The 56,635-nt window shown below is 53.9% G+C and carries 51 protein-coding genes, 3 tRNA genes and 1 pseudogene; 18 read left to right on the top strand and 37 right to left on the bottom strand.

All coding sequences use genetic code 11. The features are described 5' to 3' along the window. Window positions 1-2 precede the first annotated feature (2 nt). The 16 genes from OGV50_RS21325 to mngA form a co-directional block, all read right to left on the bottom strand. A tRNA-Lys gene (locus OGV50_RS21325) sits at window positions 3-78 on the bottom strand. A gap of 3 nt (window positions 79-81) precedes the next feature. Next, a tRNA-Val gene (locus OGV50_RS21320) sits at window positions 82-157 on the bottom strand. Window positions 158-192: 35 nt separating this feature from the next. Further along, window positions 193-268: transfer RNA gene (locus OGV50_RS21315), tRNA-Lys, on the bottom strand. Window positions 269-432: 164 nt separating this feature from the next. Continuing rightward, entirely contained in the window at window positions 433-1,221 is a 789-nt protein-coding gene (cpoB, locus tag OGV50_RS21310; RefSeq protein ID WP_012133241.1) for a cell division protein CpoB, read from the bottom strand. A 9-nt stretch (window positions 1,222-1,230) separates the two neighbouring features. After that, window positions 1,231-1,749 (bottom strand): peptidoglycan-associated lipoprotein Pal, encoded by a 519-nt coding sequence (gene pal / locus OGV50_RS21305; protein WP_003022983.1) that lies wholly within the window; start codon window positions 1,747-1,749, stop codon window positions 1,231-1,233. 34 nt (window positions 1,750-1,783) lie between these two features. Continuing rightward, on the bottom strand, window positions 1,784-3,076 hold the full coding sequence (gene tolB, locus OGV50_RS21300; RefSeq protein ID WP_024130523.1) for a Tol-Pal system beta propeller repeat protein TolB: 1,293 nt from the start codon (window positions 3,074-3,076) through the stop codon (window positions 1,784-1,786). A gap of 132 nt (window positions 3,077-3,208) precedes the next feature. Next, window positions 3,209-4,435 carry a cell envelope integrity protein TolA gene (gene tolA / locus OGV50_RS21295; RefSeq protein WP_200092165.1) on the bottom strand — a complete coding sequence of 409 codons (1,227 nt, stop codon included), beginning with the start codon at window positions 4,433-4,435 and terminating at the stop codon, window positions 3,209-3,211. A gap of 63 nt (window positions 4,436-4,498) precedes the next feature. Then, entirely contained in the window at window positions 4,499-4,927 is a 429-nt protein-coding gene (tolR, locus tag OGV50_RS21290) for a colicin uptake protein TolR (protein ID WP_012133245.1), read from the bottom strand. A gap of 3 nt (window positions 4,928-4,930) precedes the next feature. Next, window positions 4,931-5,623, bottom strand: coding sequence for a Tol-Pal system protein TolQ (gene tolQ, locus OGV50_RS21285; protein ID WP_024130524.1), 693 nt, complete (start codon window positions 5,621-5,623; stop codon window positions 4,931-4,933). Then, window positions 5,620-6,018: a tol-pal system-associated acyl-CoA thioesterase gene (gene ybgC / locus OGV50_RS21280; RefSeq protein ID WP_012133247.1), complete on the bottom strand. Its 399-nt coding sequence runs from the start codon at window positions 6,016-6,018 to the stop codon at window positions 5,620-5,622. The genes tolQ and ybgC overlap by 4 nt, the downstream gene beginning before the upstream one ends. A gap of 149 nt (window positions 6,019-6,167) precedes the next feature. Beyond that, window positions 6,168-6,461, bottom strand: coding sequence for a cyd operon protein YbgE (ybgE, locus tag OGV50_RS21275; RefSeq protein ID WP_012133248.1), 294 nt, complete (start codon window positions 6,459-6,461; stop codon window positions 6,168-6,170). Continuing rightward, window positions 6,461-6,574: a cytochrome bd-I oxidase subunit CydX gene (gene cydX, locus OGV50_RS21270; RefSeq protein ID WP_003022970.1), complete on the bottom strand. Its 114-nt coding sequence runs from the start codon at window positions 6,572-6,574 to the stop codon at window positions 6,461-6,463. The genes ybgE and cydX overlap by 1 nt, the downstream gene beginning before the upstream one ends. 14 nt (window positions 6,575-6,588) lie before the next feature. Then, entirely contained in the window at window positions 6,589-7,728 is a 1,140-nt protein-coding gene (gene cydB / locus OGV50_RS21265) for a cytochrome d ubiquinol oxidase subunit II (RefSeq protein ID WP_012133250.1), read from the bottom strand. A gap of 15 nt (window positions 7,729-7,743) precedes the next feature. Next, the gene (gene cydA / locus OGV50_RS21260; RefSeq protein WP_200092154.1) at window positions 7,744-9,312 is read right to left on the bottom strand and encodes a cytochrome ubiquinol oxidase subunit I; all 1,569 of its coding nucleotides are present in this window, start codon (window positions 9,310-9,312) and stop codon (window positions 7,744-7,746) included. Window positions 9,313-9,994: 682 nt separating this feature from the next. Continuing rightward, window positions 9,995-12,628: a mannosylglycerate hydrolase gene (mngB, locus tag OGV50_RS21255; protein ID WP_200092142.1), complete on the bottom strand. Its 2,634-nt coding sequence runs from the start codon at window positions 12,626-12,628 to the stop codon at window positions 9,995-9,997. A 21-nt stretch (window positions 12,629-12,649) separates the two neighbouring features. Beyond that, window positions 12,650-14,566: a PTS 2-O-a-mannosyl-D-glycerate transporter subunit IIABC gene (gene mngA, locus OGV50_RS21250; RefSeq protein WP_286488786.1), complete on the bottom strand. Its 1,917-nt coding sequence runs from the start codon at window positions 14,564-14,566 to the stop codon at window positions 12,650-12,652. 177 nt (window positions 14,567-14,743) lie between these two features. Between mngA and OGV50_RS21245 the strand changes: the two genes are divergently transcribed. From OGV50_RS21245 to cobO, 10 genes are all read left to right on the top strand, one after another. Next, complete coding sequence (locus OGV50_RS21245; protein WP_049008346.1) at window positions 14,744-15,463, top strand: GntR family transcriptional regulator; 720 nt, start codon at window positions 14,744-14,746, stop codon at window positions 15,461-15,463. Between the two features lie 490 nt (window positions 15,464-15,953). Then, a complete protein-coding gene (gene glmS, locus OGV50_RS21240; RefSeq protein ID WP_012133257.1) occupies window positions 15,954-16,403 on the top strand; it encodes a methylaspartate mutase subunit S in 450 nt (149 codons plus the stop codon). Beyond that, complete coding sequence (glmL, locus tag OGV50_RS21235) at window positions 16,403-17,791, top strand: methylaspartate mutase accessory protein GlmL (protein WP_200092133.1); 1,389 nt, start codon at window positions 16,403-16,405, stop codon at window positions 17,789-17,791. The genes glmS and glmL overlap by 1 nt, the downstream gene beginning before the upstream one ends. Window positions 17,792-17,809: 18 nt before the next feature. Then, entirely contained in the window at window positions 17,810-19,255 is a 1,446-nt protein-coding gene (locus OGV50_RS21230; RefSeq protein ID WP_286488746.1) for a methylaspartate mutase subunit E, read from the top strand. Then, a complete protein-coding gene (locus OGV50_RS21225; protein ID WP_012133260.1) occupies window positions 19,255-20,496 on the top strand; it encodes a methylaspartate ammonia-lyase in 1,242 nt (413 codons plus the stop codon). Before OGV50_RS21230 ends, OGV50_RS21225 begins: the two co-directional genes overlap by 1 nt. A gap of 3 nt (window positions 20,497-20,499) precedes the next feature. Further along, the gene (locus OGV50_RS21220) at window positions 20,500-21,870 is read left to right on the top strand and encodes an acyclic terpene utilization AtuA family protein (protein ID WP_047458076.1); all 1,371 of its coding nucleotides are present in this window, start codon (window positions 20,500-20,502) and stop codon (window positions 21,868-21,870) included. After that, complete coding sequence (locus OGV50_RS21215; protein WP_012133262.1) at window positions 21,867-22,184, top strand: DUF4387 domain-containing protein; 318 nt, start codon at window positions 21,867-21,869, stop codon at window positions 22,182-22,184. Before OGV50_RS21220 ends, OGV50_RS21215 begins: the two co-directional genes overlap by 4 nt. Window positions 22,185-22,351: 167 nt before the next feature. Next, entirely contained in the window at window positions 22,352-23,659 is a 1,308-nt protein-coding gene (locus OGV50_RS21210) for a dicarboxylate/amino acid:cation symporter (protein WP_012133264.1), read from the top strand. A 108-nt stretch (window positions 23,660-23,767) separates the two neighbouring features. Next, window positions 23,768-25,420 carry a class I fumarate hydratase gene (locus OGV50_RS21205; RefSeq protein ID WP_200092117.1) on the top strand — a complete coding sequence of 551 codons (1,653 nt, stop codon included), beginning with the start codon at window positions 23,768-23,770 and terminating at the stop codon, window positions 25,418-25,420. A 9-nt stretch (window positions 25,421-25,429) separates the two neighbouring features. Beyond that, the gene (gene cobO / locus OGV50_RS21200) at window positions 25,430-26,032 is read left to right on the top strand and encodes a cob(I)yrinic acid a,c-diamide adenosyltransferase (RefSeq protein ID WP_012133266.1); all 603 of its coding nucleotides are present in this window, start codon (window positions 25,430-25,432) and stop codon (window positions 26,030-26,032) included. Window positions 26,033-26,161: 129 nt separating this feature from the next. Here cobO and OGV50_RS21195 read toward each other — a convergent pair whose 3' ends face one another. The 9 genes from OGV50_RS21195 to sdhC all read right to left on the bottom strand — a co-directional run bounded on the left by OGV50_RS21195 (window position 26,162) and on the right by sdhC (window position 37,398). Next, window positions 26,162-27,070, bottom strand: coding sequence for a LysR family transcriptional regulator (locus tag OGV50_RS21195; RefSeq protein ID WP_024130527.1), 909 nt, complete (start codon window positions 27,068-27,070; stop codon window positions 26,162-26,164). Between the two features lie 589 nt (window positions 27,071-27,659). Further along, complete coding sequence (sucD, locus tag OGV50_RS21190) at window positions 27,660-28,529, bottom strand: succinate--CoA ligase subunit alpha (protein WP_012133270.1); 870 nt, start codon at window positions 28,527-28,529, stop codon at window positions 27,660-27,662. Beyond that, on the bottom strand, window positions 28,529-29,695 hold the full coding sequence (sucC, locus tag OGV50_RS21185; RefSeq protein ID WP_012133271.1) for an ADP-forming succinate--CoA ligase subunit beta: 1,167 nt from the start codon (window positions 29,693-29,695) through the stop codon (window positions 28,529-28,531). Before sucC ends, sucD begins: the two co-directional genes overlap by 1 nt. 129 nt (window positions 29,696-29,824) lie before the next feature. Further along, window positions 29,825-31,045 carry a 2-oxoglutarate dehydrogenase complex dihydrolipoyllysine-residue succinyltransferase gene (gene odhB / locus OGV50_RS21180; RefSeq protein ID WP_047458082.1) on the bottom strand — a complete coding sequence of 407 codons (1,221 nt, stop codon included), beginning with the start codon at window positions 31,043-31,045 and terminating at the stop codon, window positions 29,825-29,827. 14 nt (window positions 31,046-31,059) lie between these two features. Beyond that, complete coding sequence (gene sucA / locus OGV50_RS21175) at window positions 31,060-33,861, bottom strand: 2-oxoglutarate dehydrogenase E1 component (protein ID WP_286488745.1); 2,802 nt, start codon at window positions 33,859-33,861, stop codon at window positions 31,060-31,062. A 293-nt stretch (window positions 33,862-34,154) separates the two neighbouring features. Further along, on the bottom strand, window positions 34,155-34,871 hold the full coding sequence (gene sdhB, locus OGV50_RS21170) for a succinate dehydrogenase iron-sulfur subunit SdhB (RefSeq protein ID WP_200092102.1): 717 nt from the start codon (window positions 34,869-34,871) through the stop codon (window positions 34,155-34,157). 15 nt (window positions 34,872-34,886) lie between these two features. Beyond that, entirely contained in the window at window positions 34,887-36,653 is a 1,767-nt protein-coding gene (gene sdhA, locus OGV50_RS21165; RefSeq protein WP_286488743.1) for a succinate dehydrogenase flavoprotein subunit, read from the bottom strand. After that, on the bottom strand, window positions 36,653-37,000 hold the full coding sequence (sdhD, locus tag OGV50_RS21160; protein ID WP_012133278.1) for a succinate dehydrogenase membrane anchor subunit: 348 nt from the start codon (window positions 36,998-37,000) through the stop codon (window positions 36,653-36,655). Before sdhD ends, sdhA begins: the two co-directional genes overlap by 1 nt. Next, a complete protein-coding gene (sdhC, locus tag OGV50_RS21155) occupies window positions 36,994-37,398 on the bottom strand; it encodes a succinate dehydrogenase cytochrome b556 subunit (RefSeq protein WP_047458089.1) in 405 nt (134 codons plus the stop codon). The genes sdhD and sdhC overlap by 7 nt, the downstream gene beginning before the upstream one ends. Window positions 37,399-37,781: 383 nt before the next feature. Here sdhC and OGV50_RS23695 point away from each other — a divergent pair, with 383 nt between their 5' ends. The 7 genes from OGV50_RS23695 (at window position 37,782) to OGV50_RS21125 (ending at window position 43,648) form a co-directional block, all read left to right on the top strand. Then, window positions 37,782-37,889: a hypothetical protein gene (locus OGV50_RS23695; RefSeq protein ID WP_418222314.1), complete on the top strand. Its 108-nt coding sequence runs from the start codon at window positions 37,782-37,784 to the stop codon at window positions 37,887-37,889. Window positions 37,890-38,094: 205 nt separating this feature from the next. Further along, window positions 38,095-39,378 carry a citrate synthase gene (locus OGV50_RS21150; protein ID WP_012133280.1) on the top strand — a complete coding sequence of 428 codons (1,284 nt, stop codon included), beginning with the start codon at window positions 38,095-38,097 and terminating at the stop codon, window positions 39,376-39,378. Between the two features lie 233 nt (window positions 39,379-39,611). After that, window positions 39,612-41,348 (top strand): type VI secretion system tube protein TssD, encoded by a 1,737-nt coding sequence (tssD, locus tag OGV50_RS21145; RefSeq protein ID WP_200092092.1) that lies wholly within the window; start codon window positions 39,612-39,614, stop codon window positions 41,346-41,348. Between the two features lie 11 nt (window positions 41,349-41,359). Then, on the top strand, window positions 41,360-41,638 hold the full coding sequence (locus OGV50_RS21140) for a bacteriocin immunity protein (protein ID WP_049011593.1): 279 nt from the start codon (window positions 41,360-41,362) through the stop codon (window positions 41,636-41,638). 43 nt (window positions 41,639-41,681) lie between these two features. Then, window positions 41,682-41,993 (top strand): bacteriocin immunity protein, encoded by a 312-nt coding sequence (locus tag OGV50_RS21135; protein ID WP_104868913.1) that lies wholly within the window; start codon window positions 41,682-41,684, stop codon window positions 41,991-41,993. Further along, window positions 41,990-42,394, top strand: a complete 405-nt coding sequence (locus tag OGV50_RS21130) for a DUF2251 domain-containing protein (RefSeq protein WP_049011595.1) — start codon at window positions 41,990-41,992, stop codon at window positions 42,392-42,394. Before OGV50_RS21135 ends, OGV50_RS21130 begins: the two co-directional genes overlap by 4 nt. Before the next feature lie 204 nt (window positions 42,395-42,598). Further along, window positions 42,599-43,648 (top strand): AbrB family transcriptional regulator, encoded by a 1,050-nt coding sequence (locus tag OGV50_RS21125; protein WP_012133286.1) that lies wholly within the window; start codon window positions 42,599-42,601, stop codon window positions 43,646-43,648. Between the two features lie 5 nt (window positions 43,649-43,653). On the opposite strand, the gene OGV50_RS21120 is transcribed toward OGV50_RS21125, so the two are convergent. From OGV50_RS21120 to OGV50_RS21105, 4 genes are all read right to left on the bottom strand, one after another. After that, window positions 43,654-44,445, bottom strand: coding sequence for an oligogalacturonate-specific porin KdgM family protein (locus OGV50_RS21120; RefSeq protein ID WP_114847766.1), 792 nt, complete (start codon window positions 44,443-44,445; stop codon window positions 43,654-43,656). An 81-nt stretch (window positions 44,446-44,526) separates the two neighbouring features. Further along, window positions 44,527-45,717, bottom strand: a complete 1,191-nt coding sequence (locus OGV50_RS21115; RefSeq protein WP_114847765.1) for a glycoside hydrolase family 88 protein — start codon at window positions 45,715-45,717, stop codon at window positions 44,527-44,529. Window positions 45,718-45,738: 21 nt separating this feature from the next. Then, window positions 45,739-47,004, bottom strand: coding sequence for an oligosaccharide MFS transporter (locus OGV50_RS21110; protein WP_012133289.1), 1,266 nt, complete (start codon window positions 47,002-47,004; stop codon window positions 45,739-45,741). A gap of 23 nt (window positions 47,005-47,027) precedes the next feature. Next, window positions 47,028-48,809 carry a DUF2264 domain-containing protein gene (locus tag OGV50_RS21105; RefSeq protein ID WP_233594351.1) on the bottom strand — a complete coding sequence of 594 codons (1,782 nt, stop codon included), beginning with the start codon at window positions 48,807-48,809 and terminating at the stop codon, window positions 47,028-47,030. Window positions 48,810-49,002: 193 nt separating this feature from the next. On the opposite strand from OGV50_RS21105, the gene OGV50_RS21100 reads away from it, so the two are divergent. Further along, window positions 49,003-49,851, top strand: a complete 849-nt coding sequence (locus OGV50_RS21100) for an AraC family transcriptional regulator (RefSeq protein WP_058668776.1) — start codon at window positions 49,003-49,005, stop codon at window positions 49,849-49,851. 67 nt (window positions 49,852-49,918) lie between these two features. Here the strand turns inward: OGV50_RS21100 and nei are convergent, their stop codons facing one another. From nei to OGV50_RS21060, 8 genes and pseudogenes are all read right to left on the bottom strand, one after another. Further along, a complete protein-coding gene (gene nei, locus OGV50_RS21095; protein ID WP_071259717.1) occupies window positions 49,919-50,710 on the bottom strand; it encodes an endonuclease VIII in 792 nt (263 codons plus the stop codon). A 14-nt stretch (window positions 50,711-50,724) separates the two neighbouring features. Then, window positions 50,725-51,369, bottom strand: coding sequence for a pyroglutamyl-peptidase I (gene pcp, locus OGV50_RS21090; RefSeq protein WP_012133293.1), 645 nt, complete (start codon window positions 51,367-51,369; stop codon window positions 50,725-50,727). 9 nt (window positions 51,370-51,378) lie between these two features. Continuing rightward, window positions 51,379-52,374 (bottom strand): DUF979 domain-containing protein, encoded by a 996-nt coding sequence (locus tag OGV50_RS21085; RefSeq protein ID WP_115181838.1) that lies wholly within the window; start codon window positions 52,372-52,374, stop codon window positions 51,379-51,381. Beyond that, window positions 52,371-53,096: a DUF969 domain-containing protein gene (locus tag OGV50_RS21080; protein WP_012133295.1), complete on the bottom strand. Its 726-nt coding sequence runs from the start codon at window positions 53,094-53,096 to the stop codon at window positions 52,371-52,373. Before OGV50_RS21080 ends, OGV50_RS21085 begins: the two co-directional genes overlap by 4 nt. 79 nt (window positions 53,097-53,175) lie before the next feature. Next, a complete protein-coding gene (gene pxpA / locus OGV50_RS21075) occupies window positions 53,176-53,910 on the bottom strand; it encodes a 5-oxoprolinase subunit PxpA (protein ID WP_047458118.1) in 735 nt (244 codons plus the stop codon). Beyond that, window positions 53,900-54,832 carry a 5-oxoprolinase subunit PxpC gene (gene pxpC, locus OGV50_RS21070; protein ID WP_200092080.1) on the bottom strand — a complete coding sequence of 311 codons (933 nt, stop codon included), beginning with the start codon at window positions 54,830-54,832 and terminating at the stop codon, window positions 53,900-53,902. Before pxpC ends, pxpA begins: the two co-directional genes overlap by 11 nt. Beyond that, window positions 54,826-55,143: pseudogene (gene pxpB, locus OGV50_RS21065) on the bottom strand (5-oxoprolinase subunit PxpB); the annotation flags it as partial. The pseudogene pxpB and the gene pxpC, both read right to left, overlap by 7 nt. 27 nt (window positions 55,144-55,170) lie before the next feature. Continuing rightward, window positions 55,171-56,409: an IS110 family RNA-guided transposase gene (locus OGV50_RS21060; protein WP_003030308.1), complete on the bottom strand. Its 1,239-nt coding sequence runs from the start codon at window positions 56,407-56,409 to the stop codon at window positions 55,171-55,173. Window positions 56,410-56,635: the final 226 nt, after the last annotated feature.

Below are 56,635 nucleotides of genomic sequence, written 5' to 3'. Positions count from 1 at the left end.
ATTGGTGGGTCGTGCAGGATTCGAACCTGCGACCAATTGATTAAAAGTCAACTGCTCTACCAACTGAGCTAACGACCCGAGTGGTGGGTGATGACGGGATCGAACCGCCGACCCCCTCCTTGTAAGGGAGGTGCTCTCCCAGCTGAGCTAATCACCCGATACTACGCTGGTAAGATGTTTCCATCTTTAAAGTGGTGGGTCGTGCAGGATTCGAACCTGCGACCAATTGATTAAAAGTCAACTGCTCTACCAACTGAGCTAACGACCCACTTTTGCGCTGCTTTCGGTTTGTTTGATATCCCCTGGCAACGGCGGCATATATTACTGATTTCAGATTTCAGCGCAACAAAAATTTCGATGTAGATCACTCAACTGCTTAGGAATCGCACGACGAGACCAGAAATAACGCGATTTCTGGTCGCGTGGTGTGCATTACATCGCGTTAAGACGTTTTTGCGCTTGTTTTGCGCCATCAGTGCCAGGGTATTTACTGATAACCTGCTGATAAACCGCTTTGGCTTTTGCCGCGTCGCCTTTGTCCTGCATGATGACGCCGACTTTGTACATCGCGTCAGCCGCTTTTGGTGACTTCGGGTAGTTTTTGACTACCGAGGCAAAATAAAATGCGGCATCATCTTTTTTACCCTTGTTGTAATTCAACTGGCCGAGCCAGTAATTGGCATTCGGCTGATAAGTTGAGTCCGGGTATTTTTTGATGAAGTTCTGAAACGCCACAATCGCATCATCCTGGCGGGACTTATCCTGCACCAGAGCAATTGCCGCATTGTAATCGGTATTGGCGTCGCCGCTTTGTACCGGCGCACCTGACGTCGCCGCGCCCGCGCCAGGCGCAGGTGTTGCGGTTGCCGCCCCGCTTTGCTCGCCGCCCGCCGACGGCGTCGCTGCGCTACCGCTGCTCAGACTGTCCATCTGTAGCAGGATCTGCTTCTGTCGTTCAACAACCTGATTCAGCTGATACTGGCTTTCCTGGATTTGACCACGCAGGGAATCAATATCGGACTGATTATCAGAGAGTTGTTGCTGGAGTTGGGTTAAAAGCTGGCTGTGAGCATTCGAAATACGCTCGAGTTGAGTGACGCGGTCTTCGACCGAGCCTGAGCCGACACTACTGATTGGCGCCTGAGCAAAAGCGGCCCAGGGGGCCGCTATGCCAACCAGTAACGACAGACTCAACAGGTGATGTCTGAAGTTACTGCTCATGCAATTCTCTTAGTAAACCAGTACGGCGCGACGGTTTTTAGCGTAAGCCGCTTCGTCGTGACCCAGTACTGCGGGTTTTTCTTTACCGTAAGAAACGATGGAGATCTGGTCAGCAGAAACGCCTTTACCCTGCAAGTACATCTTAACAGCGTTAGCACGGCGTTCGCCCAGGGAGATGTTGTACTCAGGAGTACCACGTTCGTCCGCATGACCTTCTACGGTGACTTTGTAAGACGGGTTGCTACGCAGGAAGTTAGCGTGCGCATCCAGCATTGCCGCGAAGTCAGAACGGATATCGTACTTGTCCAGATCGAAGTAAACGATGTTGTTCTGCTGCAATTGCTGCATCTGCAAACGCGCTTGCTCTTCAGAAGACATGTTGCCGCTGCCGTTCGCATCCATACCAGTGCCTGCACCCAGCATGCCTTCGCTGCCGTCATTGCTGGCGTTCTTGTTGGAAGAACATGCAGCAATTGCCATAACAGGCAGAGCGATCATCAGCCCTTTCAGCACTTTGTTCAGTTGCATTTCAATGATTCCTTTACTAATCAATTAATTATTATCACAGATACGGCGACCAGGCAGGGAATTTAACCTGACCATCGGTTGCCGGAAGACGCGCCTTGAAACGCCCATCTGTAGAAACCAAATTCAGCACGGATCCCATCCCCTGAGAAGAGCTGTAGATTACCATAGTGCCGTTAGGTGCCAGACTTGGCGTTTCATCCAGGAACGTTGACGACAGAACCTGTACGCCACCCGCTACCAGATCTTGTTTGGCAATGTGCTGCTGACCATTCGCCGAGCTTACCATTACCATAAATTTACCGTCGCTGCTCACATCCGCATCCTGGTTTTGCGAACCTTCCCAGGTGATACGCTGCGGAGCACCGCCGTTCACGTTAACTTTATACACCTGCGGACGACCGGCCTGGTCAGAGGTAAAGGCCAGGTTCTGGCTGTCCGGGAACCACGTTGGTTCGGTGTTGTTGCTGCGACCATCCGTCACCTGACGAATCTGACCAGAACCAATGTCCATCACATACAGGTTCAGGCTACCGGTTTTAGACAACGCAAACGCCAGTTTGCTGCCATCCGGCGAGAACGCAGGCGCGCCGTTGTGACGCGGGAACGACGCAACCTGACGCACAGCCCCGTTAGCCAGCGTCTGGATAACCAGCGCGGAACGACCGCTTTCGAAGGTCACGTAGGCCAGTTTAGAGCCGTCAGGAGACCACGCCGGAGACATCAGCGGCTGCGGAGAACGGTGAACCACGAACTGGTTGTAGCCATCGTAGTCAGACACGCGCAACTCATACGGGAACTGGCCGCCGTTAGTCTGCACAACGTAAGCGATACGGGTGCGGAATGCGCCCTTGATGCCGGTCAGCTTCTCAAACACTTCATCACTTGCAGTATGGCCAGCATAACGCAGCCACTGCTTGTTCACTTTGTAAGAGTTCTGCGCCAGTACAGTACCCGGTGCGCCGCCAGTGTCAACCAGCTGATAAGCAACATTGTAGGAACCGTCAGGATTCGGAGTCACCTGGCCGACAACAACCGCATCAATACCCAGCGCAGACCATGCCGCCGGCTGAACTTCTTGCGCCGTACCCGGCTGCTGCGGCAGACGAGAACGATCCAACGGATTGAATTTACCGCTGTTGCGCAGGTCAGCGCCAACGATGCCGCCAATATCTTCAGGCGCAGCTCCCGGCCCTGCCCACTGGAATGGCACAACGCCAATCGGGCGCGCCGAGTCCACCCCCTGGGTGATCTCGATACGTACTTCTGCGTGCAGCACCGCTGCCCACAGCATTAAGAAACCAAATGCTACTCGTAATGCCTGCTTCATCATATCTCCCTTATCCGGGCGGAAAGCCCACGATAATTTAGCAGAATGTTAACAAACTCAAATACACAAAACTACCAGAACCCAGCGACTCCCGTAGCGTTTCTTTCCCCGCCGTGACGGGGAAAGTTTAGCTTACGGTTTAAAGTCCAGAGGTGCGTTTTTAAACACTTCGTATACCGCCTGGCTTGGTGGTTTTGGAATCTTCGCCTGTCGGGCCGCAGCAAGCGCTGCCTGACAAAGCGCGGGATCGCCACCTTCAGACTGAATATCCAGCAACAGGCCGTCTGGCGCCAGTTTTATACGCAGCGTACAGGTTTTACCTGCATAGGACGATGCGTCGTAAAACTTACTTTCAATGGCCGATTTAATCTGCCCGGCATAGTTGCTGATATCTGCGCCTGATGCGCCATTGTTTTTAGTATTACCACTCCCCGCAGGAGAAGCATTGCTTCCTGCCGCTCCGCCACCGTTTTTCGGCGCATTCTTACCGGAGCTTAAATCGCCCAACAGGTCATCGACGCCAGATGCGGCAGCGGCTTTTTCGGCTGCGGCTTTCTTCGCAGCAGCCGCTTTATCTGCCGCAGCTTTCTTATCGGCAGCAGCCTTCTCAGCAGCAGCTTTTTTTGCTGCTGCCGCTTTCTCAGCGGCGGCTTTGTCGGCGGCAGCTTTCTTCTCTGCGGCCGCTTTTTCAGCAGCAGCCTTTTCTGCTGCGGCTTTCTTCGCGGCCTCTGCCTGAGCCTGCTTAGCCGCCTCGGCTTCCGCTTTTTTCTTCGCGTCGGCGGCGGCTTTTGCCGCTTCAGCTTCGGCTTTCTTCTTCGCATCAGCAGCCGCTTTTACCGCTTCGGCTTCCGCTTTCTTCTGCGCTTCCGCCGCTGCTTTAGCCTGCGCGTCCGCTTTCGCTTTCGCATCCGCTGCGGCTTTCGCCGCCGCTTCTTCAGCCTGTTTCTGCTGCTCCTGCGCTTTCTTCGCGGCCGCTTCCGCTTGTTTCTGCTGTTCCGCCTGCTCGCGCGCCTGTTCCTGCGCGGCTAAACGTTCTTTCTCAAGTTGCTTCAGTCGTTCCTGTTCAGCCGCCTGCTTCTCGCGAAGCTCTTCAGCTTGCTGCTGCGCCTGTTTTTCACGCTGTTCCGCCGCACGCTTCGCGCTCGCCTGTTGCTGCTGCTGACGATCGTACTGCTGAACAACTGCGCCGGGATCGACCATGACGGCGTCGATGGAAGAACCACCGCCGCCCCCGGCTGAAGCCTCTATATGCTCATCGAACGAACTCCAGATCAGCACTGCAAATAAGATGACATGCAGTACCGCTGAAATAATTATCGCCCGTTTGAGCTTGTCGTTTTGTTCGGTTGCCTTTGACACTCTCGGTTCCCAAAAACTGTGCGCCTGTTACTTGCTATCTTTACGTCCCGGAGACGCAGAAGATCAGATAGGCTGCGTCATCAAGCCAACCGATTTCACGCCCGCACTGTGTAACAAGTTCAGCGCTTTAATTATTTCATCGTAAGGCACGTCTTTCGCGCCACCGATTAAGAAGACCGTTTTCGGATTGGACTCCAGGCGACTTTTCGCTTCGGCAATAACCTGCTCTGGCGGCAACTGATCCATCCTGTCTTTCTCAACCACCACGCTGTATTGCCCAATACCGGAAACTTCAATAATGACCGGCGGATCGTCATTGGTGCTGACGGCCTGCGACTCGGTCGCGTCCGGCAGATCGACTTCCACACTCTGGGTAATGATCGGCGCCGTCGCCATGAAAATCAGCAACAGCACCAACAGTACGTCGAGCAACGGTACAATGTTGATTTCGGACTTGAGATCGCGACGACCTCGTCCACGCGTTCTGGCCATGGCTTACCCCTTGTTGCTCTCGCTACTGGTAAACGCCTGACGGTGCAGAATGGCGGTGAACTCTTCCATAAAGTTGTCGTAATTCAGTTCCAGTTTGTTCACGCGCTGATTCAGGCGGTTGTAGGCCATAACCGCTGGAATCGCCGCAAACAGACCGATAGCCGTTGCAATCAGCGCTTCCGCGATACCCGGCGCCACCATTTGCAGCGTCGCCTGTTTCACCGCACCGAGGGCGATAAACGCGTGCATAATCCCCCATACCGTACCAAACAGACCAATATACGGACTGATGGAACCCACGGTGCCGAGGAAAGGAATGTGCGTCTCTAATGTTTCCAGCTCACGGTTCATGGAGATACGCATCGCACGAGACGCCCCCTCAACAACCGCTTCCGGCGCATGGTTGTTTGCACGATGCAGACGCACAAACTCTTTGAACCCGCTATAGAAGATTTGTTCCGAACCCGCGAGGCTATCACGACGCCCCTGGCTCTCCTGATACAGGCGAGACAGTTCGATTCCAGACCAGAATTTATCTTCGAACGCTTCCGCTTCGCGCGCCGCAGCGTTAAGAATACGAGTCCGCTGGATGATGATAGCCCAGGATGCGATTGAAAAACCAATCAAAATCAACATGATAAGTTTAACCAGAAGGCTTGCCTTCAGGAACAAATCAAGGATATTCATGTCAGTCACTGCTTAAACTCCGCGACAATAGACTTGGGAAGCGCACGAGGCTTCATTTTGAGTGGATCAACGCAAACAATCAGAACTTCCGCTTCGTTGAGCACGTTGTTCTCTGCGTTGACAATGCGTTGCGTGAAAACCAAAGAGGTGCCACGCATTGACGTAATTTCAGTTTGGACTTCGAGCATATCGTCGAGTCGCGCAGGCGCATAATATTCCAGCGTCATTTTACGCACCACGAAGGCAACCCGTTCAGCCAACAGCACCTGTTGACTGAAGTGATGATGACGCAGCATCTCTGTGCGTGCTCTTTCATAAAAAGCGACGTAACTGGCGTGGTAAACCACACCACCGGCGTCGGTATCCTCATAATAGACACGAACCGGCCATCGAAATATATTCACTGTACATCCCGGTAATGCAAAAAAAGTTAACGCTTTTAAACGTTGCTACTATACGCGCGCGGATGAGGCTTGGGAATGGGGGGAAGTTAAGGGAGAGTAAAAATTTATGGGCTTATGAAAACCCATAAATTTTTAAGGATACTTCTTATTCAAAAGAAGAAGAAAATCAGACCAACAATAAGCACGATATCAGCGAGCAGCGGGCAAAAGATCCCCTGCCAGTGAACGGCGCGAGGACGAAATCCTACGCCATGAATCACGCCCGTACAGACGGCCCACATCAGCAGAAAACCATGCCAGATTTCCAGCTCGCTTGTTTTCGCCGCGAAACGCGTCGGGTCCCAGAAGATGCAGCCTGCCAACACTAACGCCAGCATAAAGGAAAGCGCCCGTAATGGGCGCTTATCCATTACCGCATACAACGTTGCGATAATACTGGTCATTAGCTGTCTTCTTGTCCGGCTTTACCTGATTCTACGTGCTCAAGCGCCAGCGCAGTGATTATCCCAAATGCACAGGCAAGAAGCGTTCCCAGAATCCATGCGAAATACCACATTTTTAGCTCCTTACTTAGTACAGAGAGTGAGTGTTGCTTTCAATATGTTCTTTAGTGATGCGGCCGAACATTTTCCAGTAACACCAGCTGGTGTAGATCAGAATGATCGGTACAAACACCAACGCAACCCAGGTCATCAGGTTCAGCGTTCTCTGGCTGGAGGTCGCATCCCACATGGTCAGGCTCGCATTCATCATGGTGCTGGAAGGCATCACAAACGGGAACATTGCGATACCGGCAGTCAGGATGATGCAGGCCAGGGTCAGAGAAGAGAACAGGAACGCCCATGCTCCTTTCTCCATACGGGAGGTCAGGATAGTCAGCAGCGGCAGAACCACGCCCAGCGCCGGAACCAGCCACAGGATCGGCGTACTGTTGAAGTTCACCATCCACGCACCGGCTTCACGCGCGACTTCTTTGGTCAGCGGGTTAGATGCGGCGTGATGATCCATCGCGGAAGTCACGACATAACCATCAATACCGTAAACCACCCATACGCCCGCCAGCGCGAAGCACACCAGCGTAACCAGCGCGGCTACCTGTGCCGTCGTGCGGGAACGCAGGTGCAGCTCACCCACGGTACGCATTTGCAGATAGGTCGCGCCCTGGGTAATGATCATCCCGACGCTGACGATACCTGCCAGCAGGCCAAACGGGTTCAGCAGCTGGAAGAAGTTACCGGTGTAGTACAGACGCAGATACTCGTCGATATGGAACGGTACGCCCTGCAACAGGTTGCCAAACGCCACGCCGATAACCAGCGGCGGCACAAAGCTCCCCACGAAGATGCCCCAGTCCCACATGTTGCGCCAGCGGGTGTCTTCAATCTTGGAACGGTAGTCAAAACCAACCGGACGGAAGAACAAGGACGCCAGCACGAGGATCATCGCCACATAGAAACCGGAAAACGCCGCAGCGTAAACCATCGGCCAGGCGGCGAACAGCGCGCCACCGGCGGTGATCAGCCACACCTGGTTACCGTCCCAGTGCGGGGCGATGGAGTTGATCATAATTCGACGCTCGGTGTCGTTACGACCGAGGAAACGGGTGAGCATGCCCACCCCCATGTCGAAGCCATCGGTAACCGCAAAACCGATCAGCAGAATGCCAACCAGCAGCCACCAGATAAAACGCAATACTTCATAATCGATCATTTGACGACTCCTGTCTTAGCGTGCCGACTGAGAGGCCACATTGGGCTGCTCAAAGTGATAGCGACCAGTTTTCAGGCTGCTTGGGCCACGGCGTGCAAACTTGAACATTAAGTACAGCTCCGCCACCAGGAACAGGGTATACAGGCCGCAAATCAGGATCATGGAGAACAGCAGGTCACCGACCGTCAGTGACGAGTTCGCCACGGCGGTTGGCAGCACCTCACCGATCGCCCACGGCTGACGACCATATTCGGCAACGAACCAGCCTGCTTCTACAGCAATCCACGGCAGCGGGATGCCGTACAGCGCCGCGCGCAGCAGCCATTTTTTCTCACCGATGCGGTTACGAATGACGCTCCAGAAGGAGAGCGCGATGATCGCCAGCAGCAGGAAGCCGCACGCAACCATGATACGGAACGCAAAGTACAGCGGCGCAACGCGTGGAATGGAGTCTTTGGTCGCCATCTCAATTTGCGCTTCGGTCGCGTCAGTGACGTTCGGCGTATAGCGTTTAAGCAGCAGACCGTAGCCCAGATCTTTCTTCACGTTATTGAACTGGTCGCGAACGGCCTGGTCGGTAGAACCGGCACGCAGTTCTTCCAGCAGCGCGTAGGCTTTCATCCCGCTACGGATACGTTCTTCATGCTGCACCATCAGGTCTTTCAGACCGATGACCGGCGTATCGACGGAGCGAGTCGCGATAATACCCAGCGCGTAAGGGATCTGGATAGCCAGTTTGTTTTCCTGCGTCTCCTGATCCGGGATACCGAACAGGGTGAAGGAAGCAGGCGCTGGCTGGGTTTCCCATTCCGCTTCAATCGCGGCGAGTTTGGTTTTCTGCACGTCGCCCATTTCGTAGCCAGATTCGTCACCCAGCACGATAACAGACAGCACAGCAGCCATACCGAAGCTGGCGGCGATAGCAAAGGAGCGTTTAGCGAACGCGATGTCGCGGCCTTTCAGCAGGTAGTAAGCACTGATACCGAGGATGAACATTGCACCGGTCACATAGCCAGACGCCACAGTGTGAACGAATTTCACCTGCGCAACCGGGTTAAGCACCAGTTCGGAGAAGCTCACCATCTCCATACGCATGGTTTCGAAGTTGAAATCCGATGCGATAGGGTTCTGCATCCAGCCGTTCGCCACAAGTATCCACAGCGCAGACAGGTTGGAACCCAGCGCCACCAGCCAGGTAACACACATATGCTGGACTTTGCCCAGACGGTCCCAGCCAAAGAAGAACAGACCTACAAAGGTGGATTCGAGGAAGAAGGCCATCAAACCTTCGATTGCCAGCGGCGCACCGAAGATATCCCCTACATAGTGGGAATAGTAAGACCAGTTAGTCCCGAACTGGAACTCCATGGTCAGACCGGTAGCCACACCCAGAGCGAAGTTGATACCAAACAACTTGCCCCAGAACTTGGTCATATCTTTATAAATCTGTTTGCCGGAAAGGACGTATACCGTTTCCATAATGGCCAGCAGGAACGCCATACCGAGCGTCAGCGGCACAAACAGGAAGTGGTACATCGCGGTCAAGGCAAACTGTAAGCGCGACAGTTCGACTATATCTAACATCATGACTCCTTGCTCATCGCATGAAGACTCCGAGAGTGAACCCCGTTAGAAAGGGTCACACGCATGCCCCAATAAAATTTATTTGCTCCCCTTCACCGTTGCCGTTTCATCATCAGAGGAAACAGCAATGATAAAAAGTTACAAACATGTTAATAAAAAACCTAAATTGATCCCGCAAATATATTACGCCGTAAAATCCCTACAATAAACAGGTTTTTATTGAGTCAAATTTGCATTTTTCGACATTGATCAATTTATAGCTAATTTACCGGTTTCAGGCCAATTTGATCGGCGACAATTTATCGTGTTTTGACATCTTTTTCCAAGCATTAAACATTGATTTAAATCAAAAACACCAAAATTCGTTAACGGTGTATACAATGCGTAAACACAGTGAAAACAATGTTGCGCATATGTATCTCTGAAGGTGTTGGCGGTTATCTAATAGAAAGGTATATATAAAAAAACAGCATTTCATTTAACGTTATCATCGACGACATTCTTTTGCCGTCTGCAACTATTTAGCGTAGACGCTTCAGCGTAATTTTCCACAGGGTCAATTCGCCATGAAAATAATCACAAATATTTTACTTTTGAGCCCATTGAAATTAACACCGGATTGTTATTATTCCGTTAACAATAAAGCCACGCTAAGCGTGGCTTTAATCTGTTTGTCTGAGATTCAGGCAAGCGTGTAGCTAAACGTTCGGGACTGCCCCGGCAGAAAGAGGCCAGCCCCACTTGCGCCCTCTCCTTTCGCAGGGCACGCCTGTTCATCCATCATAGTCTCTGTACATGCGCTAACGGCTCTGCTAAAGGCAACGGTGGCATCACATGAGGTTGTTTCGGACGGATTGTACAGGCGCAGGATGACATCATCGCGATCCTCTGCTTTTTTCAGCGCGCTTAACAGGCAGCCCACCGGCGACATCGTTAACAGGCTGTAATGTTCCGGTACGCAAACATCGGCCTTGTTGAGTTTCATCGCATCCCAGGGAATTTTGTTATAGCACTGAACAGGCGTCAGCCACGCCTTCGCCTGTTGCGCGACACCGGCGCTAAAAGGCGTTCCGCTATAGCTGAACAGGCTAAACCGACTGCGCAGCATTCCGCGCATTTGTGAATCCGGCACCGCTATTTTGATGCCGGAAGGCCGCCCTGGCCGCAGCAGTAGATCCTCTTTCCCCAGCAGCCCCACCCCACGCAGGAGCGTTAAGGCGAACGTTTCCTTCCCTTCGCCGATAACTTCAAATTCACGTAATCCCTCCGTGAAAAGCGCAAGGCCATTTCTCTCTTCCTGAAGCGCCGCATAGTTCAGCATATTCCAGACCGGCACCGGCGCCTCTTTCCACCCCTCTTCCTGCCAGTTTTCCATTGCGCTGTCCTGTACCGGACGCGTCACTGCGCCAAACTGGGTGTCCGCCAGCACAACATCCGTCGTGAACGGCGTGGGGATTAACACCCGCACGCGGTGATCGTCAGCCTGATTATCCAGCGCCACCTCAACATCAATGCGTCTGCTGTTATGGCTCAGGGTGACGGCGATCTCCACGCCTAATGTTCCGTTGCGCTGCCGCGCGCTGCGTTCGGCAAGATTCGCCGGAACCGCCAGGGTATAGCGAATGACAACCCTGCTCTGCCACGCGTCATGAATCACTTCATATTCCGGTTTTGCCGTCGTCGAAGTAAGCAGCCACTCTTCTCTGGCGGGGGAGTAATCGTACTCATCGCCATCGTCTGACCCCTCTTCCAGCGCCAGTATGCGCTGATAACGCACGCCGCTGTCTTTATCGCGCAGGTTCAGCGTACCGTCATCATTCGCCGTAATCTGCCAGAACGCGTTCTCCAGCAGCGCGTCTGATGAAACCGTCGGGCTCACCACATTGCCCGCAGCGTTCGGTTCGATATAAAGCGTGCGATAGCCCATTGAAGGGATAATCTGCTGGATCTGGATATCAAATTCCATAAACGGCTCGTAGTTACCGTAATGCACAATCTGGCGGTCGATTAAACCGGGATCGATCTCCCGGGCATGGCGAATGCAATAAGGAATGGCGTTGCCCCGATCATCCCGCAGAGAGAACTGGCTGGCGCGCAGGCGTACCGTGGTGTTAATCACCTCTTCACGCGGCCACGGCATCAGGTTAAACAGCACCAGTTTGTCGGCATCGCTCTGCGGCATGTTGTCGGCGATTTTGCGCTGATAAAAACAGATCAGGTTGTCGGCCATATCCTCAGCCAGCTCGAAACGGGACGCAATTTCGCGGTGTACTTTGTCACTGCAACAGCAGCCGATGCTGTCGTGGGCGTGATTCTTCAGAATCTCTTTCCACATTTTCTCCAGCAGGCCGTGGTGATACTCAAACCCCAGCGTCCAGGCCAGCGTCGCCAGCGGCTCAAGAATGTTGACGATTTTGTTCTCAATGCGCGCATGGGCGATTTTGATGTCCATCCGCGTCGAACCAATGGTGCGATGAACGCGCATATATTTGCCATCAATAAACTCGCCTTTCAGCGTGGCAAGCTGCTCGCGGCGGGCTTCTATGTGTTCAAACACCTCTTCAAAGCGGCTCATCACAAACTTACGCTGCGGGTAGATTTCGCGCAGTTTATCCATTACCGCAAAGATATTTTGCTGCAACGGCATTTGATCGTGGCCATTCGGCAGCAAAATTTCTTTGGTCAGCGACGCGCGCTCCAGCACATCGAAGTAGCTGTCGAGACGTTTACGCAACCCGGCTTCGTCCTCCGGTAAGTACTTACCAATCGCGTAGCCCAGCGGCAGCACCTGCGCCGTCACTTCACTGCCATCCGCGCTTTGCCATAAAAACTCGGTTTTATCGGTGCCGTGGCGTTCCGAACAACCACGCCAGAACATGGCGCGGGTAATACCGAAACCGTTATAGATATGCGGAAGCTGCCCCGACATGCCGAACGAATCCGGCAGATAGCCAATTTTCATCGGTTCGCCAAACGCCAGGCAGTCGCGCATACCGTACATCAGATTACGCACGATCGACTCCCCGGATACCAGCGTGGTATCCGTTTGGGTATACCACGGGCCGATAATCAGTTTTCCGGCCTGCACCAGTTTTCTTACCCGCGCTTTATTTTCCGCTTTGACGGCGAAATAGTCCTCCAGCACCGCCGTCTGCCCGTCAAGGACATAGTATTTATACTCTGCATCCTGCTCCAGGCGGGTCAGGATCTCCTCCATATTGTTGACCAGCAAAATACGTGACGCTTCCGTGGTGAAATACCATTCACGATCCCAGTGCATGTGCGGCGTAATGTGAACGCGAGATACTGCTTTCATCTTCGTTTCCTGTTAGTTCGTTTATGGCAACACATTGTTAGTCAGATACTTGCCCTGCTTTACCGCATGACGACGCCAGAACAGCAGGATGGTGGTCGATATCGCTGTCCCCACTAACGCTGCGCCAAACCAGCCTGCGGCGGCGACGAAACCGCCGTATCCGGCGTCATGCAAAAGAAAGAGTGAAAAAATGCCTGCGCCCGGCGTCGAAAGACCAATGTTCATCGCGCCAACAATCGCGCCCGTCACCATTGACCCCAGAACAAAAGAACCGATAACCCGCAGCGGATCTTCAATCGCCATCGGGATTGCCCCTTCCGTAATGCCCGCCAGCCCCAGTAGCCAGGTCGACTTTCCTGTTTCGATCTCAAACTCTTTGAACAGCCTCGGCGCCAGCATCGTTGATGCCGTTACGGTGAAGGCGGACACCATTTTGACCGAGGCGAAAATGGCATACGGGCCGTAAACGCCGTTCGCCATCGCCCCAAGGCAGAACGCGTAAGACGCTTTATTGACCGGCCCGCCCAAATCGAAAGAACACATAAAGCCGAGAATCGCGCCAAGCAGCAGCGCATTGGCGCCGCTCAGCCCATTAAGCCAGGCGGTCAGCGCGTTGTTGATCCACGCAACGGGCTCGCCCACCACAAACAGCATCAGGCTGCCCGCGCCTAAGGTGCCGATGACCGGATACAGATAGAAGGTCAGGAAGCCGTTGAATTTGCTGCTCAGGCGAAGATGGTTTTTCACCCAGCGCATCAGATATCCGGCAATCAACCCCCCCGCGATCGCGCCGAGAAAGCCGGAGCCAATCATATTGGCGGCAAGGCCGGCGGCGAATCCGGGAGCCAGCGCGGGTTTATCCGCCAGCGAATAGGCGGTATAGGCGGCGAGCACCGGCACCATCAGGATGCCGAGCATCCCGCCGCCCAGCTTGCGGTACATCCACAGCCAGGAGTTCTCCTGATCGAAGAGATGCTGCAAGCCGAGCATTTGCGCCAGCAGCACCGACACGGCCAGTACGGTTCCCCCGGCGACAATCAGCGGCACGGCGAACGAGATGCCGCTCAACAGCGCCTGTTTTAACTCCGTTTTCAGACGCTTAGGCGCTGCCGTTTCCTGGTAAACCGCGCGATCGCCCTGCGCGGGTTCCAGCGCCAGCGCTTGTTGGATCAATGCTTCGGCGTGGCGGATAGGTTCGGCGACGGGCACCGACAGCGCAGGAATGCCCGCAAAGCGCTCACTCTCTTTTATCGCCACCTCTGCGGCGAAAATGCAGGCTTTTGCCGCGTTGAGCTGCTGAGCGGTAAGACGGCCTTCAATTCCGTTAGCGCCCTGCTTTTCCACATACACGTTCACGCCCAGTTTGCGTCCCGCTTTTTCCAGATACTCCGCCGCCATATAGGTGTGCGCAATTCCCGCCGGACACGCCGTTACGCAGACGATGGTCGGCGCATCCTGTAAGGGCTGAAAAGCGCTTTCCTGGTATTGGTCGTCCAGCGCCGACAGTAGCTCATCCGCCGTGGTCGCTGCCAGAATCCTCGCGCGGGTGTCATCATCCGCCAGTCGCGTGGTGAGTGCGGTCAGCAACTGCATATGGGTGCTTCCCGCTTCGCCTGGCGGAATGGCGAGCAGAAAAATCAGCGTCACCGCTTCCGGCCCGTCAACCCCTTCCCACATCATGGGTTCGCGCAGGGTGGCCACGGCAAATGCCGCTTCTTTAACCGCCAGCGTTTTACCATGCGGCACCGCCAGCCCTTCTCCCAACGCCGTTGGCCCCTGGCTTTCACGCAAAAAGACTTCTTCAAGGTAAGCATCGGAATCTGAAATTTTCCCCAGTTGCACAAGCCGCTGGGTTAACGCGTGAATAGCCTCTTCACGACTGCCAAACCGGGCGTTCAGGCATAACGCGTCGCGGTGGGTTAACGTCGTCAGGTTCATCATAGTCCTCACACTGTCATGGTATGTTTCAGAAATTGTGCCAGATGAAACAATACATTTATGTGATCATTTTCACTTACGCAAAATAATTTGTATTTAATTTGTATTATTTACAAGAGCTATTGATCGGGCATAATCAACGAAGTCGTATTAATTCATTCATACAAAAGTAAAAAGATGAGCCAAAAACCGTTATACCGACAGATTGCTGACCGAATCCGCGAGCAGATTGAACGTGGCGAACTGAAAGCAGGCGACGCGTTACCCACCGAGCAGGCATTGCAGCATGCGTTTGGCGTGAGCCGGGTCACGGTACGTCAGGCGCTCAAGCAACTGACCGAACAGCAGATCATCGAAAGCATTCAGGGCAGCGGGACCTATGTGAAAGAAGAGCGGGTCAATTACGATATCTACCAGCTAACCAGCTTTTACGAAAAACTCGCCGATCGCCATGTTGACACCCACAGTGACGTTTTGGTTTTTGAAGTGATCCCTGCGGACGACTTTCTGCGCAACCAGTTACAACTGGCGGAGAACAACCGGGTCTGGCACGTAAAACGCGTGCGTTACATTAAGCAAAAACCCGTCGCCCTCGAAGAGACATGGATGCCGCTGGCGCTCTTTCCCGACCTGACCTGGCAGGTGATGGAAAATTCCAAGTATCACTTTATTGAAGAGGTGAAGCAGATGGTCATTGATCGCAGCGAGCAGGAGCTGATCCCGATCATGCCAACCGAAGAAATGAGCCGCACGCTGGCGATCAGCGCAAACAAACCGATCCTGGAGAAAGTCTCTCGCGGATTTCTGAAAGACGGTCAGGTATTTGAATATAGCCGTAATGCGTTTAATACCGATGATTATAAATTTACGTTGATCGCGCGCAGAAAACAGCGCTGATCATGTTTTCTGTTCACGGTATTGTGACAATATGCTACCGGGCTCACAAATAATCCGCCCGGTAAGAAAGAACAAATTATTATCATATTTATCCTTTCATTAACAATGAACCGTGTTCCTATAGAAACATCCATTTCTGTTCCGTTATTTAACTCACAGTTTTGCCTTTGTATTATATTTATCTCTCAATAACCGTTTGCAAAAATAAATAAGACCGCGATCACAAACACAGCATATTATTTATTAACCCCCTGTTCCAATTAAATTAACCAGAGCTGGACAATCAATAATAACTCATTGATAACAAACACCCTTCCAATGGTTAATTAAGAACATTAGTTTTAAGAAAGATATTTTGAAAATAGATCAATTGCATCCCTTCCCGCCTGCACAGACACTCCATGACTATTAAAAGGTTGCAGAAACCTGAGTGCGCAATATTAAACGAAGACTCTTACCTTTTGTTCATCAGCTCTACAGAGGATTACTCATGAAAAAATCAACACTTGTTATTGGCGTCATTGGTGCTGACTGCCATGCAGTAGGCAATAAAGTTTTGGATCGCGTTTTTACTGCCCATGATTTTCGCGTAATCAATCTGGGGGTCATGGTAAGCCAGGATGAATATATTGATGCCGCAATCGAAACCGGCGCCGATGCGATTGTCGTGTCATCCATTTACGGCCACGGCGATATCGACTGCCTCGGTTTACGTGAACGCTGCATCGAACGCGGTATTGGTGACATTCTGCTCTATGTCGGCGGCAATCTGGTGGTGGGTAAACATGACTTTGCCGACGTGGAAGCGAAGTTTAAAGAGATGGGCTTTAACCGCGTCTTTGCGCCAAGTCATGATCTGGAAGATGTGTGCCGGTTAATGGCCGGGGACATTAACCCGCGTCATGGTGTTGAACAGCGCTGCCTTGAAGAGGCCATCTGATGCAAATCGTCTCTGTCGATATCGGCTCGACATGGACCAAAGCCGCCCTCTTCGCCAGGGAGGGGGATGCGTTAACCCTGGTGAACCATGTCCTGACGCCAACCACCACATACCATCTGGCAGACGGTTTTTTTGCCAGTCTGAATCAGGTGCTGAATGTCGCCGATGCTCGTCCGTTGCTGAAAAGCGGCGAAGTGCAGTTGAAATACTCCTCATCGGCAAAAGGCGGGCTCGCCGTCGCCGCTATGGGGCTGGTGCCGTCTATCACGCTGGAATCCGCAAAAGTTACTGCCCACTCAGCGGGGGCGAAGATCGCGCAATATTACGCGTATAAGCTCAACCGCCATGACATCCAGGCGTTAGAAAACTCGCCGCCGGACATCCTGCTGTTTACCGGCGGTACGGATGGCGGCGAAGAAAGCTACGGTCTGGCGAATGCGCGCGCGCTGGCGAACTCAAATCTGGATTGCGCGATTATTTATGCCGGAAACCGTGACATTCAGGATGAGGTACAGGCCATTCTGGGGCATAAAGATCTGACCACGGTAGACAACATTCTGCCCGACCTCGATCACCCGAATCCGTATGCCGCCCGCCAGGCCATTTGCGATCTGTTCCTGTCCCGCATCGTGAAAGGCAAAGGGCTGGACGTGATTGTTGGCGAAACCGGCGAAGAGCCGATGCCAACGCCGTGGACCGTCTACGAGCTGGTTAAAGCCATCAGCGACATCGACAGCGCATGGAAAGAGTTCATGCTGATCGATATGGGCGGCGCCACCACCGACGTGTACTCCGCCTGCGCCAATATGCTCTCTCCCGATACCGTGCTGCATGGCGTGCCGGAACCGTTCGTCAAACGCACCGTTGAAGGCGATCTCGGGATGCGCGTCTCTGCCCTTGTGGTCGGAGAAAGCACCCAGGAGATGGTAAACGTCGTGTTTGCCCAACAGCCTGAGCGTCAGGAGGCGTTCTACGGCTATCTGCGCCACCTGGTTTCCCACCCCGATTACCTCCCCCGCAGCGACGAAGAGAAATTCTTCGACGCCCTGCTGGCTGGGCTGTGCGTGGGTTATGCCAGCGAACGTCACGCGGGCACCAAAAAGCAGGTCTGCACCTGCGTGGGCAACGTCGACTTACAGATGGGGCGCGACCTCACCACCGTTCGCAAAGTTGTCGGTTCCGGCGGATGGCTCTCCCGCGCCAGTCAGTTCGACATCCATCGCTGGTTGAAATACCGCGAGCTGGACGATGACGGCAAACGCATTCTCTTACCCGGGCAGTTTGACTATTACCGCGATTCAAAAGGCTTGCTTCCTCTGCTGGCGAACGTCGCCAGGCTGTACCCGCAGCTCGCCGCTCGCACCAGTATTCAATGTTTAACCCTATAAAACCTAAGGCAGCTACGAATGGAACTCCGAAATAAAAAATTAACCCATGACGAATTCATGACCGAGCGGCATCAGGTATTGCAAACCTGGCATACCGGCAAGGACGTCGAGAATTTTGAAGATGGCGTGAAGTATCAGCAAACCATTCCAGAGAAAAAACGCTTTTCTCACGCCCTGTTAAAAGCCGATCAGGAAGGCAAAACGCTCAGCCAGCCGCGCGCGGGCGTGGCGCTGATGGATGAACACATCACGCTGCTCAAAACGTTGCAGGAAGAGTGCGATCTGCTTCCCAGCACCATCGATGCCTATACCCGTCTGAACCGTTACGAAGAAGCGGCGATCGGTATTCAAAAATCCATCGAAGCAGGCACCTCTAAGCTGAACGGCCTGCCGGTTGTCAACCACGGCGTTGCTGCCTGCCGCCGGATGACGGAAGCGCTGGAAAAACCCATTCAGGTTCGTCACGGTACGCCGGATGCGCGACTGCTGGCGGAAATCGCGATGGCCAGCGGCTTCACCAGCTACGAAGGCGGCGGCATCTCCTACAACATTCCTTACGCCAAGCGCGTCACGCTGGAAAAATCAATCCGCGACTGGCAGTACTGCGACCGTCTGATGGGAATGTATGAAGAGCACGGCATCCGCATTAACCGCGAGCCGTTCGGCCCGCTGACCGGCACGCTGATCCCGCCGTTTATGTCCCACGCGGTCGCCATCATCGAAGGTCTGCTGGCGCTGGAACAGGGCGTGAAGTCGATTACCGTCGGCTATGGCCAGGTGGGCAGCCTGACGCAGGATATCGCCGCCATTCAGTCACTGCGCGAACTGTCCCACGAATATTTCCAGAACTACGGCTTTGATGATTACGAACTGAGCACCGTCTTCCACCAGTGGATGGGCGGCTTCCCGGAAGATGAATCCAAAGCGTTCGCCATTATCTCCTGGGGCGCGGCAGTGGCGGGTATGTCCGGCGCGACCAAAGTGATCACCAAGAGTCCGCACGAAGCCTTCGGTATCCCAACGGCCGCCGCAAACGCCCAGGGGCTTAAAGCCTCTCGCCAGATGCTCAATATGGTCAGCGACCAGAAGTTCCCGCCGTGCGCGGCCGTGGAACAGGAAGTCGAACTGATTAAGTGCGAAGTCCGTGCGGTGCTGAAAAAAGTCTTTGAGCTGGGTAACGGCGATGTGGCGCGCGGCACGGTGCTGGCTTTTGAAGCTGGCGTGCTGGACGTCCCTTTCGCCCCGGCCTCCTGTAACGCAGGCAAAATCCTGCCGGTTCGCGATAACTCCGGCGCCATTCGCATCCTTGAAGCCGGTGCGGTTCCGCTGCCGAAAGATATCCTCGCCCTGCACCACGATTACGTCGCTGAGCGCGCCCATTTTGAAGGACGCAAGCCCTCATTCCAGATGGTTGTTGATGACATCAACGCGGTATCCCACAGTCAATTAATAGGAAGACCATAATGAAAATTAAACAGGCCCTTTTCACCGCTGGCTACTCCTCATTCTATTTCGACGATCAGCAGGCGATTAAAAACGGCGCGGGTCATGATGGATTCATTTATACCGGCGCGCCGGTCACGCCCGGCTTTACCTCTGTGCGTCAGGCGGGCGAGTGCATCTCGGTACAGCTGATTCTGGAAAATGGCGCGGTAGCGGTCGGTGACTGCGCCGCCGTGCAGTATTCCGGCGCTGGCGGTCGTGACCCGCTGTTCCTGGCGGAGCACTTTATTCCGTTCCTGAACGATCACATTAAACCGCTGCTGGAAGGTCGTGATGTCGATGCGTTCCTGCCGAACGCCCGCTTCTTCGACAAGCTGCGCATTGACGGCAATCTGCTGCACACCGCCGTGCGTTACGGCCTGTCGCAGGCGCTGCTCGACGCCACCGCGCTGGCGTCCGGTCGTCTGAAAGCAGAAGTGGTTTGCGATGAATGGCAGTTGCCGTGCGTCCCGGAAGCGATTCCGTTATTTGGTCAGAGTGGCGACGATCGCTATATCGCCGTCGATAAGATGATCCTCAAAGGCGTTGACGTGCTGCCGCATGCGCTGATCAACAACGTGGAAGAGAAACTGGGCTTTCAGGGCGAGAAACTGCGTGAGTATGTACGCTGGCTGTCCGATCGCATCCTGAGCCTGCGCACCAGCCCACGCTATCACCCGACGCTGCATATTGATGTCTACGGCACCATCGGCCTGATCTTCGATATGGACCCGGTACGCTGCGCGGAGTACATCGCCAGCCTGGAGAAAGAAGCGCAGGGTCTGCCGTTGTACATTGAAGGCCCGGTGGATGCCGGTAACAAACCGGATCAGATCCGTCTGCTGACCGCGATCACCAAAGAGCTGACCCGTCTCGGTTCCGGCGTGAAAATTGTCGCTGACGAATGGTGTAACACCTATCAGGACATCGTCGATTTCACTGACGCGGGCAGTTGCCACATGGTGCAGATCAAAACCCCGGATCTCGGCGGCATTCACAACATCGTTGACGCCGTGCTCTATTGCAACAAACACGGGATGGAAGCCTATCAGGGCGGCACCTGTAACGAAACCGAGATCAGCGCCCGCACCTGCGTACATGTCGCGCTGGCCGCGCGCCCGATGCGGATGCTGGTGAAACCGGGTATGGGCTTCGATGAAGGTCTCAACATCGTGTTTAACGAGATGAACCGTACCATCGCGCTGTTGCAGACAAAGGATTGAGAAATGGCACGCACATTTAAGATCTTATCGCCGACGGCCATTCTGGGCTATGGCTTCCCGGAAGAGAGCTTTCGCAAAGCGATGGAGGAGTCGCCGGATCTGATCGCCGTTGACGCCGGTTCCTCCGATCCTGGCCCCCACTACCTGGGGGCAGGGAAACCCTTTACCGACAGGGCGGGAGTGAAACGCGATCTGCGCTATATGATCACCGCAGGCGTAAAAAACGACATCCCGGTGGTGATCGGCACTGCCGGAGGCTCCGGCGCGGCGCCGCATCTGGAGTGGTGTCGCCAGATAATCCTTGAGATTGCTCAGGAAGAGAAACTGTCGTTCTCGATGGCGCTTATCCCGTCAGATGTTGATAAAGCGATCGTTCACCAGGCGCTGGATAACGGCAAAATCACCGCGCTGGATTTCGTCCCGGAACTGACCCACGACGCGATCGACCAAAGCACCTATATCGTCGCGCAAATGGGCATCGAACCTTTCCAGCGGGCGCTGAAAGCCGGTGCGCAGGTGGTGCTGGGCGGACGCGCTTACGATCCGGCCTGCTTCGCGGCGCTGCCGATCATGCAGGGCTTTGATGAAGGTCTGGCGCTGCACTGCGGCAAGATCCTTGAGTGCGCGGCCATCGCCGCGACGCCGGGTTCCGGTTCCGACTGCGCGATGGGGATCATTGACGATAACGGCTTTACGCTCAAAACGTTCAATCCAAAGCGCAAGTTCACCGAAACCTCTGCGGCGGCGCACACCCTGTATGAGAAATCCGATCCGTACTACCTGCCGGGGCCGGGCGGCGTGCTGAATCTGAAAGGGTGCAGCTTCAAAGCGGTCAACGAGGGCGAGGTCTACGTCAGCGGTTCCCGTCACGAAGAGACGCCGTACGCGCTGAAGCTGGAAGGCGCGCGTCAGGTGGGCTTCCGCTGTCTGACCATCGCCGGGACGCGCGACCCGATCATGATTGCCAGCATTGACACCATTCTCGAAGAGGTGAAGACCAGCGTGGCGCGTAACCTCTCGCTGAATGATGACAGCATCCGCATGACGTTCCACCTGTACGGTAAGAACGGGGTGATGGGCAATCACGAACCGATGCAGAGCGCCGGGCACGAACTGGGCATATTGCTCGACGTGGTCGCGCCGACGCAGGATATCGCCAACAGCGTCTGTTCGCTGGTGCGTTCCACCCTCCTGCACTATGGCTATGAAAACCGGATTGCGACGGCGGGCAACCTCGCCTTCCCGTTCTCGCCTTCCGACATTCAAAGCGGGCCAGTGTATGAGTTTTCAATCTATCACCTGATTGAAGCGAGCGACGCGCTGCAATTTGATTTCCACCTCGAACAGGTGACGCCGGAAGGAGTTCAGGCATGAAACACTCGATTTGCTCACTGGCGCAGGTGATTCGTTCCAAAAACGCCGGACCGTACGAACTGGTTTTAGATATTTTGTTTAAAACCCGGGAAGACTATCAGCGGGTAAAAGCATCGGAACAATTAACGCCGCAGCTTATTGCCCGTTTATATAACGTCGAGCCTGATTTTATTCATCGCATTGTCTGGTTTGATCCGGCAAATGCGGTAAAAATTGTCATGCCGCGCGATATTATTTCCGGCAACGTTGGTGACAATGATGTTTATGGCGCACAGCAACACGCGCCGCTATTAAGTATTACCTTCGACTTGTAGTCATAACAATACAACAACAGCCATCAGGATACAGGATTTTGCTGTATCACTGTTTTCCTGATTATTCATGCGGTTGGTCATAACAAGCGCGTGCCTGAGCGGTTGTCTGCGTTCGGGTATGCGCTGCCCTACACATTATTCTCCAACCATTATCCGATGGAGCAAACATGAAAAAAATAAGTTTAACCAAAATGATCATATTAGGCCTGATACTCGGCATGATTGCCGGGGTGGCCATTAATAATATGGCATCGGCTGAAACAGCAAAATCGTACGCCCAGGACATCTCTATTTTTACCACCATATTTTTGCGCATGGTAAAAATGATTATTGCCCCCCTGGTTATTTCAACGTTAGTGGTGGGGATCGCCAAAATGGGCGATGCCAAAACGCTGGGGCGTATATTCTCTAAAACCTTTTTCCTGTTTATTTGCGCCTCATTGTTGTCTATTGCGTTGGGTCTGGTCATCGTCAATATGTTCCAGCCAGGCGCAGGCATTAACTTTGTGGCACACGACGCAGGCGCGGTTGCCGCCGTGCAGTCTGAACCCTTCACGCTGAAAGTCTTTATCTCGCACGCCGTGCCCACCAGCATTATCGATGCGATGGCGCGCAACGAGATCCTGCAAATTGTGGTGTTCTCCATTTTCCTCGGTTGCAGCCTGGCCGCTGTTGGTGAAAAAGGCGCCGCCATTGTTAAAGTGCTCGACTCGCTGGTGCACGTCATGCTGAAGCTGACAGGTTACGTGATGCTGTTTGCGCCGCTGACCGTCTTTGCCGCCATCTCCGGTCTGATTGCTGAACGCGGTCTGGGCGTGATGGTCAGCGCCGGGATCTTCATGGGCGAGTTCTACCTGACGCTGGGGATGCTGTGGGCGATCCTGATTGGCCTGTCGACAATGATTGTCGGGCCGTGCATCAGTCGTCTGACCAAAGCAATCTTCGAACCCGCGCTGCTGGCCTTTACCACGTCCAGCTCGGAAGCGGCTTTCCCTGGTACGCTGGACAAACTGGAGAAGTTTGGCGTCTCTTCCAAGATTGCCAGCTTCGTACTGCCTATCGGTTACTCCTTTAACCTCGTCGGCTCAATGGCCTACTGCTCGTTTGCCACCGTGTTTATCGCCCAGGCGTGCAACATTGAACTGAGCATGGGCGAGCAGATCACCATGCTGCTGATTCTGATGCTGACCTCCAAAGGAATGGCAGGCGTGCCGCGTGCGTCAATGGTGGTTATCGCCGCCACTCTCAACCAGTTCAACATTCCAGAAGCCGGTCTGATCCTGCTGATGGGCGTCGATCCGTTCCTCGATATGGGCCGTTCTGCCACCAACGTGATGAGTAATGCGATGGGTGCGGCGATTGTCGGTCGTTGGGAAGGCGAGCACTTCGGCGCAGGCTGCCGTGGCAAAGCACCGGTCAAAACCCCGGAACAGGAGCGCCCGGCAACCGAACACTCAGAAGTGGCGATGTCCTGATACCACAGCGATGCCGGATGGCGCTAACGCTTATCCGGCCTACGGTTTGCGCATTGTTGTAGGCCGGACAGCCGTCCGGCAAAAATAACTTAAAGGTGAGAAGTTAATATGTCTAAACCATTTGTCTGGCAGGAACCGTTTGTTCAAAGCAAAGATACGACGGAATATGAATTACTCAGCGACAAGCACATTACGGTAACGGAGTTAGACGGTGAAGAGGTTATCAAAGTCGCGCCTGAAGCGCTGACTCTGCTGGCCCAACAGGCATTTTATGAAGCCTCGTTTTTCCTGCGCACCGCGCATCTGAAACAGATTGCCAGCATCCTGCACGATCCGCAGGCCAGCAGTAATGATAAGTACGTCGCGCTGCAACTGTTACGCAATGCCGAAGTCTCGGCGAAAGGCGTACTGCCAAACTGCCAGGACACGGGAACGGCAACCATTGTGGCGAGCAAAGGTCAGCACGTCTGGACAGGCGGCGACGATGCCGAAGCCCTGAGCAAAGGCGTGTACATCACTTTCCAGGAAAATAACTTACGCTACTCCCAGAACGCCCCGCTGGACATGTACACCGAGGTGAATACCCAAACCAACCTGCCCGCCCAGATTGATATCAGCGCGACGCTGGGTGACGAATACCGGTTTCTCTTCGTCAATAAAGGCGGCGGTTCCGCCAACAAAGCGGCGCTGTTTCAGGAAACCAAATCTATTCTGCAACCCGAAAAACTCACCGCTTTCCTGATCGAAAAAATGCGTTCGCTGGGAACAGCAGCCTGCCCGCCTTACCATATCGCTTTTGTGGTTGGCGGATTGTCTGCCGACCAGGCGCTGAAAGTGGCGAAGCTGGCCTCAACCAAATATTACGACCCCCTGCCGACCAGCGGAAACGAGCTGGGCCAGGCGTTTCGCGACACGGCGCTGGAAACAACCCTGCTCAATGCCAGCCGCGAGTTTGGCATCGGAGCACAGTTTGGCGGCAAATATTTCGCTCATGATATCCGCGTTATCCGCCTGCCGCGCCACGGCGGCTCCTGCCCCATCGCAATGGCGCTCTCCTGCTCTGCCGACCGCAATATTAAAGCGAAGATCAACAAACGCGGCATCTGGCTGGAAAAACTCGAACACAATCCGGGAAAATTTATTCCTGAATCCCTGCGCGTGGAAAACAGCGCCCAGACCGTACAGCTCGATCTCAACCGTCCGCTGCGCGAGATCCTGCATAACCTTTCCACGCTGCCTGTCGGCACCCGACTGTCGCTGAACGGCCCGATTGTCGTCGCCCGCGATATCGCGCACGCCAAAATTAAAGAGCGTCTGGATAACGGCGAACCGATGCCGGACTACATGAAAAATCACATTGTTTATTACGCGGGGCCAGCCAAAACGCCGGAAAAACAGGCCTGCGGCTCTCTCGGCCCGACCACCGGCGGGCGCATGGACGGCTATGTTGACGCCTTCCAGGCGGCGGGCGGCAGTTTGATCATGCTTTCGAAAGGCAACCGCAGCCAGCAAGTGACCGAAGCCTGCCACAAGCATGGCGGCTTCAATCTTGGCAGCATTGGCGGCGCCGCCGCGCTTCTGGCGCAGCAGTACGTTAAAAGCTTGCGCTGCCTTGAGTATCCCGAACTGGGGATGGAAGCCGTGTGGATGATGGAGGTCAAAAACCTGCCCGCCTTTGTGCTGGTGGATGATAAAGGCAATAACTTCTTCAGCCAGTTTGAGCAGCAACATCGCTGCGCGACCTGTCCGGCAGGGCATTAAGGAGCATTTATGGAAGCGCGAGCCAATACTGACAGGCACCGCCAGCGGCAGCAAAAACTGAAAGAACAGGTGGACACCCGCGTGGCGGCGGCCACGGAACAGAAAGGAGTCCTGATTGTTTTCACCGGGAACGGTAAAGGAAAATCGACGGCGGCCTTTGGCACCGCGACCCGCGCGGTCGGTCACGGCAAAACCGTTGGCGTCGCGCAATTTATTAAAGGTCAGTGGGATAACGGTGAATACAACACGCTGCAACCGCTTGGCGTTGAGTTTCACATTATGGGCACCGGTTTTACCTGGGAGACGCAGGATCGGGAAGCGGATATACAGGCGGCGGAAGCCGTCTGGCAGGAAGGCAGGCGCATGCTCGCCGACCCGCGTTACGATCTGGTGGTGCTGGATGAACTGACGTACATGCTGGCTTATCACTACCTGGACACCCAGGACGTGATCGCCGCGATTGTGAATCGTCCCGAACAGCAGAGCGTGATCGTTACCGGTCGCGGGTGTCATACGCAATTACTGGAACTCGCCGATACGGTCAGCGAAGTCCGCCCGGTGAAGCATGCATTCGATAGCGGCATTCAGGCGCAGGCGGGGATAGACTGGTAGCCGCGCCTTTGCCTGATGGCGCTGCGCTTATCAGGCCTACAGTCCTCACCGCCTGTAGGCCGGATAAAGCCACCGGCCGCAGCCCTCACCGCTTGTAGGCCGGATAAGGCCATTGGCCGCCATCCGGCGTCAGCGCTCCACCGCTGAGATTACCGATTTTTGCAGCAGCCAGTCACGGAAGATCTGTAAATACCGGGATTCCGCTTTTTCTTCGCGCCACGTCATAATAAACCGGTTCCCTGTACGCATCGGCACATCGCAGGGAATCACCATCTCACCGTTATCCAGATCGTGCTGGATCGCAAACCGGGGTAATAGCGCCACGCCCAGATTAGAACGCACGGCGGCAATCAGCATCGACAATAAATCAAAGCGCGGGCCTTTATTCACCAGCGGACTGTTGATATCCGACAGCGCGAACCATTCCTGCCAGCCTTTGATGCGCGTACTTTGATGCAAAAGGGGAAATTCATTGAGCAACTCTTCTACGGTCAGTTTTTGATTCGGCTGAGGTAAAAGGCTGCCACTGCATACGGGTAAAATTTCCTCTTCAAATAAATACTCCACCTCTGACCAGGGCGAGCAAAAATCTTCCCGCATAATGGCGGCGTCATACTCACGGTTAAGAAAATCGCCAATATTCGCCAGCGAATGAATATTAACGATAATGTCAGGATTTATTTTATTAAATTCACGTAAATTCGGAATCAGCCAGTGGGTACTGAACGTTGGGTTCACCGCCAGCTCAATGACCTGAACGGTGGGTTGCCAGGTCATTATCGTATTGGTATCGCGTTCAAGTTTGTTAAGTGTTTCTTTAACAATGCTCAGATAATGCTTACCGGCTGCATTTAAAAAAATTCGCTTTTTGGCATGGTTAAATAACGAGGTATGTAAAAAATCCTCCAGCGCATTCACCTGCCGGAACACGGCACTCTGAGTCAACGCCAACTCTTCTGCTGCCCGGGTATAGCTTTCGTGACGCGCCACCACTTCAAAAGTCACCAGTAATTCGGTCTTGGGTATCTTTCCTCTCATAACGTCTTCCATATGCAGCGTACAAAAATAGTTTAATTTATAAAAAATTAATGCAACCCCTCCAGATTATCCCCGAGAGTTATATTTTATTTTCTCCGCTAATGTCATTGATCCACTCCATGATTTACGCACACTGCCAGTGTTTAAATATTAAGCAATAATACTCAACCCCGACAATAAACACAATTTAAACGCGGTTAATTACAGGCAAATAGTGCTAATAAGTTCTTAATAATTTTTCATGTTAACTTGTTTTATGGAGAAAAAATGTTGCGAGGTGAATCAATATTATTTGTGGTTTATTTAAGGAGGATTTAACACGCGGCATAACAGAAAGCGACTGTTTATGTGTCTGATAATTTTCTGTTCGTTACCTGCTGGCAGGATGATATTAATAACAATAAGCGAGGGTAAACGTTTACCGCAGCAAGATGCTTATTTTCAACACGGTTAAGCGGCAAAACAGGCAAAAAAAAGGTCACCAGAAGGTGACCAACCATGTCGAAAACGGACCAGCCCTGCATCCTTCGCGCTTCAGGTATTCCCCTGTCGCACGAAGGAGTCGGGCCTTATTGCTGCTTTTTGAGAATTACTTCATTACGGCTTTCAGCGCTTCGCCGATATCCGCCAGGCTACGAACGGTTTTCACGCCTGCGGCTTCCAGCGCGGCGAATTTCTCATCCGCCGTACCTTTACCACCCGCGATAATCGCGCCCGCGTGACCCATACGCTTGCCTTTCGGCGCGGTAACGCCCGCGATGTAACCGACAACCGGCTTGGTTACGTGTTCTTTGATGTATGCCGCCGCCTCTTCTTCCGCGCTACCGCCGATCTCACCGATCATCACGATCGCTTCAGTCTGCGGATCTTCCTGGAACAGTTTCAGGATATCGATGAAGTTAGAGCCCGGGATCGGGTCGCCGCCGATACCCACACAGGTGGACTGGCCGAAACCGTAGTCAGTGGTCTGCTTAACCGCTTCATAGGTCAGCGTACCGGAGCGGGACACGATGCCCACTTTGCCCGGCTTGTGGATGTGGCCCGGCATGATGCCGATTTTGCACTCGCCTGGGGTGATCACGCCCGGGCAGTTCGGGCCGATCATGCGCACGCCCGCTTCGTCAAGCGCGACTTTCACGGTCAGCATATCCAGCGTCGGGATGCCTTCAGTGATGGTGATGATCAGTTTGATGCCCGCGTCGACAGCTTCCAGAATGGAGTCTTTGCAGAACGGCGCCGGAACGTAGATAACCGTTGCGGTGGCGCCAGTGGCTTCTACCGCTTCACGCACGGTATTGAATACCGGCAGACCCAGATGCGTGGTGCCGCCTTTGCCTGGCGTTACGCCGCCCACCATCTGCGTGCCGTAAGCAATCGCCTGTTCAGAGTGGAAAGTCCCCTGGCTACCGGTAAAGCCCTGGCAGATAACCTTGGTGTTTTTATCGATTAAAACAGACATTATTTCCCCTCCACTGCGGCAACAACCTGCTGAGCTGCATCCGTCAGACTTTTCGCTGCAATAATATTCAGGCCGCTGTCAGCCAGTTTTTTCGCGCCGAGTTCGGCGTTGTTGCCTTCCAGACGTACGACAACCGGTACGCTAACACCCACTTCTTCTACCGCGCCGATGATACCGTCGGCAATCAGGTCGCAACGGACGATGCCGCCGAAGATGTTAACCAGAACCGCTTTCACGTTGTCGTCAGAGAGGATGATTTTGAACGCTTCGGTTACGCGCTCTTTGGTCGCGCCGCCGCCTACGTCGAGGAAGTTAGCCGGTTCGCCGCCGTGCAGTTTAACGATGTCCATCGTGCCCATCGCCAGACCTGCGCCGTTAACCATGCAGCCGATGTTGCCGTCCAGCGCCACGTAGTTCAGTTCCCACTGCGCCGCCTGTGCTTCACGCGGGTCTTCCTGAGACTGGTCGCGCATTTCACGCAGATCCGGCTGGCGGAACAGCGCGTTGCCGTCAGCGCCCAGTTTGCCGTCGAGACAGATCAGATCGCCCTGCTTAGTGATCACCAGCGGGTTGATTTCGATCAGCGCCAGATCGCGCTCAAGGAAAATGGTCGCCAGACCCATAAAGATCTTCGTAAATTGCTGAACCTGCTTACCTTCCAGACCCAGTTTGAACGCCAGTTCACGGCCCTGATACGGCATTGGGCCCGCCAGCGGATCGAGGGCGATTTTGTGGATCAGGTGCGGGGTCTCTTCCGCCACTTTTTCGATTTCCACGCCGCCTTCGGTGGAGGCCATAAAGACCACGCGGCGGGAGCTACGGTCAACAACCGCGCCAAGATACAGCTCTTTATCGATATCGGTCGCCGCTTCAACCAGAATCTGGTTGACCGGTTGACCGTTAGCGTCTGTCTGGTAGGTCACGAGGCGTTTACCCAGCCAGTGTTCCGCAAACGCGCGAATCTCTTCTTTGCTGTTAACAACCTTCACACCGCCCGCTTTGCCACGGCCGCCTGCGTGAACCTGACATTTTACTACCCACGGACCCGCGCCGATTTTTGAAGCGGCTTCTTCTGCTTCACGCGGAGTAGTACAGGCATAACCCACCGGCGCCGGTAAGCCATAGCGGGCAAAAAGTTGTTTTGCCTGATATTCATGTAAGTTCATGTGTTCTGTCCATCCTTCAGGTAATCGTTATCTTTAAACCTGTAGGCCTGATAAGACGCGGCTGCGTCGCCATCAGGCATCTCACCAGCGCCTTATCCGGCCTACAGGGCAGGTGACACTAAAAAGTGACTACACGTCCAGCAGCAGACGCGTCGGATCTTCCAGCAGCTCTTTAATGGCGACCAGGAAGCCCACTGATTCACGACCATCGATCAGACGGTGATCGTAAGACAGCGCCAGGTACATCATCGGCAGGATCTCAACCTTGCCATCCACCGCCATCGGACGATCTTTGATCGCATGCATGCCGAGGATTGCGCTCTGCGGCGGGTTGATGATCGGGGTAGACATCAGCGAGCCGAACACGCCACCGTTGGTGATGGTGAAGTTACCGCCGGTCAGATCGTCCACCGTCAGCTTACCGTCACGCCCTTTCACGGCCAGTTCTTTGATTTTCTTCTCGATATCCGCCATGCCGAGGGTATCAACATCACGCAGTACCGGCGTTACCAGACCACGCGGCGTGGAAACCGCCATGCTGACGTCGAAGTAGTTGTGATACACCACGTCGTCGCCATCAATGGAGGCGTTCACTTCCGGGTAGCGTTTCAGCGCTTCAACCACCGCTTTCACGTAGAAGGACATGAAGCCCAGACGAATGCCGTGACGTTTTTCAAACGCGTCGCCGTACTGCTTACGCAGATCCATGATTGGCTTCATGTTGACTTCGTTGAACGTGGTCAGCATCGCGGTGGAGTTTTTCGCTTCCAGCAGACGCTCGGCTACGCGCTTGCGCAGACGGGTCATCGGGACGCGTTTTTCACTGCGAGCGCCAAGCGCAGGCTGTGCGGCAGGCGCGGCTTCCGGCGCTTTGGCTTCCGCTTTCGCCGGTGCCTTCGCCAGATGTTTTTCCACATCTTCGCGTGTGATGCGGCCACCTACGCCCGTGCCTTTGATGGCGCTGGCGTCGAGATTGTGTTCACCCAACAGACGGCGGATCGCCGGGCTGAGGGCATCGTTGTTCTGCTCGGATAGTGACGCCTGCTGGCGCTGCGCCGGCGTAGACGCTTTCTCTTCGGATTTGGCGCTGGTCTCTTTACCGGAGCTGTTGCCTTCACGCAGGCGACCCAGGATCTGGCGAGACGTTACCGTCGTACCTTCATCTTCCAGAACCGCATCCAGAATGCCGTCAGCCGATGCCGGTACTTCCAGTACCACTTTGTCAGTTTCGATTTCTACCAGCACTTCATCACGCTGGACACTATCGCCCGGTTTTTTGTGCCAGGTCGCAACGGTTGCGTCCGCTACGGACTCAGGCAGGTCGGGAACAAGAATATCTACGCTACTCATTATTTATCCTTTAATTAATCGACGTTCAGCGCGTCATTAACCAGATCTTGTTGCTGTTTCTGGTGAACGGACAGATACCCTACCGCCGGGGAGGCGGAGGCCGGGCGACCTGCGTAACGCAGAGCAGACCCAAATGGAATCACTTCACGGAAATGATGCTGACTACAGTACCATGCGCCCTGGTTGAGCGGCTCTTCCTGGCACCAGACAAAATCATGTACGTGGGCGTACGGTTTCAGCGCTTCCTGAACCGCTTTGTGCGGGAACGGGTAGAGCTGTTCAATGCGCACAATGGCGACATCTTTCTGATCGTTTTTACGACGTTGTTCCAGCAGGTCGTAATAAACCTTACCAGAACACATCACCACGCGCTTCACGCCTTGCGGATCGAGCTCATCAACCTCGCCAATCGCTGGCTGGAAGGCGCCGTTGGCCAGTTCGTCCAGTCTGGAGACCGCCAGCGGATGACGCAGCAGCGACTTCGGCGACATAACAACCAGCGGGCGGCGCATACCGCGCAGCGCCTGACGACGCAGCATGTGGTAAACCTGCGCCGGGGTGGACGGGACGCAAACCTGCATGTTCTGCTCAGCGCAAAGTTGCAGATAACGTTCCAGACGCGCGGAGGAGTGCTCCGGCCCCTGCCCTTCGTAGCCGTGCGGCAGCAGCATCACCAGGCCACACATCCGCCCCCATTTCTGCTCGCCGGAGGAGATGAACTGATCGATCACCACCTGCGCGCCGTTGGCGAAGTCGCCGAACTGCGCTTCCCAAATGGTCAGGGTGCGCGGTTCAGCGGTGGCATAACCGTATTCGAACGCCAGCACCGCTTCTTCAGACAGGACGGAGTCCCAGACGCGGAAGGTGCCCTGACCGTTATGAATGTGCTGCAACGGCGTATACGTGGAGCCATTTGCCTGGTTATGAATCACCGCATGACGGTGGAAGAAGGTGCCGCGACCGGAGTCCTCGCCGGACAGACGCACCGGAATCCCCTCATCAACCAGCGTGGCGTAGGCCAGCGTTTCCGCGCCGCCCCAGTCGAACAGCTTCTCGCCAGCGGCCATCGACTGACGATCGCCGTAAATTTTGGCGACGCGCGACTGCATTTCTACCGCTTCCGGCACCGTGCTGATGCGTTTAGCCAGTTCCTGCAAACGCTTCATTTCCACCTTGTTCGGGTAGCTCTCATCCCATTCATGGTTGAGGTACGGCGACCAGGTGAAGGAGTGCATGTTCATCGGACGCCACTCTTTCACCACGCATTCGCCTGCATCCAGCGCATCGCGGTAGAGGTTGACCATTTCAGTGGCGTCTTCCAGCGTAGCGACCTTGTCCGCTTCCAGCTTGTCGGCGTAGAGTTTACGCGGCGTCGGATGCTTTTTGATTTTCTGGTACATCAGCGGCTGGGTTGCGCTCGGCTCGTCGGCTTCGTTATGGCCGTGACGGCGGTAGCACACCAGATCGATGAAAACATCGCGTTTAAAGGTGTTACGGAAGTCCAGCGCCAGACGGGTAACGAAAGCCACCGCTTCCGGGTCATCCGCGTTAACGTGGAAAATCGGCGCCTGAACCATCTTGCCGATGTCGGTGCAGTATGGGGTGGAACGCGCATCCAGCGGGTTGGAGGTGGTAAAGCCCACCTGGTTATTGATGACGATACGCACCGTACCGCCCACTTCGTAACCACGCGCTTTGGACATGTTCAGGGTTTCCTGAACCACGCCCTGGCCCGTCACTGCGGCGTCACCGTGAATGGTGATTGGCAGCACTTTATTGCTGCTCGGCTCATCCAGACGATCCAGACGGGCGCGCACGGAACCGATCACTACCGGGCTGACGATTTCCAGGTGCGACGGGTTAAACGCCAGCGCCAGGTGAACCAGACCGCCTTCGGTTTCGATATCAGACGAGAAGCCCATGTGGTACTTCACGTCGCCGGTGCCGAGGTGTTCTTTATGTTTGCCCGCAAATTCGTCGAACAGATCCTGCGGTTTTTTACCCAGCACGTTGACCAGCACGTTCAGACGACCACGGTGCGCCATACCCAGCACCACTTCGCGGGTGCCGCTGTTGCCCGCATGGCGGATCATCTCTTTGAGCATCGGGATTAACGCATCGCCGCCTTCCAGCGAGAAGCGTTTCGCCCCCGGGAATTTCGCCCCCAGATAACGCTCCAGCCCTTCGGCGGCGGTCAGTTCGTTGAGGAAGCGTTTTTTCTCTTCCGCGCTGAAGGCAGCGCGGCCGGATTCGATACGCTGCTGAATCCAGCGTTTCTCTTCGGTGCTGGTGATGTGCATATACTCGGCGCCAATCGGGCCGCAGTATGTTTGTTTGAGCGCGGAAATAAGTTCGCCCAGCTTCATCGTCTCTTTGCCAATCGCAAAAGAACCTACGTTAAAGCTTTCCTGGAAATCGGCCTCTGTCAGATCGTGGAAAGAGGGGTCCAGATCCGCCACGTTTTCTTGCTCCCACAGTCCCAGCGGATCGAGATTCGCATGCTGGTGACCACGGAAACGATAAGCGTTGATAAGTTGCAGGACTTTGACCTGCTTCGTATTGGTGTCAGGGTCGGAAATCGAAGAAGAGTAACGTGAGGCATCCTTCGCCAGACGACGGAAATAATCACGCGTTTTTGAATGGAATTGATCCGGTTTGACTCCGGTGCCAGGTAACTGCTGGAACGTCGAACGCCAGTTAGCGTCTACCGAGTCAGGATCGGTTAAGAAGTCTTCATAGAGCTGTTCTATCCAGCTCTGGTTTGCGCCAGAGAGGTAAGAAGAGTCCAACCAGGCTTTCAAAGCGCTGTTCTGCATCGTGATCCCTTAAGCATTCTGTATGCTTACTTCGCCGTGGATACTACCACGCACATTGCTGTGCGTGCCGGGGTTCACTTGCGAGCTCTTCTCTGTGTAGCGGCTCGCGAAGGAACCTTTAGAAACTGTCTAACCATCAGGGCAGTTTTTAAAGGTTTCCTGCATTTCAAACCGGTGGTGGCCCCGTAGACCTGATAAGCGTAGCGCCATCAGGCAATATATGCCGGATGGCGACGCCAACGCCTTATCCGGCCTACGGGACTGTCATTTACTGCGCTTACCGGCGTTATTATTTACGCACTGCGTTGCAACAACATCGACTTAATATGGCCGATGGCGCGCGTCGGGTTCAGCCCCTTAGGACATACACTGACGCAGTTCATGATGCTATGACAGCGGAATACGCTGAATGCATCGCTAAGGCCTTCCAGGCGGCTGTCGGTCTCGGTATCACGGCTATCGATCAGGAAACGATACGCCGCTAACAGGCCTGCCGGGCCGATAAACTTATCCGGGTTCCACCAGAACGACGGGCACGACGTTGAACAGCACGCACAAAGAATACACTCATACAGCCCATCGAGTTTTTCACGCTGCTCGGGCATCTGTAAATGCTCACGAGCGGGTGGATTTTGCCCATTATTCAATAAGTAAGGCTTAATCTTCTCATATTGTGCGTAGAATTGCCCCATGTCTACCACCAAATCGCGGATAACCGGTAAACCGGGCAGCGGACGGATAACAATCTTCTTACCCGGCTGGTGTAGCGCCGAAACCGGCGTAATACACGCCAGGCCGTTTTTGCCGTTCATGCTCAGGCCATCTGAACCGCACACGCCTTCACGGCATGAGCGACGGAAAGAGAGGCTGGGATCTTTCTCTTTCAGCTGCATCAGCGCATCCAGCAGCATCATGTCACGCCCTTCTTCGCCTTCCAGGGTGTAATCCTGCATGCGCGGAGCGTCATCAACATCCGGGTTATAGCGATAAATCGAAAACTCGAGTTTCATTTTCCTGTCTCCGCATTAGTAAGTACGAATCTTCGGCGGGAATGCCGGGCGCAGTTTCGGTTCCATATTGACGCTACGACGCGTCATGGATTCCGTCTCTGGCAGATACAGGGAATGGCACAGCCAGTTTTCATCATCACGATCCGGGAAGTCGGAGCGGCTATGCGCGCCACGGCTTTCGGTACGGAAGTTGGCGGATACCGCAGTTGCGTAAGCCGTTTCCATCAGGTTGTCCAGCTCCAGACACTCGACGCGCTGGGTGTTGAACTCGCTGGAGGTGTCATCCAGACGGGCGTTTTTCAAACGCTCGCGGATCACCTTCAGTTGCTCAAGCCCTTTCGCCATCGCGTCGCCTTCACGGAATACCGAGAAGTTGTGCTGCATACATTCCTGCAACGCTTTACGGATAACCACCGGATCTTCGCCGTCACGGTTGTTGTTCCAGCGGTTGAGACGTTCCAGAGAGGCCTCAATGTCAGACTCGCTGGCGTCACGCAGCGCGCCCTGCTCGGCGATGGACTCCTGCAAATGCAAACCGGCCGCACGTCCGAAGACCACCAGGTCAAGCAGCGAGTTGCCGCCCAGACGGTTAGCGCCGTGTACGGATACGCAGGCGATCTCACCCACCGCGAACAGGCCAGGAATCACCACGTCTTCGCCCTGCTCGTTCACGGTCAGCGCCTGACCGGTCACTTTGGTCGGGATACCGCCCATCATGTAGTGACAGGTTGGAATAACCGGGATCGGCTCTTTAACCGGGTCAACGTGCGCAAAGGTACGGGACAATTCGAGGATACCCGGCAGACGGGATTCGAGTACTTCTTTACCCAGATGGTCGAGCTTCAGTTTCGCGTGCGGCCCCCACGGGCCGTCGCAGCCGCGACCTTCACGGATTTCGATCATAATAGAACGCGCGACCACGTCACGACCGGCCAGGTCCTTCGCGTTCGGGGCATAGCGCTCCATAAAGCGCTCGCCATGTTTATTCAGCAGATAACCGCCTTCACCACGGCAGCCTTCTGTCACCAGCACGCCCGCGCCCGCAATGCCGGTCGGGTGGAACTGCCACATTTCCATATCCTGCACCGGAACACCGGCACGCAGCGCCATACCCACGCCGTCGCCGGTGTTGATATGAGCGTTAGTGGTGGACTGGTAAATACGGCCTGCGCCGCCGGTCGCCAGCACGGTTGCGCGCGCTTTGAAGTAGACCACTTCGCCGGTTTCGATACACAGCGCGGTACACCCCACTACCGCGCCATCCTGGTTTTTCACCAGATCCAGCGCATACCATTCAGAAAAAATGGTGGTGTGGTTTTTCAGGTTCTGTTGGTACAGCGTGTGCAACAGCGCGTGACCGGTACGGTCAGCCGCCGCTGCGGTACGCGCCGCCTGTTCGCCGCCGAAGTTTTTCGACTGGCCGCCGAACGGACGCTGATAGATACGGCCATCGTCAAGACGGGAGAAAGGCAGCCCCATGTGCTCCAGTTCCAGAATCGCTTCCGGGCCGGTTTTGCACATATATTCAATCGCGTCCTGGTCGCCGATGTAGTCCGACCCTTTTACGGTATCGTACATGTGCCATTCCCAGTTATCTTCATGGGTATTACCGAGCGCCACGGTGATGCCACCTTGCGCGGATACGGTATGGGAACGGGTTGGGAAGACTTTGGAGAGCAGCGCACAGGTCTGGCCGCTCTGGGAAATTTGCAGCGCTGCGCGCATACCTGCGCCGCCTGCGCCAATAACAACAGCATCAAATTCTCTGACTGGCAGTTTCATTACACACCCCACACCACAACAAATCCATAAATGACGTAAACCACCAGCGCAACAACGATTGCCAGCTGTAGCACAAGGCGCAGGGCCAGAGGTTTAACGTAGTCGGTCAACACCTGCCACATGCCAATCCAGGCATGAATCAAGATGGAGAAAAGTGCCAGCAGGGTGAAGACTTTGGTGAATGCCGATGAGAAGAAACCGCTCCAGACATCAAAGGTCAGCTCGCCGCTTATTGCGAAAAAGCCCACCATATAAACGATGTAGAGGGTCAGAACGATAGCGGTAGCACGGACCAGGATGAAGTCATGTACGCCATTGCGTCCTAATGCGGAGGCGTTGCTTACCATACGAGGACTCCTGCGAGAAGTGAAAGCACGACAGTGATAACAAAAGAGATTTTGGCTGAGCGTTTACCCGCTTCGAATGTTTCTTCCAGATAGCCAAAATCCATCATCATGTGACGAATACCGACCACGACGTGATACGCCAGCGCGGTGAGGATGCCCCACATAATAAATTTAACAAAGAAGCTCCCCATGATGGCGGATGCCTGCTGGAATCCTTCAGGGGAAGAGAGGCTGGTGCCCAATAACCACAACAGAATCCCGACCGCCACGAAGGTGATCACTCCAGAAACGCGATGGAGAATGGACGCTATCGCCGTGATTGGGAACCGGATCGTTGTCAGATCCAGATTGACAGGTCTTTGTTTTTTCACATTTCTTATCATGAATAACGCCCACATGCTGTTCTTATTATTCCCTTTGGACTTCGGGTACAGAGGGTGAATCTACCTGTAGCCAGAAAGACGACGGGATTTCCTTCCTCCGGTCTGCTTGCGGGTCAGACAGCGTCCTTTCTATAACTGCGCGTCATGTAAAACACTGCTTCCAGTTGCTAAAACGACACGTTACAACGCTGGGTGGCTCGGGATTGCAGGGTATTCCGGAGACCTGGCGGCAGTATAGGACGTTCACAAAATCATTACAATTAACCTACATATAGTTTGTCGGGTTTTATCCCGAACAGTGACATAGGTCACGATAACAACATTTATTTAATTTTTAATCATCTGATTTGACAAACATTAAACAAAGTTGTTACAAACAACACCAGAAAAGGCATATAATGCGCAAAAGTTATGGGGTCACTCTTTCACCTGCTAATAAGTTATGTAACAGTGTGGCGGTATTGACCAATTTATTCAGGACAGTTATTAGTGATAGTCAGGTTTAATAATTCGGATTGCTAAGTTGTTGATTTGTTGCTAATTCGCCATAAGTTAACTGTTTTTACCTGCAAGCGCCCATTGCTCTGTACCCTGGTTTTCTCCTCTTTCGCAGAGCGGCGAGCCAAATAACAAACTGGTAACGGTTGATTTATGTAACGAAGCAAATCTCACTGAGTAGTCTTAAGCAATAAGGCGCTAAGGAGACCGTAAATGGCTGATACAAAAGCAAAACTCACCCTAAATGGTGACTCTGCTATTGAACTGGATGTGCTAAAGGGCACACTCGGTCAAGACGTTATTGATATTCGTAGTCTCGGCTCAAAGGGGATGTTCACTTTTGATCCAGGTTTCACCTCTACCGCATCCTGCGAATCCAAAATCACCTTCATCGACGGCGACGAAGGCATTCTGTTACATCGCGGCTTCCCGATTGACCAACTGGCTACCGAGTCTAACTATCTGGAAGTATGTTACATCCTGCTGTACGGCGAGAAACCGACCCAGGCAGAGTACGACGAGTTCAAAACCACCGTCACACGCCATACTATGATCCATGAGCAGATTACCCGTCTGTTCCACGGTTTTCGCCGCGACTCGCATCCGATGGCCGTTATGTGCGGCGTCACCGGCGCGCTGGCTGCGTTCTACCACGACTCGATGGATGTGAATAATCCGCGTCATCGTGAAATCGCCGCGTTCCGCCTGCTGTCCAAAATGCCGACAATGGCGGCAATGTGTTACAAGTATTCTATCGGTCAACCGTTCGTCTACCCGCGCAACGACCTCTCCTATTCCGGCAACTTCCTGAACATGATGTTCTCCACACCGTGCGAAAACTATGAAGTTAACCCAGTGCTGGAACGCGCAATGGATCGCATTCTGATTCTTCACGCCGATCACGAACAGAACGCATCGACGTCAACCGTCCGTACCGCAGGCTCCTCCGGCGCGAACCCGTTCGCCTGCATCGCGGCGGGCATTGCCTCCCTGTGGGGACCGGCGCATGGCGGCGCGAACGAAGCGGCGCTGAAAATGCTGGTAGAAATCAGCTCTGTTAAACACATCCCGGAATTTATTCGCCGGGCAAAAGACAAGAATGATTCTTTCCGCCTGATGGGCTTCGGTCACCGTGTTTACAAAAACTATGACCCGCGCGCTACCGTCATGCGTGAAACCTGCCACGAAGTTCTGAAAGAGCTGGGCACCAAAGATGACCTGCTGGAAGTCGCGATGGAGCTGGAACACATCGCGCTGAACGACCCGTACTTTATCGAGAAGAAACTCTACCCGAACGTAGACTTCTACTCCGGCATCATTCTGAAAGCGATGGGCATTCCGTCCTCCATGTTCACCGTGATCTTCGCGATGGCGCGTACCGTGGGCTGGATTGCACACTGGAACGAAATGCACAGCGAAGGCATGAAAATCGCCCGTCCGCGTCAGCTGTACACCGGCTACGAAAAGCGCGATTTCAAGTCTGATATTAAGCGTTAATCATCCTGGCCATCGGGTAACACCGGTGGCCTTTATTATTTACTGAAACTCTGGCAACAATATTCATCTTGCCAATATAACCTTTATTACTCCAGTCACTCCCAATATATTACCACCGAAAAAATAGCTATTTCCTTTCACATAGCATCAATAGCTAATGCATTATTTGACCTTTAAAACCATTAGATCTTTAATCCGACACAATTATTGGATGCAGGTAAAGGCTAAATGGAATGGGCGATATTATTTACCTGAGAATCACAGGTGAGGAACAAGGAAACATTTCGGCGGGATGTGGAACATATTCGTCAACAGGTAATCGCTGGCAAAAAGGGCATGAAGACGAGATCTTCGTATTTTCGCTATTCAGCGCATTGAGTAATACAGGAAGAGGTATTAACCTTCAGGGACTCAGATTCAGCAAATTAATCGATAAAAGCACCCCGCTATTTTGTAATGCAATCACTAATAATGAAAGACTGTTCATTGAAATTGATTTCTGGCGAATAAACAGAACGGGGCGATGGGAACGCTATTATTATATTCAACTAAGAAATGCTTCTGTAAGAAGTATTCAAACGCATGTGGCCCTTAATGAGCTGGATACCGAAGAGATTGCGGTATCATATGATTATATTCTTTGCAAACACCTCATCGCCAATACCGAATTTGACTACCTGGCATTTCCCGCTGAATATAACCACTTGTTTATGCCGCAGCGCCCTCAATCGGTAAGTTCCCCCAGACCAGCGGCAATAAAAATCACGCCCCCCAGCCAACACCTCCCAAAAATCACACCGGTCTATGCTAAATCCTACCTGAAAGCGAAAGGATGTACGGACGCCGGGAACACAGAAGAACCGGCAGAAAACTTCGGCCAGATGGCGATCTTTGCACAATCTTCAGTCGATGATTGTTGCGAATATACGCAGCCCACAGAAGCCTCAGCCATACCGCTGGCTCTGGGCGGACTGGCGCAGGTGTGGGGGGAGTGGCCGCTTAGCGGTACGCTCAGTGCGACAAGAGCGATACCTTATGTAGGAGCACTGGCTTCCGCTCTGTATATATCATCCGCTGGCGAAGGCAGCGCGCGCGTTCCCGGGCGTGATGAATACTGGTACGAAGATACCCTCAGACAGAAAGCGCTAGCCGGAAGTACCGCTACCACCCGGGTACGCTTTTTCTGGGGTGCCGACACTCACGGCGCACCGCAGGTCTATGGCGTACATACAGGGGAAGGTACCCCTTATGAAAACGTCCGCGTCGCGAACATGGTGTGGAATGATGAACATCATCGCTATGAATTTACGCCTGCCCACGACGTAGACGGGCCGTTAATTACCTGGACACCGGAAAACCCCGTGACTGGTGATTTACCTAATCACACCGGAAGCAATGTTCCACCGCTTGATCAGCCAACCATTCTGGTGACACCTATCCCGGATGGCAAAAATGAGTACACCACGCCACCGTTCCCGGTGCCGGATGTCGCCGATTTTAACGATTATATTCTGGTCTTTCCGGCCGATTCAGGCATTCAGCCGATATATGTTTATCTTCGTGAAGATCCGCGCAAACAACCCGGCACGGCAACCGGTTACGGCGAAATTTTACCCGAAAATAGTCGTTGGCTTGAGGCCGCCAGTTCAGGGCTGGGAGCGCCGATACCTGCACAGGTCGCAGATAAGCTGCGAGGAAGAACGTTTCGCAACTTTGACCATTTCAGAAAAGAGTTCTGGCTTGCGGTGTCGGAATGCCCTGAACTGATGTCACAGTTTAGTAAATCGAATCAAACCAGAATTCTTAGTGGCAACGCACCATTTAGCATTCCTTCTGAACAGGTAGGAGGCAGACCATGGTTTGAAATTCACCATCTTGATTTTATTATTAATGGTGGTGCAGTCTTTGATATGGATAATATGCGCGTTAACACTGTAAAAAATCACATTAAAAATCACTCAAATAAGTAGAGAGGATACACATGGAACTAAAACAACGTCTTGAAGACTACACTGAATCCGAATTCATAGAATTCCTGAATGAATTTTTTGAAAACCCTGGCAATCTGAAAGGAAGAGAATTTGAATCTCACTCTAATAGGCTAGTCAAACACTTCGATAAAATCGTGGATCATCCTGAAGGTAATGGTTTGATTTTTTATCCCCCGGATGACAGGGAGGACAGTCCACAAGGCATCATTGAAGAAATTAAAAGATGGCGCAAATCTCAGGGACGCCCATCATTCAAAGACTCTGAGTAAATACGAGGCCCTGTATTTAACAACACATTAGAAAAGTGAACATATGATTCATTTTAAACAAAAACTCGAAGACTACACTGAATCCGAATTCTTAGACTTCCTAAATGAATTCTCCGCAAACCCGCGCTACCAGGGAGAAATGGACCGTGAATCTTACATCGACTCATTAGTCGATCATTTCGATAAAATCGTGGATCATCCTGAAGGCAATGGTTTGATTTTTTATCCCCCGGATGACAGGGAGGACAGTCCACAAGGCATCATTGGAGAAATTAAAAGATGGCGTAAATCCCAGGGACTTCCCCCGTTCAATCACAGAAAAAACTCAGATACAAACCTAAGGAAATTCAAATGACAATACTGGTTACGGTTCAGGCTCAGCTCATTGTGGGTGAAGCGCAGGTGATAGAGAGTCTGGCCCCCGAAGGTTCATTTGCAGCAGTGTTTGAAGACGATGGAAAAACGGGATATTTCTATGCCCTTGATGAGTCTGTTGATGGTAATCCTATCAGAGATGCTCTACATATCTACAATACAGAAGACGTTTCAGACGGGCATATCCCGTCTGATGTGAAGATCGGTTGGTCAGAAGACAGCAGGAAATGCGTGCTTTTAATTAATAATTATCCGCATGGTGTATTTGATTTTGAATCTAAAAATGGATACTGCCGAAGTGGCTTCCCACCCCCAATCAATCAGGAATGGTCTGTTTCAGGTCACAACTGGAATGATACCGTTGATGATTTTTTCAGATGATTTGTGAATAACCCACAGGTGTCAGGCATATCAATACTGTCGAGGTAAAATTAAAGTATCCTCCTGTCAGTATAAAACAGTACCAGACACCTGTTATTCAGTTCTGGTTTAGCCCGCTTTTATTGACGCCTGATATTTTTTTCAGCGTACTTTTTCTCTATGCTGTATCGATACACTTGATTGGATACCGCCTGGGAGCACAGGATGCCGGTTTTGCAGTGGGGTTTGTTGTTCCTGCTATCACTCCTTCTTTCGCTGGCTTTTCTCTGCATCCACCTCCCGGCGGCGCTGCTGCTCGGCCCGATGATTGCCGGTATCGCATTCAGTCTGAAAGGCATTACGCTGCAACTCCCCCGCTCCACTTTTCTCGCAGCGCAGGCCATTCTCGGCTGCATGATTGCGCAAAACCTTACTGGTTCGATTCTCACCACGCTGGCGGTGAACTGGCCGGTGGTGTTAGCCATTCTGCTGGTGACGCTGCTCTCCAGCGCAGTGGTCGGCTGGCTGCTGGTGCGCTACAGCTCACTGCCAGGCAATACCGGCGCATGGGGTTCCTCCCCCGGCGGCGCGGCGGCAATGGTGGCGATGGCGCAGGACTACGGCGCGGATATCCGCCTGGTGGCGTTTATGCAGTACCTGCGGGTACTGTTTGTCGCAGGCGCCGCCGTGCTGGTCACGCGGCTGATCCTCGGCGACAGCGCAGAAGCGGTCAGCCAGCAGATTGAGTGGTTCCCGCCGCTGAGCGGCAATCTGTGGAGCACGCTGCTACTGGCTGCGGTTGCAGGCTTCGCCGGGCGCATATTGCGCATTCCTTCCGGTACGATGCTGGCACCGATGATCGTCGGCGCATGGCTTCATGCAGGCGGCATGATCGTGATTGAACTGCCGGAATGGCTGCTGGCGATTGCGTATATGGCCATTGGCTGGCGCATCGGATTAGGGTTCGACAGGCAGGTCTTTTTTATGGCGCTGCGTCCTCTGCCGCAGATTCTGGCCTCCATCTTTGCCCTGATGGCGATTTGCGCGGCGATGGCCTGGGGACTCGCCCACTACATGCAGATTGATTTTATCACCGCCTGGCTTGCCACCAGCCCCGGCGGGCTGGATACCGTGGCGGTGATCGCCGCCGGTAGCAACGCCGACATGGCGCTGATTATGGCGATGCAAACCCTGCGGCTGTTCAGCATTTTGTTGACCGGGCCTGCGGTTGCCCGTTTTATTTCAACCTATGCGCCGAAACAGCCGCAGGCATAAAATGTTTAATTTAAATTATATTTAAACCCAACCCTGATCTGGTATTCGTTTTTGGTGTCATCACCATCTTTATATTCATCCAGATAACCTAATTCAAAGAAGGGATAAAAACGCGGCGTTGCATGGAAGTTAAAAACAAAATTATGTTGCAGCGTATGGTTTTTACCATTCGCATATTCAAATTTATCACCATGCGTTTTACTGTAATATGTCGGATTATATTGCACCCAAAAATCTGGCGTAAAATATTTGGTCAGATAAATATCAACGCGATGTTCCGAAGAGTCATCCCAGTCGCCCTGTAGCGTCTGGCTGTCGTGATTTTGATGATTATAGCGATAGCGTAAAACGGCACCCAGCGTTGGGTCGAAGTGATAACCAATGCCGAGGTAAGGATCGATACGCGAACCGGCGGACTCCCAATGAAAGACAACCCCAGGTTCAAGCCAGAAGTCGCTCTCGCCCAGCGGGAACGGCTTGTTAAACTCCGCTTCTTCGTAACTGCTTTTCCACTGCTCCATATTCTTACCGAGATCGGAGTCCGTCTCAAAACTCCAGTACATTCGGGCGAAAATACTGTTCGGGTCCTGCACCACGCCTGTCAGCATCAGTCGTTGTAAAAAACGCTCGCTGGCCGTACGATATTGTGTGCGTGGCGCAAAATAAACCGTCGTGAACGGTTTTTCTTTTGCCTGTGGCACCGTCGTTGAATGACTGTTATTGTCCGCAAAAACGCTGGCGGAAGGCATGACCAGTGCAGCCGCTAATAGGGCTGTATTCATATTCTTACTTTGCATTATATTTTCCTTGCAGAAACAGAGATAAAATCTCCCCCTGCTAACTGAATAGCATTATTATTCAACAGGAGGAGTGGGATATTACCAGTAACTATTCCAGCATGACGTTGCGCGGGTAATGGCCTCCATCAGGAAATAATCACCCCAGGCACAGCATTCATTCACGCCGACGTTACCTTTAAAATAATAAACAGAATGTTTTAATAATCCTTCGCCTTCTTTGTGCTCCAGATTGAGATAGCCGTCGAGCATCCGCTCAATCATTCGCAATGCCAGCGCCTCATAACTTTCGCGATCGGGATGAGTCGCCGGAAGCTGTTTTACCAGCTCCAGCAAGGCGCAGGCGAGAATCGCGCTGGCAGAACTGTCTTTTTCGCTGTTGGGATCGGTCAGCGCCAGATCCCAGTAACAGACCAGGTCTTCCGGCAAACGGTTAATAAAATAGTTTGCCAGCGTCTGGCTCAATTCCAGCAGTTTCTCATCCCCGGTATAGAGGTAGTTCAGCAGAAAACCATACACGCCCCATGCCTGCCCACGCGACCAGCAGGAATCGTCGGAGAACCCCTGATGGGTATTGCCAAAACGTGGCTCACCGGTGTGAACATCCATATAGTACGTGTGAAACGTCGAGCCGTCCTCGCGCACAATATAGCGTCGCGCCTGCTCAATATGGCTTTTCGCCGCCTGTGCATAGCGCGGGTCGCCCGTTGTCGCGCTGGCCTGATACAACAACGGCAGATTCATATTGCAGTCAATGATCATCCTCCCCTGCTGTTCCGGGTTATCCAGCTCGCCCCACGCCTGAATAATGCCGCACTTGTCGTGATAGCGCTCCATCAACACTTCTGCCGCCTGCTGAGCGATATATATTGCCTCCCGGTTATCGGTCAATTTGCTGGCAGCCACGCAGGAAAGGCTGTACAGAAACCCGAGGTCATGGTGGTTAGTGTGGTCGCGCTTTGCGATACGTTCGCCAAAGGAGCGAACATGCTGCCCGGCTAACGCGCGATATGCGGCATTCCCTGTCCACTCCCATGCCAGCCACAGTTGCCCGGTCCAGAAACTGGTCGTCCACTCCTGATTATCGATAATCGGATAGATACCGTTTTTACATGCCGCGTCGGGAAAACGCTGGCCGAAATAAGCGCTGTTACGATCAACAGCCTTTAAAATCACCGGCAACGCATGACGAATTTTCTGCGCGATAGCAGCGCGCTCGCCGCGCTGTAGCGCAACAGGGACAATCGTTTCTTTACGGATAGTTGCAGACATAATTCTCTCGTTTTCTTTACTTTAATGAATGGCTTCTTGCCCGTGGGCAGGGATGGCGGTGTTTTTTTTATGCTGATAGCAGGGAGATAGCGTGATGGCGGAGATCCCGGTAAATATCAGCGCGATGATGCCCATAATCAGATAGGTGTGCTCAAAACCGATCTTCTGGTAGGCATACCCGGCAGGCGGCGCCACCACGATAGAGCCGACGTAAATCATGGCCTGATAACCCAGCAGATACATCGTGGCGTTGACGCGCTTGTCGAAGTGTTCGGCGATATATTTGAAAACCGAGACCAGAATCAGCGCAATTTCAATCCCATACAGCGGTTTCACCAGGCAGATAATCAGCGGATCGTTAGTTAACCCGGAGATAATCAAACGCAGGCTGATCACCAGCCCTGTCAGGAGCATCCCCTGCTTGGCGCCGATGCGGTTAATGATGGCGGGCACCAGCATCATGCCGAAGAACTCGGCGGCGGACTGCGCGGTGCTCATATAGCCAAACATGGCGTTTCCTTCCTCTTTGGTACTGAAGAAGGTGACGAAATAGCGAGAGAATTGCTGCTCGGCAATAAACATCATCCATGCCACGCCCGCGATATACAGGGAGAAGGTCCAGAACTTTTTATTACGCAGCAGCTGGAACACATCGCCAATGACAATCTTCTCTTTCGACAGAACGTTGTTTTCTTCCTGACCAAAGTGATCGACCTTCAGCGTCAGCAGCACCGCGAACATGCACAGCGCGGAAACGGTGCTGATAACAAAGTTGATTTTGGGGGAGATATTGTAGAGATAGCCGGAAAACGACGACGCCGTCGCCCAGCCCAGCGCCGCCCACATGCGGATACGGCCAAACTCCATGTCATACAGACGGCTGAAACGGTCAACATACGACTCTTCTGCCGCCACGCCCGCATACCAGCCGAGGCTGAAAAACAGCGCGCCGACAATCATTCCGCTGACAAAATGGGTTTGCAGCAGCGGCAGATAGCACCAGATGTAAAACGGCGCCATCAGTGCCGAAACAATACAGACAAAATAGAGCAGGTGTTTTTTCATGCCCATTTTGTCCATGATGTAGCCGTAAACGGGTTTGATAATCACCGCAAAAACGCCGTTAACGGCAAACACCGTGCCGATTTCCACGCCATCCAGCCCGGCTTTATCCCCCAGCCAGATAGCATACAGGCCAAAACTGGCCGCCCAGGTAAAGGTAAACAGAAATACAAACAGACTCAGCTTGATGTAAGCCGAACGTGTCGACTGAACAGGGTTCATCATTATTTTCTCCGCATCAGCGTCAATTATTTTATTTCCAGCGTTTTCGAGTTCAGCGTCAGCACCTGATTGACACGATCGAATGCCATGACCACCGGCGGCGGCAGCGACGGAGACATCGTGGCGTTAACGCTACAGGCCAGCCAGTGAGTGCCCGGCGTGAGCGTCGTGCCGAGACAGGGGATCTCTCCAGGAGAGGCATACAGAATGTTGCTGTTCGGCGGGGTGGTGACGACCAGCGGCTGGCGTTCAGCCAGCAAATCCTCGATCTGACACACGCCGGAAGTGGTACTGAGAGTCAGCCCGTTTTTTGCCATTCGGGTCGTCGTCAGATGATGGCGATTCAGTGCGAATCCGCCTTCCACGCAGTCGAGCGTGCGTGGGGTTACAACGCGATGCAGCCGGAGATGTCCCTGCTCATGCGGAATAAGCCAGGTGGTGACGCTGACATCCGGCCAGGGGCGCCAGACGCTTCGAAGCCACGCTGGCGTCATCTCCACCGCATCACACTCGCGACGCCCGCGCCAGTAGCCGTCCTGCTCACTGAACATCAGCGTCGAGTCACAGGCGGCATGGTTCAGACCATACACGCCGCGTTCAAGGGTGAAACCAAAGTGGCTGGAATAGGCGAACTTGCAGTATTTGGCGTCGAAATTGACGAAGTTATTGCGATCGTACTGCCCGGACATCAGCATCCAGACGTGATGGTTATCCTCCGCATGAACAATAAACTGCCCGGCTTCCGCTATCGGGTGAACCGTCTCCAGCGCAGGCAGCGGCGCAGGTTCCGCCTGCCAGAACGCACTCTCTTGCGGCAGCGCCAGAATCAGCAATGCCTTACATGCCCAGTACGGCGAACCGGGGCTGTTGTAATCTTCGGTCATCACCAGATTCGGGTATGTGTACCCCAGCGTGAACAAACCATCCGGGCCGATAAACGGTTGGCTCAGCCACCAGTCGATATGCCGCAGGATTAGCCCTTTGATAACCGGTACGCTAAACACATCCAGTCCGGTATATGCCACCGCACTCCAGAATGCGACCTGTACGAAGCGATAAGTCAGGCTACGGCCAAAGGGGATCGCATTGCCGTCACCGGTAAAGTAATGGATATAATCTTTCGCGAACTGACGCGCGCGCTGACGATAGCGCAGACAACGTTCGGGATCAGCATCCTGCATGAAGTGGCTGTACAGCAGGCTGTAAAAGTGAAACCCGCTGGAGATGTAGTAGTCGCGCGGCTTACCGGCGCCATCGGCGTACCAGCCGTTGCCAAGCCAGAACGGTTCAATGGCATTCAGATGCTTATCAATTACCATCATGTCGTAATGCCGCCCGACGCACTTAAGCCCCACCTGCACCAGCACCGGGAAGAAATGCCAGTTGTTATCGGGGATCTGAATGTCGGCGCTCTGGCGTAACCAGCGCTCCAGATTGTTTTGCTCGTCGGTGGAGAGCGCTGACCAAAGCCCCGTTCCCGGTAACGCCAGCGCCAGGCCAAACGCCGCCATTTCGACGCATCGCTGATCGTTATCCGCCAGAGAACCCCAGTAATCAGGATGTTCGGGATCGCAGCCGTGACGAATACCGTCGATAAACGTCTCGCGAAAATCATCGGCTTCGCCACCGCTCAGTAACGGCGCCAGCAGCCACAGCAGACGGGAGAAACCTTCCATTCCGGCGACATCCGCCGGGTAGTGTGCAGACGTTTCTCCGGCGTCCAGACGCGTGTTCCCTCGCCTCAAATGGGGGATGGCTGACGCCAGCCATTGTTGCGCCAGTCCGACATATTCTTGCCTTATTCTCATAATGAAACCTCGTTTCATTTGATAAATGTTGGACGCATAATAAGGATTCAGACGGACAGACAAATGTGATAATTGTCGTATTTTCGGACAACGTCGGTGATGAATAACAACATTCATCCTCTTTTAGCGACAAAAATTCGATTAGAGTGATAAAAGTTTAAGTTTATTCACATTGCGGGAGGGGCGGGCAGAAATGCAGCGAATGGAAGACAGCAGTTATCTTGAGAATATCAACCTCAACGATAAGTCGATTTACTTTAACCGCATGAAGAATATGCCTGCCAACTACTACCACTGGCATCAGTGTGTGGAGATCCTGTCAGTTTCTCAGGGAGTTGGCATCGCGCTAATGGAGCACCAGCAGTACACCGTTAAACCGGGGCGCATTTTTATTTTTCCGCCGGGAAAGCTGCATAAGGTGTTTGTCGAGCAGGACGATCGTAATGTTTATCACCGTACAACGCTGCATTTTAATGGCTCAATTATTGAGCAGTACCTGCGGGATTTTCCGCGTCAGCAAATGTTGCTGCGTCAGCTCTGCGGTCGGGGAGAAAAGGCGCGGGTATTTGATGTCGGCGACGTACAGCCGGTGATTGAAACGCTGCTGAGCCGTTTTGAAACGCTGGTAAAAAGCAAAACGTTCAGCGTCAGCGACAGCGCATTTCTGGTGATGCAGATTATCAGCCTGCTGCCGCATCAGGAGCAGGCGACGGGATACAATACCTTTTCGGTCAGCATTATCCGTTGGATAGAAACCCATTTTCACCAGCGCTGCTCGCTGGACGATATCGCCCGCGAGATGGGCTGCTCGCGCGGACATGCCTCACGCCGCTTTCACGAGGAAACGGGCGGCACCATTCAGGAGTATCTGATGATGCGCCGTATCCGTCAGGCATGTGAATTGCTGCTGCACACCAACAGCTCAGTGCGTGAGATTGCCGAACAGGTCGGTTTCTCCGAGTACGCCTGGTTTATTACCTGTTTTCGCAAGAATATGGGTAAAACGCCGTTGCAATATCGCAAAACGTATTCCCCCGCCTAGTTTCCACGCTGGATGGTCTGGCCTGTAAGCCGGATAAGGCGAAGCCGCCATCCGGCGCGTTGACGAATTACGTCTGGCAGTGTGGACACCAGTAGAACGGGCGCGAGGAGAGCGTCGTTTTCTCAATAATGCCGCCGCAGCGCTCGCAGGCTTCGCCGTCCCGGTGGAACACCTTAAAGCGAAACAGCGCGCCGTGATGCGTGTTCTCATCCGCCTGACCGCGCGTGGTATAAGAAAGACGCGGGATATCGAGCAGCGCATGAGATAACGCCTCCAGCTGTTGGTCGCTGAGATCTTTCGCCTTATGCTGCCCCGTCAGCCCTACCTGCCAGAGAATTTCCACACGCAGATAGTTGCCCAGCCCGGCGAGAAACGCCTGATCCAGCAACAGCCCGGAAAACTGACGATTACGAAAACGCGCAGAGAGCAGACGCGCTTTTACATCATCGGGCGTCAGCCGCGGGTCCAGCACGTCCGGCCCGACGCGTTGCAGAAACGGGTGGGTGGCGAGCTGTTCCGGCGTCAACATTTCAATGTCGGACGCGCTGTAAAGCAGAATGGTTTTATCCGCCGTTTGCAGGTTAACGCGTAATACCCGGGTGGTTGCCGGGATGTTCCCCGTCTCCACTACTCGCCATACGCCATACAACTGGTTATGGCTGTAGAGCGTCAGCCCCTGCGAAAAGTGGGTCAGCAACGCTTTCCCCCGCGTTTCGATATGGGTGACCGTCTGCCCAATCAGCGGCGATTCATACGGTTTTAACTGCGAAAAGGCAAACCAGACATCCGTCAACGGTTTGCCTTTGATCGCCGCCTCCAGGTTATCCGCCGCACGACGGATCTCCGGGCCTTCAGGCATAGTTCTGTCCTTTGTTAGTGAGTTGCTCCGCCTGTTACTGCAATATCAGTTTCCACATGAAGCGCTGTGACAATGGCGATTTCCAACGCCTGACGCACCGTTTCCGCCGCCATGCTGGGCGCACCAGGATGTGCCGCCGCCTGTTCCGGCAGATAAGGAATATGGATAAATCCACCCTTCACGTCCTGAATATCGCGCAATTTATGCAACAGTCCATACATTACGTGGTTGCAGACAAAAGTGCCTGCGGTCTGAGAGACCGATGCCGGAATCCCCGCTTCGCGCATCGCCGAGACCATCGCTTTGATCGGCAGCGTGCTAAACCAGGCTGCCGGGCCTTCCGCCACAATGGGCTCATCAACCGGCTGCCTGCCGCGGTTATCGGGGATACGCGCATCGTCAATATTAATCGCCACGCGCTCCACGGTAATATCCGTACGCCCTCCGGCCTGCCCTATCGCCAGCACCAGCACCGGGGATAACGCGTCAATCGCCGCATTCAGCACGGTGAGAGAGTCGCCAAAGACGCAAGGGAGCTGGCGGGCCACCACGCGACACCCTGCGATAATAGCATTGTCGAGACGCGAGACCACTTCCCAGGAAGGGTTAACCTGCTCGCCGCCGAAGGGTTCAAACCCGGTGATTAATACCGTCTTCATCCTTCCTCCTTACAGAAACATCAGGAAATACATCAGAAACACGTTAACCAACAGCAGCACAATACCGGTCGGCACCTGCGCTTTAATCACCGCATTTTTATCCGGCAATTCCAGCAGCGCCGCAGGCACGATATTAAAGTTTGCCGCCATCGGCGTCATCAGCGTTCCGCAGTAGCCGGAGAACATGCCGATTGCCGCCATCACCGCCGGGTTCCCGCCATGTTGCAGCACCAGGATTGGAATCCCAATCCCCGCCGTCACAATCGGGAATGCGGCAAAGGCGTTCCCCATCACCATCGTCAGTAGCGCCATACCGATGGTGTAGACCGCCACGGCGATAAAGCGGCTATCGACGGCAAGATATTCCTGGGTGAGATACGAAATTCCGCTGCCGACGCCTGCCGCGGTAAATAACAGCCCTAACGTGGCGAGGATCTGCGGCAAAATGAACGCCCAACCGATGGAATCCAGCAGACGACGCGCTTCCTGAATCGGCTGGTGCACCTTCTCATGCGTCATCTTTATCGCCATTCCCAGACCAATCAATGACCCCACAGTCATGGAAAACAGCGTCACCAGCGTGGCGTGATTGCCCGGCCCGAACAGCGCCTCCTGCAATCCGGGAACATGGTTGAACATAAGCACGCCGATCACCGTGACCACCGGGATCGCCAGCGCCGGATAAAACAGGCGGTTGCCCAGACGACTGGCGCTTTCCTCACGCTGTTCGCGAGTTCGCTGGTGATAGCTTCCCAGCTTCACGCCGCCAAAACCGGCAATCAGCGCCATCACCACCACCGCCCCACCGACGGCGATGTTAACCATGCGTTTGTCGCCCACCAGCTGATAAGTCCAGTCGCCGAGCAGGAACAGTACGCCATAAACGCCCCAGAATAACCCCGTCGTCAGGCGACGCGGGTTGGCTTTGTCCTGCCACGACATGACGGCGACAATCAACAGCACCACACCGGCCAGCCAATAGAGATAGCTTTGTTGAAAATTCATTTCGCCTCTCCTTTGCTCATCGCCGCGCTGACTTTCGCCACTTCACGTTGCAGATAATTGTCCAGACGCCACAGGCGCGCGCCGTGAATCAGAAAAGCGCAGATCGCCGTCGGAATCCCCCACAGCGCAATATGCAGCGGCTCGGTCTGAATCCCGCCGGACTCCAGCATGAAGTTGTGCATAAAGATGATGGCGCCAAAAGCCACGAAAATGTCTTCGCCAAAAAACAGCCCGACGTTATCGGTGGCTGCTGACATTGCCCGCAGCCGGTAGCGAACCGTGCCTGGCAGTTCCCCGTGTATTTTCTCTGCCGCCCCTTCCGCCATCGGCGCCAGCAACGGACGCACCATTTGCGGATGGCCGCCGAGACTGGTCAGCCCCAGCGCTGCCGTCGCTTCGCGGACAAACAGATAGACAATCAGCAGACGTCCTGCCGTGGCGCTGCGGATTTTCGCGATCCACGCCTGCGCGCGCTCTTTGAGCCCGTGACGTTCCAGCAGACCGATAACCGCCAGCGGAATCAGCAGAATAAAGGGCAGGTTACGGGTATTGAGGAACCCTTCACCCAGTTTTTCGAGGATCGTGGCGATCGGCATCTGCGCCGCCAGTCCCGTGACGATCCCGGCAATAATGACCACTAATACCGGGTTAAAGCGTAAAAGAAATCCAGCCACAATGACGGCGATACCCATCAGTGGCCAGAGAGAAATTGCGTCTCCCATGATCCGTTCCTGTCAGTCGTGTTGCGTTGTTTTTATTTGCACAGCGCCTCTTCGGGCACTGTGTCAGCCTGGTTATTGGTTATGCCATAATCCTGATACTGCGTTCTTCAAACGCCGCGCGCAAACGACGGGCAAAAGCGAGTGCGTGCTCGCCGTCGCCGTGAATACATACCGTTTGCGCCACAACGTTCGCCCATTCACCGGTAATGCTTTTCACTCTACCGGATTCCACCATGCCCAGCGTTTGCGCCAACGCGTGTTCTTCGTCTTCTACCAGCGCGCCCGGCTGGGTTCGCGGCACCAGGCTGCCGTCAGCCTGATACCCCCGATCGGCAAAAACTTCCTGACGCGTCGTCAGGCCATAATGCTCGCCTGCGCGAATCAGTTCGCTACCCGCCAGCCCGACCAGAATCAGCGACGGATCGCAGGCATGTACCGCTCTGGCGATGGCATCCGCCAGCTGTGGATCTTTCGCCGCCTGGTTGTACAACATACCGTGCGGTTTGACATGACGCATAACGCCGCCTTCCGCGCGGGCTATCGCCGCCAGCGCGCCGATCTGGTACAGCGTCTGGGCGTAGACGGTTTCCGGCGGTAACGTCATGGCGGTGCGGCCAAAGTTTTCCCGATCCGGGAAACTGGGATGCGCGCCAATCGCTACACCGTTTTTCAGCGCTTCGCGCACGCTCGCCAGCATGGTTTGCGCATCGCCCGCGTGAAATCCGCAGGCGATGTTGGCGGATGACACCAGTTGCAGTAACGCCGCATCGCTGGCGCACCCTTCTCCTAAGTCTGCGTTAAGATCAATATTCATCGTTGAGTCGCCATGTTAACTGTTCCAGATAACGCTGCTGATCGTGACGCGCCTTAAGCGCCTCCTCCAGCGTACACTGAACAAAATGGATCGGTTGCCCGAGAGGGATCTGCGCCAGATGATACATATCCGCCTCAATGATGCAGGCGATACGCGGGTAGCCGCCGGTGGTCTGGGCATCGTTCATCAGCACGATCGGCTGACCATTATGCGGCACCTGAATAACGCCCGGCAGCAGCCCGTGCGACAGTAACTCACGTTCGGTGGTACGTTTCAGCGGTTGCCCCTGCAAACGATAGCCCATACGGTTACTTTGCGGGCTAAGCTGCCACGGCGAGCGCCAGAACGCCTCCTGCGAGGCCGCTTCAAACTCCTGGTATTCCGGGCCAGGCAACGCGCGAATCCGGTTCCCCCACAGCAGCTGTTTAACGCCCTGCGGGCCGCTGAACTGGCGTTCTGACCTTCCTGTCGCCAGCCGATCGCCATCTTTTAACAAGCGCCCTTCCAGCCCGCCAATGCCGACTTTCAGGTCGGTGCTGCACGACCCCATCACTTCAGGCACGTCAATGCCGCCCGCCACGGCCAGATAGCTGCGCATTCCGTGGAGCGGGCGCTTCAGCGCCAGACGCTGCCCTGCTTTCACCGGCAGCCGCCAGCCGGTCCAGACCGGTTGGTCGTCCAGACGGGCCTCGCACCCGGCGCCGGTCAATGCAAACCAGCCGTCGGATTCAAATTCCACCACCAGTTGGCCGAGCGTAATCTCCAGCGCCGGAGCACTGGCGTCATTCCCCACCAGCAGGTTCGCGATATGCAGCGCCGGTTTGTCCAGCGCGCCGCAATGGCTAATACCGGACTGACGATAGCCGTGTCGTCCCCCATCCTGCACTGAGGTGTACATACCCGCGCGAATAATGTTCAGCATACCCCCTCCTTCTGCGGGACAAAGCGTATGGTGTCGCCCGGACGTAACAGGATGGGCTCATCCCGCTGTGGGTCGAACAGCTTCAGCGGCGTATGGCCGATTAGTTGCCAGCCACCCGGCGTCGGCAGAGGGTAAATCCCGGTTTGCGGGCCGCCAATCCCCACGGAACCCGCCGGAACAATCAGGCGCGGTTCTGCCCGTCTTGGCGTGTGTAATTGTTCCGGTAAGCCCCCGAGATACGGGAAGCCCGGCTGAAAACCTAAAAACCAGACGACGTACTCTACTGAAGCGTGCAGTTCAACCACCTGCTTCACGCCCTGAGACATTCGACAAGCTTTTTATGGCTTCAGTAAGGGCGAGTGGCGCGCTTCGAGAGCCAGCAAATATTTTGCTTCATCGTACTGGGTTCTGGCCTTCCAGCAGCGGTAAATGATCCTTATCCATTTGAACGCCAGTGCCCGGATCGCAGACTGATGAGATTTGCCCTTCTCTCTGAGGCCCTGATAATACAGTCTGGCCCAGTATGATGAATTAACCGTCTTGGCAGCCCATTCAACAAAGGTTTGCCTGACGAACTTGGCACACTGCCATCGCCAGTGAACCCAGGATTTCTGGCCACTTCGTTCTGTCACCGGTGCAATACCTGCGTAGTTTTGAATTTCTTCAGCGCTGTTAAACCGGTCACGGTTATCACCAAGTGCAGCAAGCATTCGTGGGCCCATACACGGCCCCATGCCCGGAAGTGATTTGAACAGCTCCGCATCTGGCAATGTGTCAAACAACGCTTCGATTCGTTCGTCATAGGTTTTGATGATTTCACTCACGACTTTAATTTGTGTCGCCAGTGCTGTTGCCATCAAAGCATTAGCCTCTATAACGCTCGGGTCTGTAGTCAATGGGATCGCGTTATCAATACTCGCAACACGTTGCTCGGTAAGAGCCATTGCGCGGCCACCTTTGGCATTCAGAAAGTTGCGGATCGTGTCGCGCCTCGCTCGTTTCAGTTGTTGCAGACTGGGCCACCGGATAATCAGCTCACACAATAGTAAGCTACCCCGATGTGAGAACCACTCCAGTGGCTGAGGATAATACTGTTTAAGTGTGTTGATTATCCGGTTCACAAAACGGCGTTTATCTTCAACCAGCTGACGGCGCTGCTCAACCAGTTGCTGGAGTAACCGGATATCCGCATTGTCGGGTTCAATGGCTTTTATCTTTTGGGGATAACGCAGCATTAACTCTAATGCCAGCTCGGCATCCTGCGGGTCATCTTTAGCGCCGCTGGGCGAGAAGGCCTGCCGGTAACGAGCCAGGGACAAAGCGTGGACGGGGAAAACGGTGATAAATGGATATTTCTGAAGAGCATACACCACGGGACCTTTCTTCAGCTCAACGGCGATAGCGATCCTGCCTTTTACCTTCTGGTGTAACTCGGTAAGCCAGACATCAAGTGCTTCCGGCGTATGTTCAATCACATGGAATGTGCGTTCACCGTTTTTAAACTGAACACAGACATCGTGCTTTTTATCTGCCCAGTCCAGACCAACGTGCGCAGCAAATTGATTAGTCGCAGTCATCACCAACTCCTTTTTATCGGGGATTGGTATGCATTCCACGCTCTTCGAAAGAAATATAGCCAGCAGTTTATCTGCATGCCCTGAGTATTCGTTAGCGAACGTGGAGCACCCACTGGCTCGAAAGAAAAGCGGCGATCATCACGTGATTCTCGCTCAATATTCGTAACCAGTAAGCGCATACCCTGAATCACTTAAAGTGTAATTCTCAGGGTGCGAATGACTATAT

Source organism: Citrobacter sp. CK180, assembly GCF_030333655.1.
GTDB classification, from domain to species: Bacteria; Pseudomonadota; Gammaproteobacteria; order Enterobacterales; family Enterobacteriaceae; genus Citrobacter_B; species Citrobacter_B koseri.
This window is presented reverse-complemented; position numbering and strand designations above follow the sequence as displayed.

What these genes read in the sequence shown, in the direction of transcription:
- cpoB (WP_012133241.1), bottom strand. Translation starts at nt 1,221, where the DNA reads ATGAGCAGTAACTTCAGACATCACCTGTTGAGTCTGTCGTTACTGGTT.
- pal (WP_003022983.1), bottom strand. Translation starts at nt 1,749, where the DNA reads ATGCAACTGAACAAAGTGCTGAAAGGGCTGATGATCGCTCTGCCTGTT.
- tolB (WP_024130523.1), bottom strand. Translation starts at nt 3,076, where the DNA reads ATGAAGCAGGCATTACGAGTAGCATTTGGTTTCTTAATGCTGTGGGCA.
- tolR (WP_012133245.1), bottom strand. Translation starts at nt 4,927, where the DNA reads ATGGCCAGAACGCGTGGACGAGGTCGTCGCGATCTCAAGTCCGAAATC.
- ybgE (WP_012133248.1), bottom strand. Translation starts at nt 6,461, where the DNA reads ATGACCAGTATTATCGCAACGTTGTATGCGGTAATGGATAAGCGCCCA.
- cydX (WP_003022970.1), bottom strand. Translation starts at nt 6,574, where the DNA reads ATGTGGTATTTCGCATGGATTCTGGGAACGCTTCTTGCCTGTGCATTT.
- cydB (WP_012133250.1), bottom strand. Translation starts at nt 7,728, where the DNA reads ATGATCGATTATGAAGTATTGCGTTTTATCTGGTGGCTGCTGGTTGGC.
- cydA (WP_200092154.1), bottom strand. Translation starts at nt 9,312, where the DNA reads ATGTTAGATATAGTCGAACTGTCGCGCTTACAGTTTGCCTTGACCGCG.
- mngB (WP_200092142.1), bottom strand. Translation starts at nt 12,628, where the DNA reads ATGAAAGCAGTATCTCGCGTTCACATTACGCCGCACATGCACTGGGAT.
- mngA (WP_286488786.1), bottom strand. Translation starts at nt 14,566, where the DNA reads ATGAACCTGACGACGTTAACCCACCGCGACGCGTTATGCCTGAACGCC.
- OGV50_RS21245 (WP_049008346.1), top strand. Translation starts at nt 14,744, where the DNA reads ATGAGCCAAAAACCGTTATACCGACAGATTGCTGACCGAATCCGCGAG.
- glmS (WP_012133257.1), top strand. Translation starts at nt 15,954, where the DNA reads ATGAAAAAATCAACACTTGTTATTGGCGTCATTGGTGCTGACTGCCAT.
- glmL (WP_200092133.1), top strand. Translation starts at nt 16,403, where the DNA reads ATGCAAATCGTCTCTGTCGATATCGGCTCGACATGGACCAAAGCCGCC.
- OGV50_RS21230 (WP_286488746.1), top strand. Translation starts at nt 17,810, where the DNA reads ATGGAACTCCGAAATAAAAAATTAACCCATGACGAATTCATGACCGAG.
- OGV50_RS21225 (WP_012133260.1), top strand. Translation starts at nt 19,255, where the DNA reads ATGAAAATTAAACAGGCCCTTTTCACCGCTGGCTACTCCTCATTCTAT.
- OGV50_RS21220 (WP_047458076.1), top strand. Translation starts at nt 20,500, where the DNA reads ATGGCACGCACATTTAAGATCTTATCGCCGACGGCCATTCTGGGCTAT.
- OGV50_RS21215 (WP_012133262.1), top strand. Translation starts at nt 21,867, where the DNA reads ATGAAACACTCGATTTGCTCACTGGCGCAGGTGATTCGTTCCAAAAAC.
- OGV50_RS21210 (WP_012133264.1), top strand. Translation starts at nt 22,352, where the DNA reads ATGAAAAAAATAAGTTTAACCAAAATGATCATATTAGGCCTGATACTC.
- OGV50_RS21205 (WP_200092117.1), top strand. Translation starts at nt 23,768, where the DNA reads ATGTCTAAACCATTTGTCTGGCAGGAACCGTTTGTTCAAAGCAAAGAT.
- cobO (WP_012133266.1), top strand. Translation starts at nt 25,430, where the DNA reads ATGGAAGCGCGAGCCAATACTGACAGGCACCGCCAGCGGCAGCAAAAA.
- OGV50_RS21195 (WP_024130527.1), bottom strand. Translation starts at nt 27,070, where the DNA reads ATGAGAGGAAAGATACCCAAGACCGAATTACTGGTGACTTTTGAAGTG.
- sucD (WP_012133270.1), bottom strand. Translation starts at nt 28,529, where the DNA reads ATGTCTGTTTTAATCGATAAAAACACCAAGGTTATCTGCCAGGGCTTT.
- sucC (WP_012133271.1), bottom strand. Translation starts at nt 29,695, where the DNA reads ATGAACTTACATGAATATCAGGCAAAACAACTTTTTGCCCGCTATGGC.
- odhB (WP_047458082.1), bottom strand. Translation starts at nt 31,045, where the DNA reads ATGAGTAGCGTAGATATTCTTGTTCCCGACCTGCCTGAGTCCGTAGCG.
- sucA (WP_286488745.1), bottom strand. Translation starts at nt 33,861, where the DNA reads ATGCAGAACAGCGCTTTGAAAGCCTGGTTGGACTCTTCTTACCTCTCT.
- sdhB (WP_200092102.1), bottom strand. Translation starts at nt 34,871, where the DNA reads ATGAAACTCGAGTTTTCGATTTATCGCTATAACCCGGATGTTGATGAC.
- sdhA (WP_286488743.1), bottom strand. Translation starts at nt 36,653, where the DNA reads ATGAAACTGCCAGTCAGAGAATTTGATGCTGTTGTTATTGGCGCAGGC.
- sdhD (WP_012133278.1), bottom strand. Translation starts at nt 37,000, where the DNA reads ATGGTAAGCAACGCCTCCGCATTAGGACGCAATGGCGTACATGACTTC.
- sdhC (WP_047458089.1), bottom strand. Translation starts at nt 37,398, where the DNA reads ATGTGGGCGTTATTCATGATAAGAAATGTGAAAAAACAAAGACCTGTC.
- OGV50_RS23695 (WP_418222314.1), top strand. Translation starts at nt 37,782, where the DNA reads ATGCGCAAAAGTTATGGGGTCACTCTTTCACCTGCTAATAAGTTATGT.
- OGV50_RS21150 (WP_012133280.1), top strand. Translation starts at nt 38,095, where the DNA reads ATGGCTGATACAAAAGCAAAACTCACCCTAAATGGTGACTCTGCTATT.
- tssD (WP_200092092.1), top strand. Translation starts at nt 39,612, where the DNA reads ATGGGCGATATTATTTACCTGAGAATCACAGGTGAGGAACAAGGAAAC.
- OGV50_RS21140 (WP_049011593.1), top strand. Translation starts at nt 41,360, where the DNA reads ATGGAACTAAAACAACGTCTTGAAGACTACACTGAATCCGAATTCATA.
- OGV50_RS21135 (WP_104868913.1), top strand. Translation starts at nt 41,682, where the DNA reads ATGATTCATTTTAAACAAAAACTCGAAGACTACACTGAATCCGAATTC.
- OGV50_RS21130 (WP_049011595.1), top strand. Translation starts at nt 41,990, where the DNA reads ATGACAATACTGGTTACGGTTCAGGCTCAGCTCATTGTGGGTGAAGCG.
- OGV50_RS21125 (WP_012133286.1), top strand. Translation starts at nt 42,599, where the DNA reads ATGCCGGTTTTGCAGTGGGGTTTGTTGTTCCTGCTATCACTCCTTCTT.
- OGV50_RS21120 (WP_114847766.1), bottom strand. Translation starts at nt 44,445, where the DNA reads ATGCAAAGTAAGAATATGAATACAGCCCTATTAGCGGCTGCACTGGTC.
- OGV50_RS21115 (WP_114847765.1), bottom strand. Translation starts at nt 45,717, where the DNA reads ATGTCTGCAACTATCCGTAAAGAAACGATTGTCCCTGTTGCGCTACAG.
- OGV50_RS21110 (WP_012133289.1), bottom strand. Translation starts at nt 47,004, where the DNA reads ATGATGAACCCTGTTCAGTCGACACGTTCGGCTTACATCAAGCTGAGT.
- OGV50_RS21105 (WP_233594351.1), bottom strand. Translation starts at nt 48,809, where the DNA reads ATGAGAATAAGGCAAGAATATGTCGGACTGGCGCAACAATGGCTGGCG.
- OGV50_RS21100 (WP_058668776.1), top strand. Translation starts at nt 49,003, where the DNA reads ATGCAGCGAATGGAAGACAGCAGTTATCTTGAGAATATCAACCTCAAC.
- nei (WP_071259717.1), bottom strand. Translation starts at nt 50,710, where the DNA reads ATGCCTGAAGGCCCGGAGATCCGTCGTGCGGCGGATAACCTGGAGGCG.
- pcp (WP_012133293.1), bottom strand. Translation starts at nt 51,369, where the DNA reads ATGAAGACGGTATTAATCACCGGGTTTGAACCCTTCGGCGGCGAGCAG.
- OGV50_RS21085 (WP_115181838.1), bottom strand. Translation starts at nt 52,374, where the DNA reads ATGAATTTTCAACAAAGCTATCTCTATTGGCTGGCCGGTGTGGTGCTG.
- OGV50_RS21080 (WP_012133295.1), bottom strand. Translation starts at nt 53,096, where the DNA reads ATGGGAGACGCAATTTCTCTCTGGCCACTGATGGGTATCGCCGTCATT.
- pxpA (WP_047458118.1), bottom strand. Translation starts at nt 53,910, where the DNA reads ATGAATATTGATCTTAACGCAGACTTAGGAGAAGGGTGCGCCAGCGAT.
- pxpC (WP_200092080.1), bottom strand. Translation starts at nt 54,832, where the DNA reads ATGCTGAACATTATTCGCGCGGGTATGTACACCTCAGTGCAGGATGGG.
- OGV50_RS21060 (WP_003030308.1), bottom strand. Translation starts at nt 56,409, where the DNA reads ATGACTGCGACTAATCAATTTGCTGCGCACGTTGGTCTGGACTGGGCA.